The sequence below is a fragment of the Ochrobactrum sp. Marseille-Q0166 genome (genome assembly GCF_014397025.1).
Lineage (GTDB): Bacteria > Pseudomonadota > Alphaproteobacteria > Rhizobiales > Rhizobiaceae > Brucella.
In genome coordinates, this window is sequence record NZ_JACJUO010000001.1 from 2,168,375 (window position 1) to 2,226,045 (window position 57,671).

A 57,671-nucleotide genomic window follows, 5' to 3' on the forward strand; every position below is an offset into this window, starting at 1 on the left:
TTGAATTTGGCTCATTAAACCGAGTGTCAATAAGCCAGACACAATTGAAGGGATGAGAATTATCACGGGAAACAATGCATCTGCCTGACCAAATATTGCTCGTGCAAAATTAAAATAACAATAATGTAAATACATGTGAAAATAATTTCGTCTAACATTTTTATACAACTCACGGACTGTTATCGGGCCTGCGCGATCAAACATATCTTCTCCTAGAACAAGTTCCTTACGATATGCGGCTTCCACACGTTGATTATTAAACTCCAACCCAGGCAGTTTTATCCCAACCAAAGCCAAAAAGCCGGTTCCAAATATCGCCCATATAAAGGCAGCCCACACCAAAGCGTGTGGTACATTTCCTATAAGCGGCAGCTCAGTTATCTTTCCGCCTAAGGTGGACAGCAAGGGAAGAAACACAGCTAGTGACATTACAGCCCTTACAAGCTCAACACCGAGAGCCTCCAGCGTAGAAGAGAAACGCATCGTGTCTTCTTGCACGCGTTGAGCTGCTCCTTCAACCGTCCGTAGCGTAGTCCAATGCTCCATGTAGTAATCGTTCATTGCTGTGCGCCATCGGAAAATATAATGGCTTACAAAAAAGGAACACAGAACGTCGGCAGCAACATACGCGAACGCGATGCCCGCAAAATCAAAAAGTCGAGTATAAAATTCTGATGCACGAACTTCTCCGTGCGTCGACAACGCCTTTTGAACCAAATCCAAATAAGGTCCAGTCCATTCAACGAGTGTAGAGGTAGCTACGACACCAAAATAAGTAATAAAAACGATGAAAGCGGTGCCCAAAATAGACCATTTTTGCCACCGGTGTGGGCAAAAAACAGCCCAGAGAAGAAAGAATGAAAATAAGAAAACAGTTGAATATACATATAGCCAAATAGATGACTGCGTCCAGAACCGTGCAATATTGATGATAGGCACTTCTGCCGAATTCAAGTGATGGAACCCTAACATATATCCAATTTCTCCCCCCCAATAAATCCATATTAAAACAGAAAAAAAACTCCAAACAATTGCAGATAGAAAGAAGACACGGGGGATTGGAAAGAATGAAATGAACATATTAAATTCCTTATATAAAAATATATTTCATATAAGGAATTTATTGTCAACTAATGCAAGTAAATTTATTGTATACACTATAAATTACTACCAATTTAACATTCTAAAATGGCATAAACACTATATATTCGATGAAGAAATATTTCTACTAAATCTCCACTTGAAGATTTTCCTGATCAAGCTTTGGCAGCGGTTCATTATAAATGACAGCCTCAAAGCCACGCAAGCGCTTGTAGATCGACAACAGTTCAATAATCGTCGTCCATGAGTTGACGAGATACTGAAACGACCCGCGCACCTGATCAAACACATTGAGAATCTGGTTCATCAGCCCCAGTGTCAGTTTTCCTGCGACAATCGACGGTACAAGGATCAGCGTCGGGAAAATATTGTCAGCCTGCAAATAGAAAATACGGGCCACATTGAAGTAAACATAGTGGAAGTACAGCCGGAAATAATTCTGGCGAACATTGGAGAACAGTTCTACCATTGTCAGTGGCTCGGCGCGGTGCGCATGGTCCTCGCCATAGACCAGCTCCTTACGATAAGCCGCTTCCACACGCTGATTGTTAAACTCCAGTCCCGGCAGCTTGATGCCGACCAGCGCCAGAAAGCCCGTGCCAAACAGCGCCCAGACGATTGCCGCCCACACCAGTGCATGCGGCACCAGCCCTATGATCGGCAGTTCGCTTACCTTGTCTGAAAACGAGAACAGCACAGGAAGAAACGCGATCAGCGTCATGATGGCCTTGATCAGATTTACGCCCAGCTGTTCAACGGTCGTCGAAAAGCGCATTGTATCTTCCTGCACTCGCTGCGCAGCGCCTTCGACCGAGCGTAGTTTCGGCCAGTGGCTCATGTAGAAATCGTTCATCGCCGTGCGCCAGCGGAAGATATAATGGCTGATGAAAAACGCGCTTAGGACACTAACAGTGACACCGACAAAGGCGATGCCTGCGAAATCGACCATGCTCCAATAAAAGTCAGCCGCCTGTACCGACCCAGGTGTTCCCAGCGCCTTCTGCACCATATCGTAAAACGGGCCATACCAAGCGTTGACTGCAACGCTGACTTGAACACTGAAATAGGTCGCAAACAGAATCAGAGCTGAACCGAGCACAGACCATCGCTGCCACGGATGCGGCGCAAACCATGCCCAAAACGCATAAAACGCGAACACAGCAATGGTGAAATAGATGTAAAACCAGAGGAAAGGTGCAGACAAGAATAGGCTCGCACCAATAATCGGCGCAGCATCCGCTGCCGCCGGTGGCAGACCTATAAAACTTCCGAGCGCCGCACCGCCGTCATACCAGGCAAAAATGGCAAGCAGCGACCAGACAAGCACAGATGAAAAAAACAGCTTAGGGCGCGGAAAGAATGAAACGAACATGGGGCCAACCAGATACAAGATGTTGGTCCTTATTTATTGGATAGTAAATCTTCAGTTCCAGTTAAATAATTGTAAGGTTTGTCAGAACTTATATTAAGGCGCTGAGGTGCTGACACATAACGCCTTGAAAAAAGCTAATCGCGATTTGAGCCAAACCAAAGCCAAATGAGTTTCCATCAATGTGCTTTGGCGTTAACGGCCCGCCCCGCAGCAAAGCCAATGATTGCCGTCATCAGCAGTGCAAAAGCTGCAATCAGACTTGGCGCAGTAAAGGAGCCGGTATGCTGCGCCATGAAACCCGCCACAAGCGGACCGATAATCTGACCGATGCTGAAACAAACGGTCATGCGGGCCAGTGCGCGTTTGGGTGATTGTGGCGCGAGCACGCGTGCAGCCTGAAGCCCGAATGCAGTCAGTGCCATGAAAGTGAGGCCCAGCAATGTGCCTCCAATCAACGGTCCCCATGCAGGTGGAAGCAATACGCTCGCAGCAACACCGGCGGCTTCTATGAGAGCTGTCATGGCAAAAGCTGAAAACAGGCCGAATTTGCGGATCGCAGGCGACCATAACCATATCGAGGGCGCAGCGCAGAGCCCAGTCAGCACCCACACCCCTGCCTCCATCAATCCACCGCCCTCATTGGCGCGAACAATCGCGATGATGAAGGTTGCAGTGATCACATAGCCGAAGCCAAAAATGCCATAGGCTATTGAAATTGCGTTAAAAGCAAAGCTGTTTGGCAGTGCGGGTTCGCGCTTGCCATCATTTCCGCCAAGTGGGCCCTCTTTCACAAGGGCGACCACCAGAACCGCCAGGATCACGCTCAGAACCGCTGCCCCGATCCAGTCCATTCGCCAGTCAAAACCGAGATAACGGGTAACGGCTACAAGCACTGCTGAGAGTGCAATACCAGCCCCCACACCGCCAAAATGCAATGCGCCAAAGCCTGAGCGTTCCGCAGCGTTGATGTGGCTAAGTACGATTGCAGTTACAAGAATCATTGTTACAGCACTGACGAAACCCGCAGCAAAACGAATGACCGAGAAGAGCCAAACGCCTTCGACCATCGCCATGAATGCACAAAGTGCAGCACTTGAAACCAAGCCTGCAAGAACACTTGGCCGTTCAATCCCCGCTGACCAGCCATAACCTGCAACAATCGCACCCAACAGATAGCCAACATAATTGGAAGAAGCGATGAAGCCTGCATCGGCAGCATTAAACCCGGCATCCACCATCATGCCGGGTAAAATGGGCGTATAGATGAAACGACCGATACCCATCACCGCAATCATCGCGAAAAAGCCTCCAAGGGCATAGCGGAGGGCGTATTTGTGTGAGTCTGGCTGGGGCGGTGTTTTGTTCATGGCGTGGAAAATACGCCTCGCTTATCAGCATACAATTGAATTTTTCTGATGAGACGAATTACAGAAACTAGGCCAGAGGTGTTGCTGTATCAGCATTTTTCGGATGCACCGGCACACTGTCCGGCTGGGCCGAATGCAGGAAATGCAGCAGCATTTCATTGACCGATTGCAGGCGGAAAGCTGCATCGCGCCAGCTAAAGTCAATATCGTCTGGCACGGGTAGCAGACGCTCTGGCAGCTCGCCTTCATTGAGATTGCAATTATGGATAACCACTTGCAATGATTGCGCAATCCACTCCGGCGGCGCGGCTTCTTTTTTGCGCAAAGCATTTCCAAGGGCTTCGCCGAACAGCAATGCAGATGCATAAAGACGAATGCCGCGACGATCATAGCGCCCTGCCATTTCGCTGACTTCACGCGCTACAAGCCGTCCACGTAAAGACCAGCGCGCATTGGAGCGGGCGAGTGCAATACCGTCACCCAGCGCATTGACCGCGCGCTGTGCCTGCGTGAAGTGGTTGATGGCGCTTTGGGCATGGGCAACATCATGTTTTTCCACCGCTATTGCCGATTGTTTCAAGCCCTTCAGGAGCGTGTCCACCAATCCCCTTACGGCGCGATCAATGAGCCTCACCGGATCGGGTGTCATCAAAATCTGGCTGAACAAAAGTCCGACACCCGCACCCACCAGAACATCAATAAGTCGTGTCATTCCAGCGACTTGTGGCCCCATGGCCAGAACAAGAATGGCGGAAACGCCGGACTGGATAGCGATGGCGGGCGCCAGGCCAAACGTCGTCGCAATCACCATGGCAATGCAGGTGACGACACTCATATGCAGCACCATAATCGTATCAGGTATGAACAGCGATAATTCCCCGACAATCACGCCGGTCGTAACGCCCGCGACGACACCAATCGCCTGTTTACCGTGATTGGGGAGATTGGGGGCAAGGCAGATCACCGCCGTAACCATCGCAAAAACAGGGCGTGGCTGACCAAGCAGCCACTGACAAATAAGCCAAGCCAAGCCTCCACCAATAGAGGCAATCAGCGCATCGCGCCAACTGACCGACCATTGCTGAAAGACCCTGTCAATTCGCTTATTCATGAACGGCCTGCCCCGTTAAGCATCAACACAAAGATACAATTTAAGGCAGAGTTTCAAATAGTTAAGCCTTGAAAAACTCTTCGTACTGGTCCGGCTTGAAACCGACCGTCAGCTTGCCGTCCTTATCGAGAACCGGCCGCTTGACCATGGAAGGCTGCGCCAGCATCAACGCGCGAGCTTTGGCAGCATCGACATTCTGGCGCTCTTCTTCAGGCAGTTTGCGAAAGGTGGTGCCTGCGCGATTGAGCAGCTTTTCCCATTCTATCGTTTTCAAGAAGCGATCAATTGTTGCGGCATCCAGACCGTCCTTCTTATAGTCGTGAAAGGCATAATCAATGTCATGATCTTCAAGCCAGCTACGCGCCTTCTTCATCGTGTCACAGGCCTTGATACCGTAGATGGTCACGCTCATTATCGACTCCTTTGATCTTGTGCCGCGATCAAAAGCCATCCATCAAACTGTTGCAACCCCTATCTCACATAAAGAACAATCAAGCCGTTTCGCCGTATTCTCGCCATAAAATCGCCACTGAAAATATAATCTCAACATCAGATTGCCACCGGAATAATCACCTTTTCAGTCGCGAAAAGGGATTTTCAAGCTTATTTCTGACTTTCTTTTTCGAGCAGTTCACGTTTGCGTTCAACGCCCCAGCGATACCCGGACAATCCTCCATCATTTCGCACGACACGATGGCAAGGAACGGCAACCGCAATCTTGTTGGCACCACATGCCTGCGCCACGGCGCGGGTCGATTTCGGCAGGCCAATCCTCTTGGCGAGTTCGCTATAGCTCACTGTGTTGCCAAGCGGAATGTCGCGCAAGGCTTGCCAGACCCGTTGCTGGAAAGTTGTGCCCCTCAGATCAAGCGGCAGGTCAAAACCGATGCCAGGATTTTCAACAAAGCCAATCACCTGTGCAATGCGATCCTCGAAATCACGATCGGCACCGACGAGATGCGCTTTCGGGAACCGCTTTTCCAGATCGATAATCAGCTCCTGCGGATCATCGCCCATCAGAACGGCGCAGACCCCCTTGCCACTCATTGCCACAAGAACGGCGCCAAGGGTGGATTGTCCAATGGCAAAGCGGATGGTTTCGTTTTCGCCGCCTGACTTAAAAGCTTTTGGTTTCATGCCGAGAATTTTATCTGAGGCTTCATAGAAACGGCTGGAAGAATTAAAGCCCGCTTCATAGATGGCATCGGTGACGCGGTTGTTATCTTTAAGCACGTCACGCATTTTGTTCGCGCGATGCGAATCTGCATAGGCTTTGGGTGTAAGACCTGTGAAGCTTTTGAAAATGCGATGGAAATGCGCGGGGCTTGCGCCTGCGGCGCGTGCTATATCGTCGAGTGAAGGTACTTCCTCGGCATTCTCCATAAAGCGACAAGCAAGCGCGACCATATCGGCATAACGCGCAGTGTTTTGTGTCTCAAGCGTTGCATCAACATGCGGTTTGCAACGCATACAGGGGCGAAAGCCTGCCCGTTCGGCATCTTCGCAAGCAGCAAAGAACTGAACATTCTCACGTTTTCCGCGTCGCGACGGGCATGACGGGCGACAATAGATACCCGTCGTGCGAACTGCATAGACGAACTCTCCGTCAGATGCTTTGTCACGCGAAAGCACCTTTTGCCAACGGCTTTCGTCTGTGCTGTGGGTCAATGTCATCAGGTTCATGTCCGTTTCCCTTCTTACTATGAAGGAAAGCTATTCCCTGACAAGAGAAACAACACTCCGCTGCTTGCTTTCAAATTATGACTTACGCGCTTCTCTAATTGCGTCGATCAGATTTTGCTCCTTCATCACGCCGCCATAAAGCCGGGTGCCGATAACAAAGGACGGCGTTCCACTGAAATTGAAAGCCTCGCCCTGCTCCATATTTCGCGCGAGAATGCCGTCAATGCGGGCCGCATCCGCTTTGTAATCAGCTTCGAGCCTGTTTGGGTCAAGGCCAGCTTTTTTCAGGGCTGCGTCGGTCTGCTCCTTGGTCAGCCGACCGGGTGTCAACATCATGGCTTCCATAGCTTTGACGTAATTTCCAGTCTTTTCGGCTGCCAGCACCAGACGCGCCGGATAGGCTGAGTTATCACCGAAAATGATCCAGTCTTTGAGCACCAGACGCACATTGCCGTCTTTCTCGACAACGCGCATCAGCTCGGCATGGCCTTTTTTACAGTAAGGGCACTGATAGTCGAAATACTCGACAATCGTGACATCGCCATTGGGATTGCCTAGGACCGGGATTTCCTTGTCATAGAGAACATCGGCGACGCTGGGTACGCGCTGGGCGAAGCTCTCACCGCCAGAAAATGCAAGTGTTGCGGCACCGACTACGGTTGTAGCGAGCATCTGGCGGCGGTTCATCATCAGCTTTCTCCTTGGCCGGACTGGGATTTACTCAGGACCACAACGCGGCTTCCGGGGGAAACACGCTTATGAAGGTCGAGAATGTCCTGATTGAAAAGACGAATACAGCCCGACGAAGCAGCCTTGCCGATTGACCAGGGTTCGTTGGTGCCGTGGATGCGATAGAGCGTGTCCTTGCCATCGCGATAAAGATAGAGCGCACGCGCGCCAAGCGGATTGCGAATGCCGCCTTCCAGACCATTGGCGTATTTTGCGTAATGATCTGGATTGCGCTTGATCATGTTCTGCGTTGGTGTCCAGCGCGGCCATTGCGCCTTGTAAGCAACCTGTGCCTCGCCGCTGAATGTAAGCCCGGCACGGCCCACGCCAACGGAATAACGCATGGCCTTGCCGCCGGGCTGCACGAGATAAAGATAGCGCTTATAGGGATCGACGATAATGGTGCCGACCGGATGGCTGGTCTGATAATCGACCTGCTTACGCAGATTGCGCGGTGCAATCTTGCTCAGATCGAGCGCTGCAATATGATTGCCGCCATCCGTGACAGCGCCATACATCACTTCATATTCGCTCTTCGCTGTCTGAACTTCCGGCTCTGGCAGAGGCTCGACAACAGGTGCAGCAGCCACAGGCTCCGGTGCGAGCACAACCGGCTGTGGCATGTTAACAACCACGGGTCTTTCAGATGTGGTCGAACAGGCTGCAACAGCCAGCGGCAGAAGGCCGATTGCGATCATTCGCACAAGCAAGCGCGCCGGCTTTTTCCTTTGATGATATGTCGTCAATTTCCCCGTCCCCAATGTCCCCGAGCCATGATCAATCCTAAAAACCTTGTTTCTGGCCGGCATGAATAAGCCCGACCGAGTGTTCAATCATTGCTGGCGAAACGTCGCCAACCAAGCGTGTTCCTTCAGGCTCCTTGCTGGCATTATTGAAGAAAACCATGGTCGGCGGACCTGCCACTTTGAGCTTTGCCATAAGCTCGGCATTGCCCGCATTGAGCTCGGAAACATCCGCCTTGATAAGCTGATATCCACCAAGCGCTTTCTTGACGCCTGCATCCGGCAACACGCGCCGCTCCACAGTGGAGCAGCTTACGCACCAGTCTGCCGTGAAATAGACCAGCGTCGGCTTATCGCCGTGCGCCGCGTCCAGTTTTTCCTGAAGGGCAGAAACCGTTTCAACCGGCGCGAATCGCAACGCGGCTGAAACATGGTTAACATCACGATTAGCTAATGCTGCCAGCGGTTGCAACGGATCGCGACCACCCGATGACACGCCAATCATCAGGATGACGCCATATACAAAGGCAGCCGTGCCAAGCGTGCGAGCAACAAGGTTGCGGTCCGGGATTTTGAGAAATGCAAAGCACGCCACGCCAAACAGCAACAAGGCCCATAGAACCATATCCACGCCTGATGGCAGCAAGGGTGCGGCCATGAAAATAGCGGTGGCGAGGAAACCAAAACCGAATAGCTGCTTGACCAGCTCCATCCACGCGCCTGCACGTGGCAAGGTGCCTGCACCCGCCGTTGCAACAGCAATTAGCGGCAGGCCTTTACCGATGCCAAGCGCAAAGAGCGCGCCGGCGCCAAGTGCTACGTTAGCCGTCTGTGCGATGTAGAGCAGCGCACCAGCCAGCGGTGCCGTGACACAAGGACCGACAATCAGGACCGAGGAAAAACCAAGAATCGCAGCAGAGCGTTTGGACCCGGTGCGCTTATTTCCAGTGCCTTGGCCGGTTTTCGCAGAGATTGCACTGACCCAGGAGGATGGTAGCTGTAGCTGGAACAGGCCAAACATTGAAAGAGCAAGCAGTGTGAAGATGCCAGCCAGTGCAAGCGCCATCCATTTGGATTGCAGCACCATTTGCAGGTTCTGGCCCGACCAGCCTGCAATCGCACCGATGACGGCAAAACCAAGTGCAAGACTGAACACATAAGTGCTGGAGAGCACGAAGCCGCGCTTGGCATTCAGTTTTTCACCTTCCCGCGCCAATGTTCCCGCAACAATCGGATAAATTGGAAATACGCAAGGCGTGAAGGCCAGCAACACGCCAAAGACAAGGAAAGCCGCGATCACCAGTGCTGAACCGCCCTGATCGAGAAGACTTTCGATCATGCCCTTTTCAGGCGCGAGCGCGAAAGCTTTGCTACCGGTCACTGGAGCGGATGCGGCTGTAAATACAGCGCCGTTCGTAAATGCTTTGCCCATCTGCGAACCGACGGCTAACGTCACGGGATCAATCATGCGCGTTTCGGGACGATAACAGATACCGTCTTCCTGACACCCCTGATAGGTAAGCCGAATGGGTTCGCTGCTCACCGGAACACTGGCACTTGTTCGCGTGTAATAGACTTCAAGCCGCCCGAAATTCGGATCGTCCTTGGCGATGCCCGGTTGCGTATCAACCGTGAGTTTTACGCCTTTCGCATCGTGTGCTTCGATATGATCGCGATAGAGATAATAGCCCTCAGCAATCTGCCAGTTCAGCAGGAGTCGGTTGTCGCCATCTTTTGCAACATTCAAACGAAAAGCATCATCGACCGGCAGCGGATTTGCAGCCAGAACAGGGGAAAGGGCAAATATAAAAAAAGCAGCAAGTATTGCGAAAAAGCGCATTCGGGTTATTCCGGGTAATCTGATTCCAAGAAATGAATTCAGTTGTAAAAAGCAAATGCTGTCGTCACCTTAAGGCAGCCTTAAGCTGGCAAAGCGAGAAGCCGCTTACAGACCAAACACGGCGGAAACAGGAAGACACATGCGCATTCTGGTGGTTGAAGATGATGCAATCCTGCTCGACGGGCTTTCCGTGGGGCTGGGATTGGCTGGATTCACCGTGGATGGCGTTGCAAACTGTGGCGACGCGGAAGCTGCCCTTTCAACGCAGAACTACAACGCAGTGGTGCTCGACCTCATGTTGCCGGATGGCTCGGGCCTCGACATCCTGAAATCCATGCGCCAGGCGCGGGATGAAACCCCGGTCCTTTTGCTGACCGCACGCGATCAGGTGCCCGAGCGCATTGCAGGACTTGATGCAGGAGCCGATGATTATGTTGGCAAACCCTTCGATCTGCATGAGCTTGCAGCGCGTGTGCGTGCGATTGCCCGGCGCGGTAACGGGCGTGCAAGTGCCACGCTTGAATGGCAGGGCGTAGAGCTTGATCCTGCTGAAATGTCGACTCAGTTCAAGGGTGAGCCACTCCGTCTTACCCGCCGAGAATTTTCAATACTACGCAGTTTGATGGAGCGCCCGACGGCGACCGTTTCCAAGTCGTCGCTTGAAGAAGCGCTTTATGGCTGGCAGGAAGAAGTCGAAAGCAACGCGGTTGAGGTGCATATTCATCATCTGCGGTCCAAACTTGGCTCCAGTTTCATCGAGACCGTGCGCGGTGTCGGCTACCGGCTTGGCGGAGCACAGACATGAATTCCATTCGCAGCCGCCTGACAGGCATATTGATCGGTGTCACCTGTCTCGTCTGGGTATTTGCCGTTATCTGGATTCATGTGAGTACAGAATCCCGACTTGAAAAAGTACTGGATGCCCGACTGATGGAAGCAGCCCGCATGGTCAACTCGATGTTGACCGAAAGGCGCGTCGAAATGGGGCCTAATGGAAATGGCGGACAACTTTCACTCAAGCCTTTGCCCGATTTTCCGCTCTATGACAGGCAGCTTTTCTGTCAGATATGGGCGATTGACGGCCGACTGGTGGGCCGGTCTGAAAGCGCTCCGGGCGTCCGACTGACCAATGTTGCCAATGGCTTTTCGGATACGGTTGTTGCAGGCGATCGCTGGCGGGTTTTCGCGGTTGAAAACACGCAGCTTGGTTTGCGTGTCATGGTGGCCGACAGCCTTTCTGTACGCGAGCGGCTTGTGCAAAATGTGGTAGCCGGTGTGGTTCTGCCCGCTCTGTTGCTGCTCCCGATTCTTGCCATCCTGATCTGGCTTTGCGTGCGACGGGGCCTTAATCCGCTAAGCAGTCTGGCCAGTACCTTGTCCAAGCGCGACGCGCGGGATTTGCAGCCACTGCCGGAAGAAAGGCTGCCTTCCGAAATCGCGCCCGCAGTGTCCGCCTTGAACGACCTTTTCCATCGGGTTGAAGAGGCGCGTGAACGTGAGCGCAATTTCGCTATTTTTGCTGCGCATGAACTGAAAACACCGCTTGCGGGCCTGAAAACACAGGCGCAAATCGCCGAAGGCGCCAAAGACGACGCCATGCGCATGAATGCAGTCCGCCATATTGCTGCAGGTGTTGATCGTACCAGTCGTCTCGTCAATCAGTTACTGGATCTGGCAGCGCTTGAGACCGGCGACGAGATCGAGCCACCCGCACCAGAGCCCGCGTGCCAGCTGCTTGTCTCGATTTCAACCGATATGCGCATGCTTGCAGCCCATCGGGGCGTGAAGATCGAATTGCCTAACAATCTGCCGCTTGTCACAATGCAATATCCGCATCTCTTCACCCTGGCCTTGCGCAATCTCATTGAGAACGCCGTCAATCATTCGCCTGAAGGCGGGTCTGTGCGATGCGGTCTTCAACTGGATGGCGATAGCGTTGTTCTCACCGTCGAGGATGATGGACCCGGCATTTCGCCTGAAGATATGGAGCATGTGACGGAGCGCTTTTATCGCGGTGCAAACAGAAGCAAAAACGGCAGCGGATTGGGGCTGGCGATCGTGAAGATGGCAGCAACCCGGATGGGCGGTGAGGTAGCACTTCATAATCGCCCGGAAGGCGGCTTGCGGGCGATGGTCATTATCCACGCACAGGCCTCAATTTAACCCCTAGATCTTGTGGGTTGACGGAAAATGCGCCCGCTGTAATATGCAATTGCAAACGATTTGCAATTAAGGTCAATATAATTTGCGTTCTTTCAGGCATAGATTTTGAGCAAAAAGGCCGCGACTGTCCATGCTGTTCAATCCCCATACGGGGCCACAAGCCTCACAGCTCTTGTCAAAGTCTCTCCCCTCTTTTGGCAAGCAGCGAGCATTGGCAGTCAAAGCAATTTTAAGACGGGCCGGGTTACGCCCGACCCGTCAGCGTATAGCTCTCGGCTCCCTGCTTTTCGTCGAAACGCATCGGCACATAACGCCGGGTATGTTGAATGAAGAAGCTCTGCTGCTTGGGGAAAAACTATCGGTTGCAACAGTTTACAACACGCTTAATCAATTTGCCGATGCAGGACTCATCCGCAAAATCAGCATTCACGGCGAGCGCACCTATTTCGACACTGACACAGGCGATCATGCGCATTTCTACATTTGCGATCAGGATCAGATAGTCGATATCGCATCTGGTGATATCGGTATCGGTCCGCTGCCTGTGCCTCCCGCAGGTTACAAGATCAGCAAGGTGGACGTCCTGATCCATCTCGTGCCCGAGACTACCCCCTCCTGACTTCCGCGAACTCCCAATTCGTCGCACCCCAATCAATTCTTGTTTGATTTAGATCAATGACACTCGTGCACAAAAAGCCGATAGAACACCTATCGCTATAGTTGTCTTTTTCGGGGCAGCTTCTGACTTGTGCTGCGAGGGGATTACATGAACTACGCCGCTGGAACAGTCCTGTCTGGTCTGGGAGCACTTTTTGCTGTGCTTCTGGCCGGACTTTCTCATGATGAGTTGTTCAGAATCCATATGTGGATTTTGTTCGCCGTACTCGCCATTTTCACCATTCTGCTGATGCGCAATGCCGATTACAGCCTGAAGTCCAAGAAAGTCGACCAGTCGACATATATGGACGGGCCAGTGCGCTATGGCGTCATCGCAACCGTCTTCTGGGGCGTTGTTGGCTTTCTTGTCGGGGTGCTAATCGCAGCACAGCTCGCCTTCCCCGATCTGAACCTGGAGCCTTATTTCAATTTCGGTCGCCTGCGTCCATTGCATACGTCCGGGGTCGTGTTTGCATTTGGCGGCAATATCCTGCTTGCATCATCCTTCTATGTTGTGCAGCGCACCTGTCGCGCACGCCTGTTTGGCGGCGATCTCGCATGGTTCGTGTTCTGGGGTTATCAGCTTTTCATCGTGATGGCTGCGACCGGCTATCTGCTCGGCATTACGCAGTCGCGCGAATATGCTGAACCGGAATGGTATGTCGACATCTGGCTGACGATCGTCTGGGTTGCCTATCTTGCTGTTTTCTTGGGCACCGTGCTCAAGCGCAAAGAACCGCATATCTATGTGGCAAACTGGTTCTATCTGTCATTCATTATCACAATCGCCATGTTGCACATCGTCAACAATCTGGCGATCCCGGTTTCGTTCCTTGGCGTGAAGAGCTATTCGGCTTTCGCAGGCGTTCAGGATGCGGTGACGCAGTGGTGGTATGGTCATAACGCTGTGGCGTTCTTCCTGACCGTGCCGTTCCTCGCCATGATGTATTACTTCGTGCCGAAGCAGGCAAACCGCCCGATCTATTCATACCGTCTGTCGATCGTACACTTCTGGTCGATCATTTTCCTCTACATCTGGGCTGGTCCGCACCACCTGCATTACACGGCTGTTCCCGATTGGGCACAGACGCTCGGCATGGTGTTCTCGATCATGCTCTGGATGCCTTCTTGGGGTGGTATGATCAACGGTCTGATGACGCTCTCGGGCGCCTGGGACAAGGTTCGTACCGATCCGATCATCCGTCTGATGGTTGCTGCTATCGCCTTCTACGGCATGGCAACGTTTGAAGGTCCAATGCTGTCGATCAAGGCTGTCAACTCGCTCTCGCACTACACAGACTGGACCATTGGTCACGTTCATGCGGGTGCGCTTGGCTGGAACGGCATGATCACCTTTGCGGCTGTCTACTACCTGACACCAAAGCTGTGGAACCGTGAACGCCTCTATTCGATCCGTATGGTCAACTGGCACTTCTGGCTCGCTACACTCGGCATCGTGCTCTACGCCGCCGCCATGTGGGTTGCCGGCATCCAGCAGGGTCTGATGTGGCGCGAATATGACAGCCAGGGCTTCCTCGTCTACTCGTTCGTCGAAACCGTTGCGGCCATGTTCCCTTACTACGTCATCCGTACACTGGGCGGTGTGCTCTACCTCGCCGGTGGACTGGTGATGGCCTGGAACGTCTATCAGACCATTCGCGGAAACCTGCGCAAGGAAGCCCCTATGGGCGGTGCGCAGCCTGTGGTTGGCGCAACTGTTCAGCCAGCCGAATAAGGAGTGTGATTTATGTCTTTTCTGAAAAAACACTCCACACTGGAGAAAAACGCAACGCTGTTGCTGATCGCCTCGCTGGCTGTTGTGACTGTCGGCGGCATCGTGGAAATCGCACCGCTGTTCTATCTCGAAAACACCATCGAGAAGGTGGAAGGGATGCGTCCCTATTCACCGCTGGAACTGGCGGGCCGCGACATCTATGTGCGTGAAGGCTGCTATCTCTGCCACAGCCAGATGATCCGTCCGTTCCGCGACGAAGTGGAGCGTTACGGTCATTACTCTCTGGCTGCGGAATCCATGTATGACCATTCGTTCCAGTGGGGTTCAAAGCGCACCGGACCTGATCTGGCACGTGTCGGCGGCCGTTATTCCAACGAGTGGCACGTACAGCATCTGGTGCGTCCGCGTGACGTGGTACCGGAATCGGTCATGCCGAATTACGGATTCCTGCTCAACAACCCGCTCAAGGTCAGTGATATTTCTGCCAATCTCAAAGCCAATGTTGCTGTTGGTGTGCCGTATAGCCAAGAGATGGTCGATAACGCGCTTGCAGATCTCAAAGCACAGGCCGAGCCTGATGCCGATACGACTGCCCTTCTCGAACGTTACCCCAAGGCGAAGGTTGGCGACTTCGATGGCAATCCGCAGGTCATTTCGGAGATGGATGCGTTGGTCGCCTATCTCCAGATGCTCGGTACGCTCGTTGACTTCTCGACCTACGACCAGTCCCCCAAAGCACGATAACACGGAGAATTAGCCATGGATTATAACACCTTGCGCACTTTCGCCGATAGCTGGGGCCTGCTCGCGATGGCTCTGTTCTTTGTCTTTGTCGTGCTTTTTGCTTTCCGTCCGGGAAGCAAAAAGAAAGCCGATGAAGCGAAGGAAATTCCATTCAAGGACGACAAAAATGACTGACAAACAGATTGATGAAGTCAGCGGTGTAGAAACCACCGGCCATGAATGGGACGGGATCAAGGAACTCGACAATCCCATGCCACGCTGGTGGCTGTGGACCTTCTATGCAACCATTGTCTGGGCGATTGCCTATGTCATCGCCTATCCGGCATGGCCGTTGATCTCAAGCTCGACAGCGGGTCTCACCGAATGGTCAAGCCGTGGTGACTTCTGGAAGGAAAATGCCGAGATCGCATCTGAGCGTCAGGGCATCATGGACCAGATCAATGCCAAAGACGTGCATGAGATCATCGCTGATGAAAACCTGCGCCAGTATGCAATTGCAGGCGGTGCGGCAGCTTTCCGCGTCAACTGTGTGCAGTGTCATGGCACCGGCGCCCAGGGTGCACCCGGCTATCCCAACCTCAATGACGATGACTGGCTTTGGGGTGGTTCGGTTGATGACATCCTGACGACCATTCGCCATGGCGTTCGTTACACAGCCGATGATGAAACCCGCATATCCGAAATGCCGGCTTTTGGCGATGTACTTGAACCGGAACAGGTTCGTGACGTCGCTGCCTATGTGGTCAGCCTCTCCGGCACGCCACATAATCCGGACATGGTTCCGGCAGGCAAGCAGGTCTTCGCTGAAAACTGCGCGGTCTGCCATGGTGCGGATGCCAAGGGCCTGCGGGAATTCGGCGCTCCGAACCTCACCGATGCCATCTGGTTTTATGGCTCGGGCGAAGACGCCATTGCAAAGCAGGTTGCCCGTCCAAAGCATGGCGTGATGCCCGCATGGGAAGCTCGTCTCGGCGACGCGACTGTCAAGCAGCTTGCCATCTTCGTTCACTCGCTCGGCGGTGGTGAATAACAACACAACACATCCCGAAACTGCCGACCAGTTTCGGGATGTGTGCGAATTGAACCATCTGGTCCCGATTTAACGGCACATCGGGGCCAGCTGAATAAGAAATGCACCAGAACGGACGGCTTATAACCACCCCGCTCTCAATCATTGTAAGTGCGATCCCCCGGCAAGCCAGCTTCTGTCTGTCCGGCATCGTGCTTCAGGAGCAAGGCAAATGTCAGACGATGTCGAACGGATAGACGTTCAGGCAGTCAATTCCCCCAATATCCGCAAGTCGCTGTATGCGGCGCGGGTGAAGATATTTCCGAAGCGTGTGCACGGCAATTTTCGCCGCTTCAAATGGATCATCATGTTCATCACATTGGGGATCTATTATCTGACGCCATTTCTGCGCTGGGATCGTGGGCCTTATGCGCCCGATCAGGCAGTTCTGATCGATCTTGCCAATCGCCGTTTCTATTTCTTCTTCATAGAAATCTGGCCTCAGGAATTCTATTATGTTGCGGGTCTGCTCATCATGGCGGGCCTTGGCCTGTTTTTGATAACGTCGGCAGCAGGCAGAGCATGGTGCGGATACACCTGCCCGCAGACGGTATGGGTTGATCTTTATCTGGTTGTCGAGCGCGCCATTGAAGGCGACCGCAATGCCCGTATGAAGCTCGATAAGGCACCATGGAGCTTTGATAAAATCTGGAAACGGGTAACCAAGCATGCGATCTGGTTGCTGATCGGTGTGCTGACGGGCGGCGCGTGGATTTTCTATTTTGCCGATGCACCCACCCTGCTCGTCGACTTTGTGACCGGACATGCAGCTCCCGTCGCTTACATTACCGTCGCGATCCTGACAGCCACGACCTATGTTTTTGGCGGGTTGATGCGCGAGCAGGTCTGCACCTATATGTGCCCATGGCCGCGCATTCAGGCCGCGATGCTCGATGAAAACTCGCTGACTGTGACCTATAACGACTGGCGCGGCGAACCACGCTCACGCCATTCCAAGAAGGCAATTGCCGCGGGGGAAACCGTAGGCGATTGCGTGGATTGCAACGCTTGTGTCGCCGCCTGTCCGATGGGCATCGATATTCGCGATGGTCAGCAGCTCGAATGCATCACCTGTGCGCTTTGTATCGATGCCTGCGACAGTGTGATGGATAAGGTCGGAAAACAACGCGGTCTTATTTCCTATGCGACACTTGCGGATTACGACTGGAATATGGCGCTGGCCACCAACAATGGCACCGCTCCGATTAATCCGGCACGGGTTTATGAAGCACCAAACAAGCTATCGACTGCGGTCGAACATCTTTCATGGAAAAAGATTCTGCGTCCGCGCATTCTTTTCTACTTCATTGTCTGGGCGCTTATCGGCCTGACACTGGTCATCTCGCTTTCAATGCGCCAGCGCATCGGCATCAATGTTCTGCATGACCGCACGCCGCAATATGTGCTGTTATCCGATGGTTCAATCCGCAATGGCTATACGGTCAAGCTGCTGAACATGATCCCGGTTCCACGCACTTTCCGTCTTTCAATCGAAGGTCTGCCGGGTGCAACGCTTACCGTGCAGGATGAAAACATGGATGCTGATGGCAATTATGATGTGCCGGTTGAACCCGACAGGCTGAAAACGCTGCGCGTTTTCGTCAGCTTGCCGCAAGATGCCATTACGGAGCAGCGCTCCGACTATGAGATCGAAGTGCGGGACGCGGACGGCGCGGAACACGCGCGTTATAAGGCAACCTTCATAGCTCCAGAAATGACCGGGGAGAAAAGATGATGTCCATGAAATCAAAAACTGCAAATGGCTTCACCGGCTGGCATATGCTGGGCATCATGCTCGCTTTCTTTGGTGTCATCATCGCCGTCAATATAACAATGGCCTATAAAGCTGTCAGCAGCTGGAGCGGGCTCGTCGTCAAGAACACATATGTTGCCAGTCAGGAGTTCAACGACAAGGCCGAGACCGGCAAGATACAGGCAGCCCTTGGCTGGCAGTCAAAGCCGGCTTTGGAAGAAGGCATATTCTCATGGCGTCTTGCTGATCGCGATGGCAAGGCTATTGTCTTGACGGGGGGCACCGTTGAATTCAAGCGCCCCGTGGGTGACGCGCATGACACCAAGGTAAACCTCTCGGTTGTCGAAGATGGTCTTTTGAGCGCTCCGCTCACGCTTGATGAGGGGGCGTGGATCATGGAAGTGAATGCCGATGCCAAAGACGATTATGGTCTCGAAGACCCCTATCGTCACATTATCCGTGTTCACGTGAAGGACGGGAGGATATTATGAGCTGCTGCGTTGAAAATGCACAGATAGCCACTGTCATCCAGTCCGTTTCGCCCGATGAAATGCTTGTCGCCAGCCGCACCCTTGGTGATGGTCTGCGCCAGCTCGACCTTTCGGTTCCCGGCGTTCACTGCGGGCTCTGCATCAAGAACATTGAAGAGACGCTCGGCAAGATTCCGGGCGTTTCTTTCGTTCGTGTCAACCTTACGGCCCGCCGCGTCAGCATTCGCTGGAAGGATGGCGAGACACCGCCCGATGTCGTCGATCCGTTGCGCCGCCTGGGTTATGAAGCACATATTTTCGATATGGTGCAGGACAAGGATCCGACCTTCACCCGCCTTCTGATCGCGCTTGGCGTTGCAGCTTTTGCTTCCAGCAATGTGATGCTGTTGTCGGTTGCGGTCTGGTCGGGCGCGGATGCCGCTACCCGCGACATGTTCCATTGGATTTCCGGTCTCATCGCGCTGCCGACATTGATTTATTCGGGTCGTATTTTCTATGTTTCCGCTTGGAATGCCCTTCGCAGCCGCCGCGTGAATATGGATGTGCCGATTGCGCTCGCCATTTCGCTCGCCTTCGGCATGAGCGTTTATGAAACCATGAACCATGGGCAGCACGCCTATTTCGACGCTTCGGTTACGCTCTTGTTCTTTCTGCTGATTGGCCGCACGCTCGACTATCTCATGCGTGCCCGCGCACGCTCCGCCGTACATGGTCTGGCACAATTGAGCCCTCGCGGTGCGGTAGTGATCGGCGACAATGACGAACGCAACTACGTGCCGGTCAATGAAATCCGTATCGGCCAGCGTATCATCCTTGCTGCGGGTGAACGAGTGCCCGTCGATGCGAGGGTAGAGGATGGCCGTTCTGAACTCGATTGCGCGATTGCATCGGGCGAGAGCGACGCTGTTCCTGTCGGTCCCGGCTCGGATATTCGTGCGGGAACGATGAACCTCTCCGCCCCGCTCGTCATTCGTGCAACCGCAGAAGCAAAGGATTCTTTCCTTGCCGAAATGGTGCGCCTGATGGATGTGGCCGAAGGCGGTCGCGCCTATTATCGCCGTCTCGCCGACAGGGCGTCGGAACTCTATGTGCCGATGGTACACACCATTGCCTTCGCAGCCTTTGTCGGCTGGATGATCTATACCGGCGGCGACTGGTATCGTTCGATCTATATCGCGATCTGCACGCTCATCATCACCTGTCCCTGCGCACTGGCGCTTGCGGTGCCAATCGTGCAAGTGGTGGCAGCACGTCGCCTGTTTGAAAACGGCATCATGATCAAGGACGGCTCTGCCATGGAACGAATGGCAGAGATCGATACCGCCGTCTTCGACAAAACCGGCACGCTGACACTCGGTCAGCCGCGCCTTATCGGTTTCGATACAATCGACGCCAATTATCTCGAAATTGCATCTGAGCTGTCACTCTATTCCCGCCATCCCCTATCGCGGGCGCTTGCACTGTTTTCAGGTGCAAAGCCTGTGACGGCTTTCACGCGTATCGAGGAAGTAACGGGGTTTGGTATCGAAGCCGAGCTGAACGGCACGATCTATCGTCTTGGCAAACGCGAATGGGCGAACGGCAAGGCAGATGCCACGCTTTCTGATGGACCGGAAACATGCCTGTCCATCAATGGCAAGCTCGTTGAAACCTTCCAGTTTGAAGATCAGCCGCGTGAAGACGCGCTTGCTGCCATCGGCAGTTTGAAACGCAACGGCCTCCAGCTCGAGATCATTTCCGGCGACAAGAAGCCTGCCGTACAAAGGCTCGCCAGTTATCTCGGTGTCGATAGCTATCGCAGCGAAGTGCTGCCTGCCGACAAGTCACATCTCGTGCAGGAACTGGCCGCCACAGGTCGTAAGGTGTTGATGGTTGGCGACGGGCTCAACGACGCGCCCGCCCTTGTGGCTTCGCATGTTTCGATGGCTCCGGCGACGGCTGCCGATATTGGCCGCAACGCTGCCGATTTTGTGTTCCTGCGTGAAAGTCTTTCCGCTGTGCCGCTGGCCTTTGCCGTCTCGAAAGAAGCGGGCAGATTGATCAGGCAGAATTTTGCACTTTCCATCGGTTATAACATCATTGCCGTTCCGATTGCTGTGTTTGGCTATGTAACGCCGCTTGTTGCGGCGCTCTCGATGTCGCTCTCTTCCATCGTGGTGGTCAGTAATGCGATGCGGTTGCGGGCGGGAAAACAAAAACAGCAGGTGCAGACCCCTGTCGCCCCCGCTGTTGTTTTGAAGGAAGCTTATAAATGAGCGGCCTTCTTATCCTCATTCCCATCGCGCTGTTTTTAGGCGCGCTGGGCCTTGCCGGTTTTTTATGGTCTTTGAAAAACGGCCAGTATGACGATCTGGATGGTGCGGCCAACCGGATTCTGATCGATGATGATCGCTCTCCTGCGAAGGAAGATGAATCGTTATAACAGAATCCTGATTGCGGGCTGTGAGTCGTTATAACTTAACACCCCTTCCCCATGCTGGAACGCTAATCTGTTATTAGAATAGCACGGAGATCGTTGACATTGGTGCCTGTTGGCCCCGGCATGAACAGATCACCAATCGCATCGAATGCTGTCCATGCATCATTGGCATTTAGTCGTGCCGCGCCGTCCTCGCCCGCCTTTTGCAGCCGCAAAACGGTGGTGCCATCTGCAAAGGCACCGGCATTGTCTTCAGAGCCATCGATACCATCCGTATCAGCCGCCAATGCATGAATATTGTTGTAGCCATCAATATCGAGCGCAAAAGACAACAGAAACTCGCTGTTGCGGCCACCCTTGCCGCCTTTCCCACGCATGGTGACGGTGGTCTCGCCGCCTGAAAGCAAAACAACCGGCTTTTTGAACGGGCGATCACGATCCGCCACTTCACGCGCAATTGCTGCATGAACATGTGCGACTTCTCGCGCCTCGCCTTCCATTGCGTCGGACAGGATCACAGCCTCAACGCCATGGCGCTCGGCTTCTTTGACGGCTGCTTCCAATGACACCGCAGCAGATGCAATCACGCGTATTTCATTATTGGCAAAGATCTCATCGTCGGGTTTCGGCGCATGGGCTTTTTCGCTTTTGATATGCGCAAGCACGGCATCCGGCAGTTCAAGCTTGTAGCGTTCAATGATTTTGAGCGCGTCATCGCGCGTTGTTGCATCAGGCACCGTTGGACCGGATGCGACAAAGGCTGGATTATCACCCGGAATATCGGACACCACCAGCGAGAAGACCCTTGCGGGATGGGCTGCCGCTGAAAGCCTTCCGCCTTTGATGGTCGAGAGATGCTTTCGCACCGCGTTCATAGCCGAGATCGGCGCGCCGGAAGCCAGCAAAGCCTTGTTGACAGCAATCTCGTCGTCCAGTGTCAGACCTTCAGGCGGCGATGGCAGCAAGGCCGAGCCTCCGCCGGAAATAAGTGCGACCACCAGATCATCCCCGGTGAGATCCGAAACGGCGTCGAACAGTCGTTTTGAAGCCGCAAGCCCCGCATCATCGGGCACCGGATGCGAGGCTTCAATGATTTCGATGGTTTTGCAGGGCGTGCCGTAGCCATAGCGTGTGACGACAATGCCTTCGATTGGCGCGTCCTCAGCCTCATGCCGCTCGGCCCATGCGCGTTCAAAAGCGGCCGCCATCTGTGCCGAACCTTTTCCTGCACCAATCACGACCGTCCGACCCTTGGGCTTGGCAGGCAGATTGGCGCGGATCACCAGTTCAGGATCGGCAGCGGCAACCGCTGCATCGAAAAGACTGGTCAGAAACTTCTTCGGATCGGTGATGGCTGCCATGAGATTCCCATTTGTTCGTTTTTGTTTACGCGCACTATTTCGTGCTGCATGCACAAAAGCAATGGAGCCGGTCATCTCGCTCCAGATAACCAGCTCCACTCTCTCCCCTCCAGAAAAGTTAAGCTACATCATGGTTCGCCATACGCTCCAGCGCGCGAACCAGTCCCGAATGATCCAGGCCGTCATCACCGTGTGCTGCGCAAGAGTTCAACAGTTCCTGAGCGGTTGCGGTGTTTGGCAGCGAAACGCCGAGAGCCTTTGCGCCCTGCAATGCCAGATTCAAATCCTTCTGATGCAGCGAAATGCGGAAACCCGGATCGAAGGTGCGCTTGATCATCCGCTCGCCATGCACTTCAAGGATACGCGATGACGCGAACCCACCCATCAGTGCTTCGCGCACCTTCGACGGATCAGCGCCCGCTTTGGAAGCGAAAACCAGTGCTTCCGCTACGGCTTCAATATTGAGCGCAACGATAATCTGGTTGGCGACTTTGGTGGTCTGGCCGTCACCGCAATCACCAACAAGCGTGATGTTTTTGCCCATGAGCTTCAAAAGCGGCAGCGCCTTTTCAAACGCGTCCTGCGCACCGCCTGCCATGATGGAAAGGCTGGCATTTTTCGCGCCGACTTCGCCGCCCGATACAGGTGCATCGATATATTCCGCACCCGTTTCCCTAACCTTTTTTGCAAATTCCTTGGTTTCGATGGGTGAAATCGAGCTCATATCAATGAGCGTCTTGCCTTTGCCCAAACCTTCCGCAACGCCATTTTCACTGAACAGAACGTCCGCTACCTGCGGCGTATCGGGCAACATGAGAATGATCGTCTCGCATTCGGCCGCGACGGCTTTTGGCGTTTCAAGCACGCTCAATCCTGCATCCAGCAAGTCCTTGTGCGGCGGCTTTGAGTGCTTTGAAGTGAAAAGCTGGTGGCCCGCATTTAGCAAATGCTGCGCCATTGGCTTGCCCATGATGCCAAGCCCGATAAAGCCAATTTTAGCCATATCAAATCTCCCTATGCGCTTAACCGCTCGACGTCCTTTTGTGTGAACCAGCCAAGACCTTCCTCAGTGGTTGTCTTTGGCTTGTATTCGCAGCCGATCCAGCCCTTGTAGCCAGCCGCTTTCAGCGCCTCGAACACATAGGAAAAGTTGATTTCACCCGTGCCCGGTTCGTTACGACCCGGATTATCGGCAAGCTGGATATGAGCGATCAGCGGTTTGTAGCGCTCGTAAGTCGCGATCAGTTCGCCGCGCGTGCGCTGCTGATGATAAAGGTCATATTGAACGAACAGGTTGTTGCTGCCGACTTCATCAATGATCGACACCGCCTGTTCAACCGTATTGAGGTAGAAGCCCGGCATATCATAATGATTGATCGGCTCGATCAGCAGACGGATGCCGTGCTTGCCCAATTCCCTTGCGGCAAGCCGCAGATTGCTTACAAAAGTTGCGCGCAGCACATCAGGATCGATGCCCTGCGGCGCAAGCCCCGCGAGACAATTGACCTGTGAGCAGTTGAGCACTGTGGCATAGTCAATTGCATCCGCAACACCACGGCGGAATTCGTCAATCCGATCCGGCAGAACCGCAATGCCGCGCTCACCTGCGCTCCAGTTGCCTGCTGGCATATTATGCAGCACCTGTGCCAGATTATGACGATCAAGCGCTGCTTTCAGCTCATGGCGGTTGAAGTCATAGGGAAAGAGATATTCAACCCCTGTGAAACCGGCTTTGGCGGCCAGCGCGAAGCGATCCATGAATGGCACTTCATTGAAAAGCATAGTCAGATTGGCTGCAAATCTTGGCATTTCCGCCTCCCTCTAAATTTAGTCTAACAATACGGCAATCGCAGTCGGTGCATCTTCGCCGCGCTCAGCCAGTTCCTCGAACTCGACCACCTGATCAATGTCGGCTCCCATGGAAATATTGGTAACACGCTCAAGGATGAATTCCAGAACAACCGGCACCTGATGCTCTTCCATCAGCGCTTTTGCACGTTCAAAACTCTCGGCAAACTGGTTCTGGCTTCGTACACGGATCGCCTTGCAGCCGAGGCCTTCGGCAACTGCCACATGATCGACGCCGTAGCCCTTTTCGGTGTCGCCCGAGGCATTGATGTTATCGAAAGCAAGACTGACCTCGAAATCCATATTAAAGCCGCGCTGTGCCTGACGGATCAGGCCCAGATAGGAATTGTTCACGACCACATGAATGTAAGGCAGCTTGTGCTGCGCGCCGACCGCCAGTTCCTCAATCATGAACTGAAAATCATAATCGCCGGACAGCGCAACAATCGGACGATCAGGGTCGGCGGCGCGCACGCCCAGTGCCGCTGGCAATGTCCAGCCCAAGGGACCTGCCTGACCGCAATTGATCCAGTTGCGCGGGCGATAGACATGCAGGAATTGCGCACCGGCAATCTGGCTCAGTCCAATCGTCGTGACATAACAGGTGTCACGGCCAAACGCCTTGTTCATCTCCTCATAAACACGCTGTGGTTTCAATGGCGTCTGATCGAAATGCGTCTTGCGCAACATGGTTTTCTTGCGCGCCGCGCATTCTTCCGCCCAGCCGGACCAGTCGCGCAGCCTGCCTGCGGTTTTCCATTCGGTGGCCACATCCAGCAGCAGTTTAAGAGCTTTGCCAGCATCAGAGACAATGCCGAAATCAGGCGCAAAAACACGACCGATCTGGGTCGGTTCAATATCGACATGGATGAATTTGCGACCCTTTTTATAGGTATCGACATTGCCGGTATGGCGGTTCGCCCAGCGATTGCCGATGCCGATCACCATGTCAGACGCAAGCAGCGTAGCATTTCCGTAGCGGTGGGATGTTTGCAGGCCGCACATGCCCGCCATCAGGCGGTGATCATCAGGAATGACACCCCAGCCCATCAGCGTCGGGATAACCGGAATGCCGGTAATTTCAGCAAATTCAACCAGAAGATCGGAAGCTCCCGCATTGATAATGCCACCGCCTGCAACAATCAGCGGACGCTCCGCTTCGTTCAACATGGCCAAAGCCTTCTCGGCCTGTGCGCGGGTTGCTGAGGGCTTATACGCCTCCATCGGCTGATATGTATCGATGTCAAACTCGATTTCGGCGAGCTGGACATCAATCGGCAGATCGATCAGCACCGGGCCGGGACGACCCGACCTCATGATATGAAACGCCTTCTGGAAAACAAAAGGCACCAGTGCCGGCTCCATAACCGTAACCGCCCATTTGGTCACTGGTGCTGCGATGCTGGCGATATCGACTGCCTGAAAGTCCTCTTTGTCGAGGCGCGCGCGTGGGGCCTGACCTGTAACGCAGAGGATTGGGATTGAATCGGCAGATGCCGAGTAGAGGCCGGTGATCATATCGGTACCAGCGGGGCCGGACGTTCCGATACACAGGCCGATATTGCCTTGCTTTGCGCGCGTATAGCCTTCGGCCATGTGCGAGGCGCCTTCAACGTGTCTCGCAAGAATGTGACGGATAGAACCCCGCACCTTCATGGCCGAATAAAATGGGTTGATCGCAGCACCCGGCACACCGAAGGCGCAATTGATCCCTTCTTTCTCCAGCACAAGTATGGCTGCATCGACTGCGCGCATTCTGGCCATGACGGCATCCTCCTACGGAAAACTAATCCATAATCAAACTCTATATTTTAAAAATGGAAATTGATACCATAATGCGGAAATAAAGATTTTCAACGAAATGGAGATAATCGTGCCTCACTTCCGAAGAGAACGTCGATAAGCTAATGATGAACGGACAGGGAATCGGAGGCGGCTCATGGAACAGGCAAAAGCAAAACGTGGTCGCAAGGCAGCAGAGAATGCAGCGCCCTCATCCGTGCAGGTTCTGGATCGCAGTCTCAAGCTTCTGGCGCTTATTGCCGAAAATGACGGCTCAACGCTGACTGAGCTCGCAGAAGCCAGCCAGATGGCACCTTCGACCGTGCACCGGCTTCTCTCCTCGCTCGCCAATCACGGCATGGTTTCGCATGATGTGGAAAGCGGCGACTGGACCATTGGCGTTAAGGCTTTCGAGATTGGCAATGCTTTTCGCCGTTTCCGCAAGCTTGGCACACTGGCGCGGCCTTATCTTAAATCATTGATGGAAACGAGCGGCGAAACCGCAAATATCGGCATTGAGGATGGCGGCGACGTCGTGTTCATTTCGCAGATTGAAAGTCATGCACCGATGCGTGCTTTCTATCGTCCGGGACGGCGCGGACCGATCCATGCATCCGGCATAGGCAAGGCCGTTCTGTCCACGTGGTCGGATACGCAGATCGCACGCATGCTTTCTGGCAAAACGCTTGAACATTTCACGCAACGCACGCTCGACACCTTGCCCAGATTGCTGAAGGATATTCAGGCAATCCGCACACGCGGCTGGTCGATTGATGATGAAGAACATACCCTCGGCATGTGCTGCATCGCAGCGCCCATTTTCAACGAATATGGCGAAGCGATTGCAGGCATATCTGTCTCGGGACCCGCCGTACGCCTGCCCCGACAAAAGCTTGATGAACTCGGCCCATTGATCCGCTCAACAGCCGATGAGCTGACACGCGCCATGGGCGGCAAGCGACCGGAGGAGCTTTAAGACAGCGCCTCTTGTCCGAAAACCGTCTCACACTTTTCGGGATGCGCTCTAAAAAGAAGACCCGCAGCAGATTTCTCCGCCGCAGGTCCTCCCTCTCCCTCCTCCAGAGATTCTTAAGAAAGTTCAGCCTTTAACGGCTTGCCCGCCACATAGGTCTCGACGATTGCGCGATCGTCGCCAAGCGTCTGCAACAGAAACAGTTCCTGCTCAAGCGTTGCACCGGCAGACATGCGCAGGCGCATCGGCGATGTTGCCGACGAATCCAGCACCACAATATCGGCCTCAGTGCCCTCATCGAGCGTGCCGATCTTGTCTTCCATCGACAGCGCGCGCGCATTGCCGAGCGTCATCATATAGAATGACTGGAACGGATTAAGGCGGTTGCCGCGTAATTGCAGAACCTTGTAGCCCTCGTCCATCGTGCGCAGCATCGAGAAACTGGTGCCGCCGCCCACATCGGTGGCGACCGCCATACGTACGCCTGATGCTTTCAGGCGATCGCGGTCGAAAAGGCCGGACCCGAGAAAAAGGTTCGAGGTCGGGCAGAAAACTGCAACCGAGCCTGTTTCCGCCATCACCTTCACTTCGCGTTCTTCAAGGTGAATGGAATGGCCAAGCAACGTCTTGCTTCCAAGCAGACCATAATGTTCGTAGATGCCAAGATAATCCGGCGCATCCGGGTAAAGCGATTTTGTGAACTCAATCTCTTCGTGGTTTTCAGAAAGATGGGTCTGGATGAAGCATTCAGGATGTTCGCGAGCCAGCGCCTGACTGGCTTCGAGCTGTTCTGGCGTCGATGTAATCGCAAAACGCGGCGTGATCACATAATCAAGGCGATCCTTGCCATTCCAGCGCGCGATCAGCTGCTTGCTGTCATCATAGCCTGATTGTGCCGTGTCGCAGAGTGCTGGCGGCGCATTGCGATCCATCATCACCTTACCACCAAGCATACGCATATTGCGATGCTGCGACGCGCGGAAGTAGGCATCGACGCTCTGCGGGTGTACCGAGCAATAGGCGACGGCCGTGGTGGTGCCATGGCGGATCAGTTCGTCCAGAAAGCGCTCAGCGATAAATTCCGCGTGCTGCTCATCGGCGAATTTTTGTTCTGCCACGAATGTATAGGTGTTTAGCCATTCGAGAAGATTGGCCGCATAGGACGCGACAACCTGCGTCTGCGGATAATGGATATGCGTATCGATGAAACCCGGCAGAATGAGATGCGGGCGATGGTCCGCAACTTGCACATCCTCGCCCAGTTCAGCGCTCACATCCGCATAATCGCCAAGCCGCGCGATACGGCCATTTTCGACAAGCACGGCGCCGTCTTCGATATAGCGATAGGATTGAGCATCATCCAGACTTTGCGGTTCATCACGGAAACTGAGCACGCGGCCACGGATGAGAAATTTGGTCATTGTTGCTTTGCTCCAGACGTAGCAGATTCATACCAGGACGCGAGAAGCTTGCGCTCCTCATTGCTAACCCCGGTGACATTGGCAGGCGGCATGGCATGGGAACGACCAGCCTGCAAATAGATTTCGCGCGCATGGGCCGCGATTTCCCTATCATTTTCAAGCACTACGCCCTTGGGCGGTGCAATAATACCCTCCCAGCCGGGCTCCTTGGCGTGGCACATTGCACACCGCCCCAGAACGGTATCCCGCACTTTTTCAAAGTGCGGGTCCGAGATGAAGCTCTGCTGTAGCGATGAAACCTTTTGTTCTTCCGGCTCTCCGGTCAGAATTTTCGGCACAGTCGAAAGCCACATAATGACGATGAACAAGATAGCCGTCACAAGCCATGTCCATGTCGGATTGCCTTTGCGGGCATGGCGGGTATTAAACCAGTGGCGGATCGTGACACCCATCAGGAACACCAGCGAAGCAATGATCCAGTTAAATTCGGTTCCGAAGGCCAGCGGGTAGTGGTTCGACAGCATCAGGAACAGAACCGGCAGCGTCAGATAGTTGTTATGCGTTGAGCGCTGTTTGGCGATCTTGCCATATTTCGGGTCCGGCTTGCGGCCGGCAATGAGATCAGCCACCACGATTTTCTGGTTCGGAATGATGACCATGAACACGTTGGCGGACATGATCGTTGCGGTAAAAGCTCCCAGATGCAGGAAAGCAGCGCGACCCGTAAACAGGTGCGTATAACCCCAGGCCATCATCACCAAAATCGCGTAGAGGATGACCATCAGGAGCGTATCGCTCTTGCCAAGCATCAATTTGCAGATGGTGTTATAGGCAATCCAGCCAAAAGCCAGCGAAGCAATCGAAATAGCGATCGCCGTCGGTGCCGATACATCGAGCACATTGGGATCGACCAGATAGAGATCGGCCCCCGCATAATAGACGATGCAGAGCAAGGCAAAGCCCGACAGCCATGTGGCGTAGGATTCCCATTTGAACCATGTCAGATGCTCGGGCATCTCCGCAGGGGCAACCAGATATTTCTGGATGTGATAGAAACCACCGCCATGAACCTGCCATTCTTCGCCATAAGCGCCGACGGGCAAGCCCGGACGCTGACGAAGCCCAAGGTCTAAGGCGATGAAATAGAAAGACGAGCCGATCCACGCAATGGCAGTGACCACGTGTAACCACCGCGCTGCAAAGCCCAGCCAGTCCCAGGCCACGGCAAGATCATACATCCGGCACTCCCATTCTTAGTTCCCATATTTTGTTTGTTTATTATTTGCCAAAGCTTTGCGCCTGTGTGAACGTCGCATCAAGACCATCACTTTCAAAAAAATATATACAATGGTGGAACGAACGCATGTCTTATCTTGATAATCTGCGCGTTTTTGTGCGCGTTGTCGAATTGGGAAACTTGTCTGCGGCAGGGCGCGACCAGCGCGCGTCACCCGCTGTTGCAAGCAATCGAATCAAGGAGTTAGAGAAGCATCTCGGTGTGCGCCTCTTCAACAGAACGACACGCAAACTGACGCCAACCGAGCATGGCCGCGTATTTTATGATGGCGCTTTAAAAATCCTCGAAGCTGTCGATGAAGCCGAAGCAGCTGTTGCAGAATTGGCCAAAAATCCGAAAGGATCGATTCGCATCACTGCCCCTCTGGGACTGGGTCGAAGGCTGATTGCATCGGGAATTCCAGAGTTCCATGACAAATATCCGGACATAGAAGTGCGCCTGCGACTATCTGACCACGAGATCGACATCATGAGTGAAAGCGTTGATGTTGCTTTCAAATTGGGTGTTTTGGAGAATTCCAACCTGCGGATGCGTGGTATTTTAAACTGCGAACGCGTGATCTGCGCAGCCCCGGCATATCTCGAAAAGCATGGTACACCGCAATCCCCCGATGAATTAATCGGCGCTCAACATGATTGTCTGCTGCTGCGTTTTCCCGGCTCAAAAGAATATTACTGGTCGCTACAAACGCCGGAAGGTCTGCGCAAGTTTGAAGTCACCGGGCCGTATGACTCCGACGATGGCGACGTATTGACGCAATGGGCGCTTGGCGGACGCGGAATTATCAACAAGCCGCTGTTTGAAGTGAAGGAATATATCCGCGATGGAAGGCTTGTTCCAATTCTTGAAAGCACACCGCCGGCACCAATCCAGCTTGCTGCGATCTATCCGCACAAGCGGTTTCAGGACCCGAAAGTGCGCCTGATCATCGATTTCATGACGGAGCGCTGCCAGCGTTTGATCCGCGAAGCCCTTGCTTAAAAGAAGGTCCGTTTGATCTAATGAATCAGGCGGGTTGTAAGACCGTGCTGGAAACCAGAACGGCGGTCAAAATCTCAGCCGTAGCCAAAGCAGCAATGACTTCCGGCCGCTTGTCCTTCACAATCGCACCGCCAACCGGACAAACCAGATTTTCTAACAGGTCTGCGTTACCGATTTCGCGTTTCAACCAGTTTTTGAAAGTGGCTCTCTTTGTCTTTGAGCCAATCATCCCCACATAGACGGCATCACGCCGCTGTAATGCTTCGGCTACGATGAGAAAATCTAGCGCATGGTCATGGGTCAGCACGACAAATGCGCTTTCCGGCGGGGCTGTACGCACAACCTGCTCCGGCATGGCCGAAAGACAGGTCTCGACGCCGGGCGCATCCACTGCCATAAGCTCTGCTTCCCGCGTATCGACCATAATAACCCGCACAGGCGTCAGCGACAGCGCGTAGGCCAAAGCATCACCGACATGACCCGCGCCAAAAACATAGACATGCGGGCGTGTCGCCATTTCAGCATCGACTTTGGCGACCAGTTCTTCTGCCAGACCACGATTGATACGCTTGAAACTTAAAGCAACGCGCCCACCACAGCACTGGCCGATTTCGGGGCCAAGTGGGACATCCATTGGCGAATCTTTGCCGCCAGCCAAAATTTTGCGTGCCTGATCGATGGCCATATATTCGAGCTGGCCACCGCCAATCGTGCGGAAAATCATATCCCGTGCGACCAGCATCCATGCACCCGCATCGCGTGGTGCAGAACCTTTCACATCAGTGACTTCTATCAAAACACTGTCGGGCCGCTTGTTGAGAAACGCCCTTATGTCGTCCCGCCTGCCCAGCATAGCATCAGCCTTTCTGACTTCGTAACCGCTCAATGGCCATCAGCACGCGCTCCGGCGTTGCTGGCACATCAAGGCGCGGACTGATCTTGTGATCGGCTACGCTCGCCACCGCATCCGACAGCGCATAGAGAACCGACATGCCATGCGGGAGAGGCGGTTCACCAACCGCCTTGGAGCGGTGGATCGTCGGTTCATAAGCCTCCGACCAGTCGGTCAAGGCGACATTGAAAATCTTCGGACGATCTGATGCAAGCGGGATCTTGTAGGTTGACGGTGCGTGGGTGCGTAATCGGCCCTTGTCGTCCCAGACGAGCTCTTCCGTGGTCAACCAGCCCATGCCCTGCACGAAACCGCCTTCCACCTGGCCAAGATCAATGGCACGGTTGAGCGAGCGCCCCGTATCGTGAAGAATGTCGGTGCGTTCGACCACATATTCGCCGGTCAGCGTATCAACGGAAACTTCCGAGCAGGCCGCACCATAGGCGTAATAATAGAAGGCGTGGCCTTTCCCCTTGGCACGATCCCAGTGGATTTTCGGGGTCTTGTAATGCCCCGATGCGGAGAGCTGCACGCGGCCGATATAGGCCTGTTTAACCAGATCGTTGAAGCTCACTTCCTGATTGCCGACGCGGATGCGGTTTGGCAGAAACACGACCTGATCTTCCGGCACCTGATATTGCTGGGCTGCAAAATGAATAAGCCGTTTTTTGATCTGACGCGCCGCATCAAGTGCTGCCATCCCATTCAAGTCAGCCCCTGAAGATGCTGCCGTGGGAGCAGTGTTAGGCACTTTCGCGGTGGTTGTTGCGGTGATCTTCACACGATCAAGATCGATCTGGAATTCTTCAGCCACAACCTGCGCTACTTTCAGATGAAGCCCCTGCCCCATCTCGGTGCCGCCATGGTTCATATGCACCGAGCCGTCATTATAGACATGCACCAGCGCGCCGGCCTGATTGGATTCCGTCTTGGTGAAAGAAATTCCGAATTTAACCGGGGTCAGTGACATGCCGCGTTTGACGTAACGGCTTTTGGCGTTGAATTCGCGGATTGCCTCGCGGCGCTTCGCGTAATCAGCGCTTTCCTCAAGCTCGGAAACGATACGCTGAATGATGCAGTCTTCCACCTTCTGGTGATAGGGCGTCACATTGCGCGTGCCGCCTTCAGTGCCCATGGCATCGTAGAAATTGAGTTTGCGGATTTCGAGCGGGTCTTTGCCGACAGCAAAAGCCACTTCCTCAATCACGCGCTCGGCGCCGACCATGCCCTGCGGTCCACCGAAGCCACGGAATGCGGTGTTGGACACGGTGTTGGTATAAAGCGGTGCGGACTGCGCGTGAACGGCCGGGAAGAAATAGGCGTTATCACAATGAAACAGCGCGCGGTCGCCAACCGGACCAGAGAGATCGGCAGAGAAACCCGCATTCAGTGCAAACAGATAATCGACACCGAGGATATTGCCTTCATTGTCGAAACCGATTTCATAGTCGATCATAAAATCATGGCGCTTGCCGGTCGAGGTCATATCCTCATCGCGGTCGAGCCGGATTTTAACAGCGCGCTTGTGCTTCTTGGCTGCAATGGCAGCAATCGCTGCCCATTGATTGGCCTGTGTTTCCTTGCCACCGAAACCGCCACCCATACGCCTAACTTCGACCGTCACCGAATGGCTCGGCACCCCAAGCGCGTGGGCGACCAGATGCTGCGTTTCGCTTGGCCCCTGCGTCGAGCAATAGATGGTCACATCGTCATCTTCACCGGGGATTGCCAGCGAAGCTTGCCCTTCGAGATAGAAGTGATCCTGCCCGCCGACTTTCATACGCGCCTTGACCTTGCGCGGTGCGTCATCAATGGCTTTGCGGGCGTCACCACGATTGAGCGTCAGCGGCGTGAAAACCAGCTTGTCCTTGTAACCATCGAGATTGGAAATCGAGAACAGGCCCGGCATTTCTTCGTATTCGACCTTGGCAAGACGTGCGGCTCGACGCGCCTGATCACGCGTGCGGGCGACAACCGCAAAAATCGGTTGACCGTGGAACTGCACAGTATCGACCGCGAAGATCGGATCGTCATGCATCCCCGATGGTGAGACATCATTTTCACCCGGCACATCCTTATGAGTGAGTACATCGACGACACCGGGAGCAGCGCGCACGGCAGACAGGTCCGCAGCAATGATCTTGGCGTGAGCGACCGTCGAGAAACCGACGCCAATATGCAGCGTGCCTTCAGGTTCCGGGATATCGTCGATATAGACCGCTTCGCCCGTCACATGCTTGTGGGCCGAGTCATGGCGCTGATCGGTCGCGACGCCACCCTTGATGCGGGCCGCTTTGATTGCGTTTGCAGGATGCTTGTTCATGTCATCCTCCTTATGCAGCGACAACGTTTGGTTTACGCAAAGGTTCGCTCTCGCCTTGCGTTTCAGCATAGAACCGGCGGAGCAGATTTTTTGCGACCAGCAGACGGTATTCAGCTGTCGCACGCATATCGGTCAGAGGCTGATAGTCGAGGCCATAGAATTCAAGCGCAGCTTCAACGCTCTCCTCATTCCAAGGTTTACCCGTCAACGCTGCTTCCACATTGAGTGCGCGTTTTGGCGTTGCAGCCATACCGCCATAGGCGATGCGGATGGAGGCGACATTGCCTTGCGCATCCAATTTCAGATGAAAGGCACCGAGCGTTGCCGTGATATCTTCCTCAAACCGCTTGGAAATTTTATGAATGGCGAACTGGCTGCCTTCAAGCGGCACAGGCACATGGACAGCTTCGACAAACTCGCCAGGCTGGCGATCCTGCTTGCCGTAAGCAATGAAAAATTCTTGCAGAGGAATGGTCCGGCGTTCTGCACCTCTGCGCAGTGTCAGCTTTGCATCAAGCGCGATCAATGGCGGCGGTGTGTCGCCGATCGGCGACCCATTGGCAATGTTGCCGCCGATGGTGCCCATATTGCGCACCTGTTCGCCACCAATGCGGTTGATGAGGCTTCCCAGCGCTGGAATACGTTTTGCCAAAAACGAAAAGGCTTCCGTATAGGTGACGCCTGCACCAATGGTGATGACGCCGTCTTCTTCACGCATTGTACGCAGTTCATTGAGATGCCCAATAAAGATGACCGGCGAAATGTCGCGCATCATTTTGGTGACCCAAAGGCCGACATCGGTTGAACCGGCAACGATTGTCGCCCTGGCTTCGGATGCATAAACAGTGGCAAAATCATCCAGACTGGCAGGCACGACCAGGCGGTCTTTGCCACTCCCGACCTCAACCCGCGCACCATCACGCAAGGCCTTCAGCCGCGCGAATACATGCGCGCGCTCAACAGCAAGCGGATCATCCATCAACGTACCATAATCGGAAATCGCGCGCGCTGCACGCATGATCGCTTCATAGCCAGTGCAACGGCAAAGATTGCCTTGCAGCGCCTTTTCGATCTCAGCATCTACAGGCTTTGGATTGCGCATCCACAAACCATAAAGCGACATGACGAAGCCCGGGGTGCAGAAGCCGCATTGCGAGCCGTGAAAATCGATCATCGCCTTTTGCACCGGATGCAGGCCGCCGTCGGAGCCGCGCAGATGCTCGATGGTTACGACATGACAACCATCCAGCGACCCCACGAAGCGGATGCAAGCATTCACACTTTCATAGACGAGTTCATCACCAATGACTTTCCCGACCAGCACTGTGCAGGCACCACAATCCCCTTCACCGCAGCCTTCCTTGCTGCCGCGCAATTTGCAAGACAGGCGCAGATAATCGAGCAAGGTTTCAGTCGGTGAAATGCGGTCGAGCTCAACTGTCTCGCCGTTCAGCAGAAAGCGGATATTATGTCTGACTGCTTGACCCATACCGCTCAACTCCCGCGATAGGTTGAATAGGAAAATGGCGAAACCAGAAGCGGCACATGATAATGCGCCTTTTCGTCGGAAATACCAAAACGGAGTGGCACCACATCCAGAAACGGGATCACACCGTCCCTTTTGCCGAAATACTCACCGACATGGAAAAGCAGCTCATATGAACCAGCATGCAGCGCATCGCCCGCAAGCAACGGCTCACCGCAGCGACCATCCGCATTGGTGCGAATTTCGCGCAAGATTTCTGCCTGCTGATTCTCGATCCGGCGCAATTCGATGCGCAGATTTGCCGCTGGTTTACCATTGACCGTATCAAGGACATGCGTCGTTAACCGGCCCTGACCGCTTGCTTGGCTTCCCATTTATACTCCTGCCGCCTGCACGATTCTTCCGACATTACCGTCAGAACCATTTCAAGCACTTGTTTTTGTGTGATTTATTTCTCGCAAAACGTGAATGTTTGCCAACCACACTTGTTCCCTATTTTGAGTATTTACCGAAGTTCTGTCTTGGGAAAGATGATAATCGTTGGATGTCTTTCAAAATTTTGAGGGGGAATGATCCGCATAAATCTTTATTATCATAGGCAAAATAAACAAAAATCGAGGGAATTCCATATGAGTTATCCGCGCAATCTGGTTGGTTATGGCCGCAACACACCGGATCCACGCTGGCCCGGCGGGGCCAATATTGCCGTGCAGTTCGTCGTCAACTATGAGGAAGGCGGCGAAAGCTGCATTCTCGACGGTGATCCCGCATCCGAATGCCTGCTTTCGGAAATCGTCGGCGCGCAGGCTTGGAACGGCCAGCGCAATCTCAATATGGAATCGATCTACGAATATGGCGCCCGCTCCGGCTTCTGGCGCTTGTGGCGCGCGTTCACGCGACGCAACATGCCGGTAACGGTCTATGGCGTGACACTTGCCATGGAGCGCAACCCCGAAGCCATCAGCGCCATGAAGGAAGCCGACTGGGAAATCGCCAGCCACGGCCTGCGCTGGTGGGAATATAAGGATGTTCCCGAAGAGGTTGAACGCGAACATATTCGTGAAGCCGTGCGTCTGCACACAGAGATTACCGGCTCGCGCCCGCTCGGTATCTACCAGGGCAAGCCCTCGGACAATACGCTTAAGCTCGTGATGGAGGAAGGCGGCTTTCTCTACTCCGCCGATTCCTATGCCGATGAGCTTCCTTACTGGGTGAAAGGACCAAACGGTCCGCATCTCATCGTACCCTATACGCTCGACGCCAATGATATGCGCTTTGCCACGCCACAGGGCTTTAACTCCGGCGATCAGTTCTACACCTACCTCAAAGACACATTCGACGTGCTTTATCGCGAGGGTGCAGAGGGCGCACCGAAGATGATGTCGGTTGGTCTGCATTGCCGCCTTGTCGGTCGCCCGGGCCGTGCGGCGGCCCTTGAGCGCTTCCTTGATTACGTGCAGAGCCATGACAAGGTATGGGTTGCCAAGCGCGTCGATATTGCGCGTCACTGGCACGAATATCACAGGCCGAAACAGGTCGATATTGTGCCATCCAAGGCCAGTAAGGCGGATTTTGTTGCACGCTATGGCGGGATTTTCGAGCATTCGCCATGGATTGCCGAACGCGCCTATGACATGGGTCTGACGGAACTGGCCGATTCTGCTTCCGGCCTTCATACGGTGCTGGTGCGTGCATTTCGCGCTGCATCAGACGATGAAAAGCTCGGTGTATTGCGCGCCCATCCCGATCTTGCAGGAAAGCTTGCGGCGGCGAAGCGCCTGACACCGGAATCCACTTCCGAGCAGGCATCTGCCGGTCTTGATGCTTTGAGCGATGACGAGCGCAAGACATTCACCGAACTCAACGATGCCTATACGCAGAAATTCGGCTTTCCTTTCATCATTGCCGTCAAGGGTCGTAACGCCCAGGAGATTCTCCATGCTTTCAAACGGCGTGTTGAAAACACGAAACAAGCGGAGATGGAAACCGCATGTGAACAGGTCGAGCGCATCGCGCTGCTGCGGCTAAAAGATATTCTTCCCGAAACATTATATTGATTAGGAATTCCCGATGAGCCGTAATTATTACGCACCGACCGGTGGCCTGCCACCACAGACGCAAATTCTGACCGATCGTGCTATGTTCACCGAAGCCTATGCGGTTATTCCGAAAGGCACATTCAGCGATATCGTCACAAGCTTTCTGCCCTTCTGGGACAAGACGCGTTTATGGATCATTGCCCGCCCGCTCTCGGGTTTTGCCGAGACTTTCTCGCAATATATCATGGAAGTACAATCCGGCGGCGGCAGCAACCGCCCGGAACTCGATGACGGCGCACAGGGCGTGCTGTTTGTTGTCGAAGGTGAAATCACCGTCACGCTTGACGGCCAGGATCATGTGCTGAGCGAAGGTGGTTATGCCTATCTGCCGCCAAAGAGCGGCTGGACGCTTCGCAACAATTCCGGCGCTGTCGCGCGCTTCCATTGGGTGCGCAAAGCTTACGAATATGTTGATGGCCTTGATGTGCCGGAACCGCTTTTCCTGAATGAAAAGAACATTGCACCAACGCCTATGCCGGACACCAATGGCGCATGGGCAACAACGCGCTTTGTTGATCCGAACGATCTGCGTCACGACATGCATGTCACCGTGGTTACATTTGAACCGGGTGGTGTGATCCCTTTTGCAGAAACCCATGTGATGGAACACGGGCTTTATGTGCTGGAAGGCAAAGCCGTCTATCGGCTCAATCAGGACTGGGTGGAAGTAGAAGCCGGTGATTTCATGTGGCTGCGCGCCTTCTGCCCGCAAGCTTGCTATGCCGGTGGACCGGGCAAGTTCCGCTATTTGCTTTATAAGGACGTCAATCGTCACATGAAGCTGTCGCGCTAACGGTCTGAACTTCAGTAAGAAGCATATAGGTTCGGCGGCTTAAGCAGCGGCCTATGGCTCATAATTCTCAGAAAGAGTTATGCATTAAAAGCGGCGAGTTATATCTCGTCGCTTTTAATGTATTTCCACTTACGTTAAATAACAATAACATTTAACAACAACTGTTAATTTATTATTTTATACATAACAAAAAATAGTAAATTAAAAAAATTTTAATAATCTATTGTAAATAAAACTATCTCGTGCTTAGATTAAAAGCATAATAACACTAACTTCTTATCAATATATACATGCAAAGAGAATATTCCATGAAGACAAGCTGTCGGGTCATTTCTGCAATCGCCGCAACTACAATTTTCTGCGCGCCAGCTTTTTCGGCTCCTCTACCCGGCGGCGCGAGCACCTTACAGGAGACTTACGAAGATTGGACCGTTTCCTGCCAATCAACCAAAGAAGCGACAGTTTGCGCTATCCGTCAGGATCAGAGTAGCGCGCAAACGGGACAGCGCGTTTTAACTGCTGAATTACGCAATATAGCTGGCGGCAAGGTTGAAGGCGTCATTTTAATGCCATTCGGCCTTGATCTTGCAAAAGGCGCTACACTCAAGACTGATGAGACAGCCGGACCAACTTTAACTTTTTCAACTTGCCTTCCACAGGGTTGCCTTACACCCGTTAGTTTTGACGCCAAGCAGGTAGCAGCTCTGAAGGCTGGAGCTAATTTGAATGTCAATGCTACAGCACTTAGCCCAAGCCAGCCTGTTGCTTTTAAAGTTTCGCTGAAAGGCTTTGGCGCTGCACTTGACCGTATTATTGCACTTACGAAATAATTTGGGGCTTAAGATTTTAGGGGGCATTTGATTTTAGCGGATACTAAACGATATCTGCAGCATCAAAAATCAAGCCGTACGACCAAGGTCGTACGGCCTTTTCTTTGTCGGTCGAGAGTGCCACGGCTAGACGAGCGGCTTGAGTGAAATAAACAGCCGAGCCAGAGAACGCCGCCAGCGCATGGTCATCAGCACAGAAACGATTGCCAGCCCCGCGGCCAGACCAAGCCACACACCAGCACCACCGAGCTTGAACTGAAAAGCAAGCAGCGCACCCAACGGCAGACCAACACCCCAATATCCAACCAGTGCCATATACATTGGCACGCGCGTGTCACGCAGACCGCGCAACATGCCTGCAGCGACAGCCTGCGCCCCATCCACAATCTGGAACAGCGCGGCCAGTGCCAGGAATGTGACAGCCAGCTCGATCACAGCAAAATTCTCTGGATCCTTGAGGTTGAGGAACACGCCGATAAACACGCGTGGAATCAGAATCATCAACAAGCCCATGATCGCCATGAAACCGACGCCGAGCGCATAGGCGCTCCAACCGGCATAGGCCACGGCTTGCGGATCGCCGCGTCCATAAGCACGACCGACACGGACCGTTGCCACCTGCCCAAAGCCGAGCGGCACCATGAAGCTGAGCGATGCAACCTGAATGGCAACCGCATGGGCTGCCATAGCGGTCGGGCCGATATAGCCCATCATAATAACAGCGGCATAGAAGATCGAGGTCTCGAACACGAAGGTCAGCGCCATCGGAAAGCCGATGCGCCAGAGTTCGATCAGGCGCGGCCAGTCAGCCCGCCAGAAACGACCGAACAGGCGATAGCGGCGGAACCGGCGATGCCGCACCGTGATAAACGCCATGCCGAGGAACATCATGATGCTCGAGAGCGTGGTTGCAATACCGGCACCATGCAGTTCCATGCGTGGAAAGCCGAAATGTCCGAAAATCAATGTCCAGCCAGCAAGCGCGTTAAAGCCGATAGCGGCGGCAGCAATCAGCAGCGTCCACATAGGCTTTTCCATCGCCGCAAAAAACGAACGCAGCACGATATAAAAAAGATAAGGCAACAATGCCCATTGCAGCGTGTGCATGAAATCGGTGGAGCGCGCAGCAATTTCAGGCTGCTGGCCAAGAAGCAGAAAAATCTCCTCACAGTGCCAGAGTATGATCCAGATCGGGATCGAAATGATAATCGCCGACCACATGCCCTGACGCACCGTACGGCGCACATCGCGCACCGAGTGACGGTTCTTGCCGAGCGCAATGGCAATCATCGGCATCACAGCCGAGACAAGGCCCATCGAGAAGATCATCAACGTGTGGTAAAAGCTGGTGGCAAGCAGTGCCGAGGCCAGCGTATCCTTGCCGAGCCGCCCGATGAAGATCACGTCAGTGGCGGTGAGTGCAGCCTGCGAAAGATTAGTCAGGATCAGCGGCCAGCCGAGCTTCAGGGCTGTAGCCATCTCCCGCGTCCAGCGCTGGGCACCGCTCAAATGTGGCTCGTGAAAGCCTGCATCAACCGTATTGGTCACAAGTCACTCCCCGATTGTCCGTGACCAAAAGCCGACCGGACAATCTATAAAGAAAGCACGCGCTGAGACATCACAGGCTCAGAGACCATGTCAATCTGAGGAGAATAGCGCGCGATACGAATATCGATCGCCCCATGCCGGCTAAGAGCTTTCATCGCTATTGCGACTTTGCTCCCACTTTTCGGTTTCTTCAGCCTCTGATGGGAACGTTGTGTATGTTCCAGAGGCTGATCCGGAGCCAAGCGGGCTGCGCATCGATTTGCACAAAATTGAAGCACAATGGATAGCAGAGTTGCATGAAGAAGCAACACATCATGAAAGCTAATTTCTCATCTGCTGACATAGTTAGAAATAAAAACCCCGCCCGAAGCCATGGCTTTGAGCGGGGTTTTATATTCATCCGAATAAAGCTTACGCGAAGTCGAGAGCGCGGTCGCCGTCTTCGTCTTTAATACGCGATGGCAGGCCGATCTGGTTCAGGATGTGGAGGAAAGGCTTCGGGTTCAGCTCTTCCACATTGACCATCTTCTTCACGTCCCATTCGCCCGAAGCGATCAGGATAGCGGCTGCAACCGGCGGAACACCAGCAGTGTAGGAAATGCCCTGCGAGCCCACTTCATTATAGGCGTCCTTATGGTCGGCAACGTTATAGATGAAGACTTCCTTCTCCTTGCCGTCCTTGGTGCCTTTGACGAAATCACCGATGCAGGTCTTGCCGGTGTAATCCGGTGCAAGCGACGATGGATCAGGCAGAACAGCCTTGACCACCTTGAGCGGCACGACTTCCAGACCTTCAGCGGTCTTGACCGGCTGTTCGGACAGGAGGCCGAGATTGTTCAGCACCGTGAAGACGTTGATGTAGTGATCGCCAAATCCCATCCAGAAACGCACATCGGCATTCGGATAGTTCTTGGAAAGCGAATGCACTTCATCATGGCCCGTCATATAGGCCTTGCTCGGGCCAACAACGGGCAGGTCAAAAGTTTGGCCGACTTCAAACATCTTGTTCGACTGCCACTGACCACCCTGCCACGAATAAACCGTGCCGGTGAATTCGCGGAAGTTGATTTCAGGGTCGAAGTTGGTCGAGAACCAGCGGCCATGCGAACCGGCATTGATGTCAACGATGTCGATGGATTTGACTTCATCAAGATAATCGTCAGCTGCCAGACGCGCATAGGCATTGACCACGCCGGGATCAAAGCCAATACCGAGAATGGCTGTGATGCCCTTCTCTTCACATTCCTTGAGGTGCTTCCATTCGTAGTTGCCATACCACGGTGGTGTCTCGCAGATCTTCTTCGGATCTTCATGGATCGCAGTGTCCATGTAAGCCACGCCCGTATCGATACAGGCGCGAAGGACCGACATATTGAGGAAGGCCGAGCCGACATTGATGACGATCTGAACGCCTGTCTTCTCAATCAAAGCTTTGGTTGCTTCAATATCCATCGCGTTCAGCGCATGCGCTTCCAGTTTCACCTCGGTCTTGAGGCTCTTCTTTTCATGCACGCTATCGATAATCTTGCGGCATTTCTCAACCGTGCGGGACGCAATATGGATATCGCCCAATATGTCAGAGTTTTGCGCACATTTATGTGCAACAACCTGTGCCACGCCCCCGGCGCCGATAATGAGAACGTTCTTCTTCATTTTCTGTCGATGCTTCCTCTTCCAGCGGTTACCCGCGTCTTTTTAGTTAACTGACGCATTATCCTGCGCAAAACTGCTTCGCGCTTTTGCTGGAAATGCTTGCCTGTTTCTCGTCCCCGGCGCTCTCATCCGCGGAACCTGTTTAAGTTTTACGCCGCTGAATAAGACCGCGGCGCAGGGTTCAGGAGAGCGAACCCTCGAAATCCGCGTAATCAAATTCGCGGACAACTCTGATCGTGCCGTCAAGTTCACGCACGGCAATGGCTGGCATTTTCACGCCATTAAACCAGTTCTTTTTGACCATGGTATAACCGGCCGCATCTTCAAATGAGAGGCGGTCGCCGATAGCCAGCGGTTTGTCGAAAGTGAACTCGCCGAAAACATCACCCGCGAGGCAAGACTTGCCGCAGATCATATAGCTGTACTCGCCATTGTTCGGCGCCATCTTCGCTTTTTCGCGATAGATGAGCAGATCAAGCATATGCGCTTCAATCGAGCTATCGACGATTGCGAGGTTCTTGCCGTTAAACAGCGTATCGAGAACCGTCACTTCCAGCGTCGTGGTCTTGGTGATCGAAGCTTCGCCCGGCTCCAGATAAACCTGTACGCCAAACTTTTCCGAGAACGCCTTCAGGCGAGCACAGAATTCATCGACCGGATAATCGTCGCCCGTGAAATGGATGCCGCCGCCAAGGCTCACCCATTCAACGCGATGCAAGAGCGAGCCGAACTTTTCTTCGATGTCGGTCAGCATTTTGTCAAAAAGACCGAAATCGGAATTTTCGCAATTGTTATGGATCATAAAGCCGGAAACAAGGTGCATGACCTTTTCAACCCCAGCCATATCCCATTCACCAAGACGACTGAACGGGCGCGCCGGATCAGCTAGATCAAAGGTTGAGGACGAAACGCCGGGGTTCAGGCGCAAACCACGCTTGATATTGGCAGCTTTGTTAGCAAAGCGTTCCAACTGACTGATTGAATTGAAGATGATTTTATCGGCATGGCTGACGACTTCATCGATCTCGTTGTCGGCATAAGCCACGCTGTAAGCATGGGTTTCGCCGCCGAATTTTTCCTGTCCAAGACGCACTTCATAAAGCGAAGACGAAGTTGTGCCGTCCATATATTCGCTCATCAGATCAAACACCGACCATGTGGCAAAGCATTTCAGCGCCAGCAGCGCCTTTGCGCCTGACTTCTCGCGCACATAGGCAACTCTTTCCATGTTGCGCTTCAGCTTGGTCTTGTCGATCAGATAGTAAGGCGTCTGGATCATGGTCGTTCCGGGTCGTCAGTTAGGGGAGATGGCCTGTCCAGTTGTCTGGCGGGCGCGTTATTTGGCTATATCTAGCCCTCACAATCACAGGCTTATAGGAACCTTGTGACAGAAACACAAATCCGCCACAGACGTTTTGAGAAAAATTTCTCCAACGCAGCGGCGGATTTTGAATTCTGTGCTTCATATAAGGCTTTTCATCTTAAATTGAACCCCTGTTGATTTTTATTGAGGTTGTTTTACTTCAAGCCCCATTCCGAAGTTCGAAAAAGCATTTTATAAGAACGCAAACGCGTGCGGACAGCGGGCATCAACCCGCCTCTGAAATGCGGGATAGGGCTAGGGTAAGAAATGCAGACCGAGAATCCAGCCGCCACTGCCAAAGCAGGGGCTACTGCAGGCTGGGGAGAATTATTCGCGGGCAGAAATGCGATCCGTTCGCTAACGCTCGTGGGTGGAGTTGCGCTCCACGCCATCAATGTTTTCATTGCTACAACCATATTGCCAACCGTGGTCGCCGATATTGGCGGCATGGACTATTATGCATGGAATACGGCGCTGTTCGTAACAGCGTCCATTCTTGGCTCGGCACTTGTGCCCAAACTTCTGTCGCAGGCAGCGCCACGCAACGCCTATCTGGTGGCAGCAGTCATTTTCGCCATCGGCACTCTTGCCTGTGGTTTTGCACCGTCGATGCCCGCCATGCTTGGTGGTCGCGTGGTGCAGGGAATGGGCGGCGGTATGTTGCTGGCGCTGTCTTATGCGATGATCCGCATCGTATTCAGTGAGCGGCTCTGGCCAAGAGCTATTGCGCTTGTATCGGGCATGTGGGGCGTGGCAACGCTGGTAGGCCCTGCTGTTGGCGGCATCTTTGCCGAGCTTGGACAATGGCGCGCGGCCTTTTGGTCGCTGGTGCCGGTGATCGGTATTTTTGCCGTTATGGCGATGATGGTTCTGCCCAAAGAAATCAGCAATACGGAGAATAAAGACCGGCTGGCATGGCCGCAGCTTATCCTGCTTACACTCGCCGTGCTGATCATTTCGGCCGCCAGTATTTCACCGAGCGCGTTTTGGAATATTGCAGGCGTTGTGATCGCACTTGCGGTGCTGATGCTGCTCGTATGGGTCGAGCACCGGTCCACACAGCGCATTCTGCCAAAAGGTACATTCAGCCTGAGCCGTCTTGGTGCGCTCTATCTCACCATGGGCTTTCTCGGTGGATCAGTGACCAGTTCGGAAGTGTTCGTCCCGCTGTTCTTCCAGGTTCTTCATAACCAGTCACCCCTGATTGCCGGCTATCTTGCGGCTTTGATGGGTGGAAGCTGGACGCTGGGCTCTATCGGCTCCTCCGGGGTAACGGGCAAAAGCGTGAACCGGGTAATCCTTGCGGCTCCCATCATGGGCGTTCTCGGCATGATCACACTTGCAGTCCTTGTTCCACCCGGCAGCGACGGCGAGTGGACCGCGCTTGTACCGATCTGCCTTGCCATGATCATCGTGGGTTTTGGTGTCGGCATGACATGGCCGCATCTTCTTACACGCATTTTCAAGCGAGCAGATGTGAGCGATCAGAATCTGGCTTCGGCTTCACTGACAACGGTTCAACTGTTCACCACGGCCATGGGGGCGGCACTCGCTGGTATGGTGGCCAATCTTGCCGGTCTCAGCAATCCCGGCGGCGTGGTGGGCACGGCTAATGCGGCGCTCTGGCTGTTCAGCGGCTTTGCCATCATGTCAGGCATTGCACTTTTTGCAGCAATCGCACTGGTGCGGAGCTCTCGTTGAACTAAAAACGGGGCTTTCGGGGCATAACATGCTCCGATAGCCTGTCTGATTAGAACACCTTTCCTTGAGACTGCATTTGGATTCGATTTAATTGCGCGATGAAGTCCAGCTGATTAACTCTTGATGTCGGGACACATAAGCATTATTCCGACTTCCGTAATCGTCTGCCGAATATCGGCAAATCACGACCTCCGCGGAAGCCACCCTGAAGGCAGCCTCACGCGATCCCCCATGATTGCGATAAAAGACGTTCGCTTCATCTGAAGCGAATACCGTGAAAAGCGAAACAGAGACAGTTCCGACATGAGCAGCAATTTTTATCAGGAAACCGTTCTTGACGTTCACCATTGGACCGACAGACTGTTTTCATTCCGCACCACGCGTGATCAGGGCCTTCGCTTCCAGAGCGGCCAATTTATCATGATTGGTCTTGAAGTGAACGGGAAACCGCTGCTCCGTGCCTATTCGATTGCTTCCAGCATCTATGATGAACAGCTCGAATTTTTCTCAATCAAGGTGCAGGACGGTCCCCTGACTTCGCGTCTTCAGCACCTCAAAGAAGGCGACAAGCTGATTGTTGGTAAAAAACCAGTCGGTACGCTGCTTTATGACAACCTCATTCCGGGCGACAACCTGTGGCTGCTGTCAACGGGTACAGGCCTTGCGCCGTTCCTGTCTATCATCCGCGATCTTGAAGCCTATGAGCGCTACAAGAAAATCATTCTCGTACATGGTGTGCGTGAAGTGAACGAGCTGGCCTATGCTGACCTCATCACCAAGGAACTGCCGGAAGACGAATTCTTGGGTGAAATGGTGCGCGAGAAGCTGATTTACTATCCGACCGTGACACGCGAAGAATTCCGCAATCAGGGCCGCCTCACTGATCTCATCAGCTCCGGCAAGATTTTTGAAGATCTGGGCCTGCCGAAATTCTCAGAACAAGATGACCGGATGATGCTTTGTGGGAGCCCTGAAATGCTGGCCGACATGCGCGTCATTCTTGAAGGCCTTGGCCTTGAAGAAGGCAGCCAGAGTGAGGCCGGTCACTTCGTCATCGAAAAGGCTTTCGTCGAAAAGTGAGTGCGGATATATAAGTTTGATGAGGGAGGCGTCTGCCTCCCTTTATTTTATCCAGACTTAGCCTTATGCTCAGATCATGATAAAATGTTCGAGTACCCCCAGCATCGCGCTCCTGTGATTTAAGCATTCAATCAGCGGGAGCATGAACGCAAGCAAACCACGCGTTTCTTGCGCAGTTTTCGCTTGGCTATATGCGAGCGGATAAATGCCGGTCTCACCGGCACTCATGCAGTGAGCATTATCATGAAAAATTTCTTTGAAAGCCCATTCAAGGGCATCACCCTCGACAAACAGGTCACCAATCCAAACATCATCGTTGGGCGTTTCAGCTATTATTCCGGCTATTATCATGGCCATAGCTTTGACGACTGCGCTCGCTTCCTCCTGCCTGATGAAGGTGCCGATAAGCTGATCATTGGCAGCTTCTGCTCAATCGGATCAGGTGCGGCCTTCATCATGGCAGGCAATCAAGGCCATCGGCATGACTGGATCAGCACCTTCCCGTTCTTCTTCATGCCAGAAGTGGAACTCTTTGCCGGTTCAGAGAATGGTTACGCCCCTGCAGGCGATACGGTCATTGGTAACGATGTCTGGATTGGCTCTGAAGCCATTATCATGGCAGGTGTCCAAATTGGCCATGGCGCGATTATTGGCACGCGTGCACTGGTGACGCGTGATGTCGCGCCTTATACGATTGTTGGAGGCAACCCTGCCCGGCCCATCCGTTCACGTTTCGATGAGAACAGCGTCAGCAAGCTTTTGGAAATGCGGTGGTGGGACTGGACTGACGATCAGCTGAAAGCCGCAATGCCAACGCTGACGAGCGGTAATGTGGAAGCGCTGTATAGCTATTGGCAGAGCAACGTTTGCGACAAATGACCGAAAGCATGTCGAGGAACAGTGTGAAAGGCCCAAGCGGTGAAATCAGTCCAGTGCACTGATTTATGATCCCGCTGCAATCAAACAAAGATGCGCGTTGAAGCGGAGGTTTACCCCCCCGTTCTTCGCATTGTTCCTTGCATATTTGGTCATTTCAGGTGCTATTTCCATCAAATAATGTGTCCTGAAACCAGGGCACGAGGGACCTGTCCGCGAGCTGTGGCAGGCCCTCTTCTGGATAGCGCACTACCACCTTGTCCGCCAACGAAGCGCATTACATCAGCCTTTAAAAAACATGATTGATTTATTCATATTTCCATGCCAGAAATAAATGACTGACTATCAGTCAGTGAATAGGCAACCTGAAAGATCCGCTAAAGTGTGCGTGCAGGTCTTTCGGGTTGTCGGCATCAACAACAACGAGACATGAGTGTTGCAGCCTGTTTGAGCTCATTTGAAAACGTGGAAAGCGAAGTTGCAAAGCCGCTTCCACCAAAAGACTTGAACGCCGCAGCAGAAGCGAGATCCTATGTTCCACAATACAGAGCAGTGGCCCTACATCGTTACCCTTGCCGAAGGCCCATCGACAATTGAGGAGTTGCGTGCGTTTTTTAAATGTTGGAATGCATGGCTCGATGAAGGGAAGCCTTTTATTGCCATTCGCCGCTTTGTTGACGAGGCGGCTCTTATTCACCCGGAGGGTGCTCCGCGTGAAATCAAGCAATGGCTCCAACTGAATGCAGAGCGCATCCGCAATCAGGTCATGGGCATGATTAGCATTGTGCCGGAATCCGTGTATGAGGAAGCAAGCCGAATGGATGCAGAAAAGCTGTTCCGTGTACCCGCCGGCACCTTTTCGAATGTGGAAGCGGCATTGCACTGGCTTGAAGACCGCGTGGTGCGCCCCAACAAGCTTGCTTTTGACAGAGCGGCGATCCGCGAGAAACTGGAAGCAGCCTGAAAACCGGAGTGAAGGATTTGCCAGCAGCCACTAAGACAAAGCCCCGCACCAAACCGGCGGAAATACGCCGCAGCGAGCTTATGACGGCTGCTGAAACGATCTTTCTGCAAAAGGGTTTCGCGGCTACGAGCGTCGATGAGATTGTGCGCAAGGCCGATGTCGCCAAGGGCACATTCTATCTGCATTTTCGCAGCAAGGACGATATTCTTGTGGCATTACGCGAGCGCTTCATTGCCATTTATTGCGAGCGACTTGATAACGAAATGAATAGCGTTCCAGCCCATGACTGGAGCAAGCGCCTTGCTGTCTGGGCCAGCACAGGAATTACGAGCTATCTCGAAAACTACCGTCTTCACGATCTGGTTTTCCATGATTTTCACCCACCCACGCGCCACGCAATGCAGGAAAATCCCGCTATTGTTCGACTTGACCAGTTGTTGAGCGAAGGCAAGGCAGCGGGTGCATGGTCAGTCGAAAACACACGTTTGCTGGCGACGCTGCTGTTTCATGCGTTGCATGGTGCTGTCGATGATTTTATCATCCGCTCAAACATCACAGAGCGCGATGAAATGGTTCGCGGCGTTCAGGATCTGTTTTTAAAAGCAGTCAGATCTTAAACTTAGTCACTTTTTGACGCCAAACACATGTTCCGGCCCTGGAAATGAACGGGCGCGCACTTCGTCAGCATAGGCTTTGGCAGCATCCGACACTTGTGGCGCAAGCTCCGTGAAGCGCTTGACGAAACGCGGCGTAAAATCCTGAAACAACCCAAGCATATCGTCTGAAACCAGAATCTGACCATCACAGGCAGGCGAGGCGCCAATACCGATTGTCGGGATCGACAAAGTTTGCGTGATTTCACGCGCCAGCGGTTCGACCGTGCCTTCAATGACCAGAGCGAATGCGCCTGCATCGGCAATGGCCTGCGCATCGCGGCGGATGCGATGGGCTTCCACATCGTCACGTCCAAGTGAGCGGAACCCGCCAACCGTGTTCACCTGCTGCGGCATCAGTCCGACATGACCGAACACCGGTACGCCGCGCTTGACGAGGAATTCGACCGTCTCGGCCATTTCCTCGCCGCCTTCAAGCTTCACGCCGTCGCAGCCGGTTTCCTGCATAATTCGAGCCGCATTACGGAAAGCCTGTTCTTTGGACTCCTGATAAGAACCAAATGGCAGATCGACAGTCACACAGGCATGTTCAACACCGCGCATCACAGCCTGTCCATGTGCGATCATCATATCGAGCGTAACAGCAAGCGTTGAATCCATGCCATAAAGCACCATGCCTACAGAATCGCCCACCAGAAGCAGATCGCAATGCGGATCGAGCAGACGGGCGATAGGTGTTGTATAGGCCGTGAGGCTGACAATCGGGCGTTCACCCTTCATTGCCTGGATTGCCTTCGGTGAAACGCGCTTTTTCTTAACGGTGACGCTCATGTCAGGCGGCCTTTTCCTGCGCCACATGCGCGATCACCCTGTTGTCCAGAAGACGCGTCGAACCAAGCCGCACAAATAGCGCAACAAGCACCGGCCTGCCCTGCACAGAGGTCAGACGTTCCAGAGTTTCAGGGTCACGCAAGGCGACGACTTCAGGTATAGCCAGCGTTTCCGCTTCAATAAAAGTGCGAATTGCGGCCTCCAACGTATCTGGATCGTCAATGCCAGAGCGATACAGCCGCTCGGCTTCATCAAGTGCCCTTGGCACGATAATCGCAGCAGCGCGTTGCTCGGCCGTCAGATAGACATTGCGCGATGAACAGGCCAATCCGTCATCTTCACGCACTGTCTCAACACCAACGACCCGAACCGGGATCGCCATATCATCCACCATACGGCGGATAATAACGAGTTGTTGAAAATCCTTCTCACCGAAGTAAGCGGCGTCCGACCCAACGATGTTGAAAAGCTTGCTGACGACGGTCGCGACACCCGCAAAATGGCCGGGACGCGCCTCGCCCTCCATCTGATTGCCGAGCCTCGGCACATCGACAACCGTCTGCATCGGACGTGGATACATATCCGATACGGCAGGAGCAAAGAGGAAATCCACCTTCGCGTCGCGGAGCAGATTTGCATCGCGCTCAAGATCACGCGGATATTTATCAAGATCTTCGTTGGCACCAAATTGCAGCGGATTGACAAAGATCGAAACGACGGTGACGTCATTGTCCTCGCGCGAGCGGCGAACAAGTTCGAGGTGCCCTTTGTGCAGATAGCCCATGGTTGGCACGAGGCCGATAGATTTACCGCTCTTGCGCGCTGCGCCAAGCGCCAGCCGCAAGTCTTCAATCGTATGGATGATCTGCATGAGGGTCTCCCTGCCAACAACCAGATTTTGCCGCAGTCCTACAGCGCCCCCTCAAAGATGACAACAGCGCATTTTCTAGTAAATAGCCGATAAGAGCACGCTCTTAGTTGCCAACCGCACCGCTGACTGTGCCACCCACTGTTCTGCCAAAGCGGTCGATCTGCTCATTGTAAGTTCGGCGTGTATTCGGATCGAAGACAGCAATCGGCGCACTGACAACCAGCGAAGCGGCCGAGCCAACCCCCTGCGCCGTACCGAGAGCCACTGCGCCGAGACGCTCACCCAGCCCGATATCGGAATCGGTGATGGTCTGGCCCGTGACGAGGCGCTGGCCGATCAACTGAACGACTTCCGGACTCGATGCAAACTTGCCATGATTGAGGCTGTCACCCGCCTTGAGCTGTGTAAGGTCAATCACCGTTATGCCAGCCTTCTCAAGCTGCGAGCGATAAGGCTCCACTGACGGATCGATCTGACCGAGACGATCAACATTGCCGGATATGAAGCGCGATGCCCGAAGCGCGCGATCATCACGCGAGGTAAACAGCGTGAAACGCGGATGTTCCTTGCCCATCGCACGGAACTGTTTGTTGAAAACATCGACATCGAGATCGGGGGAGGCAAGAATGACGTCGGTGATCTTGCGATCCACGCGCTTGTCGCGAATGGCCATCTGCCGCAAGGCTTCCACTGTCAGCCAGCTCCCCATGGAATGCGCCATGATCGTGATATCCTTGACGCGCGGGTCTTCGGCAATCTTGCGCAGCACGTTTTCCAGTGCATCACGCGAGTAATTGGTGCTTTCCTTGTCGTAATTGTAATCAAATACGCTGCCACGTGACGGCCATGTGAAAATAACAGGAGCAACATCAGCGCCTGAATCATGCACAATCTGCGCAAAGCGGTAGACCGAATCTTCAAATGTATTGTTGAAGCCGTGCACGAACACCATCACACGGCGTGATTTGGGTAGACTTTGATTGAGCCATTGCCGTGCACCCGTTTCGCTGTTTATGGCCTTCACCTCAACGGTCGTGAATTCCTTAAACGGATCAGCTGGCAACTTCTTCGGCCACTGAACTTCACCGATTTTACGATTCTTATCCGGTGGAATTGAAACCACAATCTGCGTGAGACTTAGATCCTGATCGCGTTCTCCCGAGTATAAAGTTCCCGGATCACCAGAAGGTGCACGCGTCGTGGCAACCATAAGATTGACTTTAGAAGCACCCGGAACGCTTGCGGCAACAGGGATGAGGACACCGTCCGGGCGGCTGGCGCAACCGGCAACGAGAGTCAGAATTATAAGCAATGCTGGGGCAGTACGACGAAATATGCTCCGCAAAACCTTGTTCTCCTGACAAAACCCGAACGCGAAAGTGCTTATAGTATATTCTTTACGCGAACGGATATGCCAAGTCCTAAATGTTGGCAATCATGGAAAGACTGTGGAGTTGCGGCTTCTTGGTTACACAAAGGGCGCGAAAAGGCCGCCATAGCTGACGGCCTTTTATGTTATCAAAGCTTTGCAGAAAGCCAGTCGCGGGCAATGCGCGCATCATCCTCGACCAGCGCATGACCAACACCGGGCAACCGCTGGGCGTCGAGATCAGCACCTCCTTCTTTCAGCGCCTTTTCCAACGGACCGGACAAGGCACCGTAAAGATCATCAGCACCGCCCAGAAGCAGAACGGAGGCATCCGACAAGTCAGCTTCCGGCGGCTGTTCCAGGATTTCGATGCTGCGCAACAGAACTGCCTTGCGTACAATATGCGGATAAAGCCGCATGAAGGCTCCAATCAGGTTTGCCCCGTTGGAATAGCCAAGAAACGCTGTGCGCTCCGGATCAAGCCCATAGGATTTGATCGCACCTTCGACAAAAGCCTCGAAAGCTTCTGCCTCCGAACGAATGTCAGCCTGATCGAACCGGTTCATGGTGAAGCGACGGAACCAGCGCTGTGTGCCTTCTTCCGTACTGCGACCACGCACCCCCACCAAGGTAGCATTGGGCGCAATCTTGTGGGCAAGCGGCATAAGATCGTTCTCATTGCCACCCGTCCCATGCAGGAGAATGAGCGCCGTGCCATCCGGATTTTCCGGCAGGTAGACACGATGCACAAAAGGCAGGTCACGATAGATTACCCGTTCCTCGCCCGGAGCCGAGAATTGCGGCATCCGCATACGGATTGCGGTCTCCTTATCCTCGTTGCCCGGAGGGACAAACAGCGTCTGCCCGAGATTTTCAACGCTCTCGTCCACAGCAAAGCCGGGACCGTCGGTTGCAAGTTCGAACAGAGTACCGCCCGGCTCACGCACATAGAGTGACGCAAAATATTTGCGGTCATGGACATTGGTTTCGCTGGAATTGAGCGAAGCCAGCTCCTTTTCCACCCGCGCAATCTCCTTGGTGTCTGTCGCACGGAAAGCCACGTGGTCTGCAATCCCGGTTCCAGGAATACCCGGCCAGAAACCTGTTGCATCGCGCACGTCGATGGCATCGCCTGAATCGGAGACCAGACGATCAATCGTCCCTTCCTTGGCCTGAGCATGGAAGCCGAAATAGCGCTCGATAAAGCTGACAGTTTGTTCGGGCTGCTCGGACAGGATCGTGGCCGAACGGATGCGGCGCACGGCATGTTCTGCCGGAACATCCCCGGATACCCAGGCATCATTGGCTGCAAGATCGCTACCGACCAGCTTGACAATCACCCCATCTGGATCTCGCAGGCGCAGAACCGGCTCACCGAATTCCTGTACCGGGCCTTCAGACGGCACATGATGGCGCAAGGCCCGCTCCAGCCAGAACCCGATCGCAGTGCGGTCGATGGCGAGCGCTATTTCGCTGACCTGACCATGACCGACGCGGCCCTTCCCGCCATCTTCCCAGACGAGAAAAGTGATCAAAGAACCCGGCGTGCCCAAGCGGTCGCCATAAAACAGATGCAGCTGTTCCGCATCTTCAAAGCCGCCCGTCTGCTTGACAATACGCAAACCAAGGAAACCCGCATAGAAATCGACATTGGCCTGAACCTTGCGCGTGATCAATGTGAGATGGTGGATGCCGCTGGTCATGATTGCGATCTCCCGCTTTGCTGGCGGTGATGCTCCTGAACAGGACGCACACCGCAAATTGAATATTGCAGGAGAAATAGTTCACATTCTCGCGATTGCCCATACAGAGATGCGGCAACGCACTGTAAACAAATCAGCATTTATTTTGGAGATTAAAAAAAGAAAAAGGCCGCGCGGGAGGAGGATGCGCGGCCTGATCTTGAATACGGCTGGGAGGAGGAGATGCCGTATTCGTCATCGGGCTCTGGGAGGAGGAGTGAACCCGATGACCAATGTTTACCCGTAGCCTCTTTATTCAACAACGGCCAATAACGCATAACAGTTATGCAAATACGCCGATGCTTAAGATTTTTGCAGATTTCTGAATGTAAAAAACCTGCTCACAGAATGAGCAGGCCGAGAAAATTATTCTGTAAAAACAGCATTTCAGAGAAGGTGGGCGATGAATGGCGCAGCCAGAACATTGACCAATCCGACAAGCACCATCACGAGACCTGCAATCGAACCCTCCTCCGTGCCGATCTGGTGAGCCTTTGCCACGCCTGCGCCGTGCGCGCCCATGCCGAACAGTGCGCCGCGCGCCAAAGCCGAGCGGATCGGTAGCCAATTGAGCATCACTTCACCCATTGCGGCGCCGAATACACCAGTCAGGACCACAAAAATGGCCGTCAGGTCAGGCGTGCCGCCAATATCACCGGAAACCGTCATGGCAAAAGGGGTACTCATGGAACGCGGCATCAGGCTGAGACTGATTGCATCGTTGAGGCCAAGCAGATGTGCTAGTCCCCAAGCGGAGAGCATCGCAGACGAACTACCCACCAAAACCCCAACCAGCAGAACCGGCCAGTAACGGCGAATGGTTGCGCGCTGCTGATAAATCGGAATGGCAAAAGCCACTGTCGCAGGTCCGAGCAGCGCCACCAGCCAATGGGTTGCACTGAAATAACCACGATAGTTTTCATTCAGGCCGATAAGAAGCGCCATCAACAGCAACGGGGTAATGGCAAGTGGTGTCAACCACCACATTGGAAAGCGGCGATAGACACGTTTTGCAGCCAGATAGAGCAGTATTGTGGCTGCCGACCAGAACAGCATCGCCACATAGGGATTACTTAGCGGCATAGCGCACACTCAGGCGATAGCACATGTCGACGGTCAGTGCTGTCACAGTCATAACAGTCAATGTGCCGACCAGGATAACAGCCATGATCTTTACGCCCAGCATTCCGAGCAGTTCCTGATGCTCAAGAACGGCGAGAACCGCAGGCACGAAGAACAGCAGCATTTCGGCCAGAAACCATTCCGCACCACGCTTCATGCTGAACAGGCTGATGCGACCGCTCAAGAGCAGAGCCAGAACAAGCGCCATACCAACAATGCCGCCCGGCAGTGGCAGACCAATAAGACGGACAAAAGCTTCACCCGCCAACCAGAAGCCGAACAGGGTTGCAATCTGCATCAGGCGACTGTTGTGCAGCGCGTAACGAAAGCGGATTGTCAAGCTGTGGGCGTTCATGATGATGTTCCAATGCAAATGTTTGTAATTTCAATATAGACGCCGCGCCACCATTCCAGAAATGAATTGATTTCATTGCAGCTATTCCATAATAGAATAGCTTATGAACTTACGCAGCTTTCAGGCTTTCGTGGAAGTGGTGCGACAGGGCGGCTTTTCAGCGGCTGCCCGCACCATCAACGCCACTCAATCCACCGTCAGCAAGACGGTGCGACAGCTCGAAGAAGAACTCGGGCTGCCTCTGCTCGATCGTGATGTTACCCCTCCCCGCCTGACAAATGCGGGCGAAATCGTCTATAGCCGCGCCTTAGCCATGTTGACCGAAAAAGATGACATGCTGACAGAGCTTGGTGAGTTGCGCGGTCTCAAACGCGGTCTCCTGCGTCTTGGCCTGCCACCCATTGGTTCCAGCGTCCTGTTTGCACCCGTCTTCGCCGCCTTTACCAAGCTCTACCCCGACATCGATATTCAGCTTGTCGAACATGGCAGCAAGCGACTGGAAGAATTGCTGCTGGCTGGCGACGTAGAACTCGCTGGCCTGCTTCTGCCCGTTGAAGAAAGCTTCGAGTGGCAGGCAATTCGTGGTGAACCAGTCGTGGCGCTGCTCCCTGCCGATCACGGCTTTATCGACGATGGCGGCATTCTGTTGTCTGATATTGTGAGTCTGCCCTTCATTCTTTTTGAAAGCGGCTTCGCACTCAATCAAATCATTCTCGACGCCTGTCATCAGCGCGGATTATTCCCCCATGTCGCTGTCCGCTCCAGCCAGATCGATTTTATTGTCGAACTGGTGGCCGCTGGCATGGGCATTGGATTTCTTCCGCAAATGATCGCTGAACAGCGCAAGAATCCTGGCGTCTGCATCCATCAAATCCGGGATGCAGAGATAAACTGGGACATGGCTCTGGTCTGGCGCAAAAATGCGTTTCTTTCCCATGCAGCAAAAGCGTGGCTTGAACTGTGCAAAAGCCGAAACAGCAGCGCAGCAACTTGAAAGCAACGAGCGGACGCCTATCTCAATAGAATATACCGCGACATTCGGGGCGCTTTTTGCGCCCGTTACCCATAGGGCTTTAAAAGGAGGCCATCATGGAAGGTCAGGTCATATTCTACAAAGACGACAGGATCATTTACCGGCATCATGTAGAGGTGAATGATGACGATTACTCAAAGGGCGTGAACGATGCCCTTATCGCCTTTCAGCGCAACTATGCCGGTTTTGATCTAGCGGGCGATGATATTCACATCCGCTTCAAGAAGCCGGGCGAAATTTGAGCCCATCCGACGAGAGCTTCGCCTGAGCAATCAGGCGAAAGCTGCTTCCCGGGCCACGCGATAAATATCATCGCGCGTCAGACCGAGATCGGAAAGTTCACGGTCTGTGCAACCGCTCAGTTCGCGTAGATTTTCGCGATACTGCATCCAACGGGAAAACTGGGTACGGAGGTGGTTCATAGTGGTATCCCCTTATGGTGAGCACCTTTTCAGTGCTGCATTTTTACCTTCCTCCCACCATGAAGCTTCCGCCTTTTTAATCGTTTTGAGAAGTGCATAAACCGCATGGCTGCATTGCTATGCTGCGCGCACTGCCGCTCCCTTGATAACGCAATCCTTCAAACCTGACGATAAAGTGATCGTTGATTCCTCCCCTAAGTGTGAGGGATTTGCGTTAGTACATTGTAGTTGACTTAATTTACATAAATTGGTGGGCCTTTAATTGGCGAAGAAGACTTCGAACACATGAACAAAACCCTTTTTATTGTCGGTAACGGCCCAATCGATCGAGACCTGTCTGCTGAAATCGACGCGGCAGATTTTGTTCTACGTTTCAATGAGCCGCGTGTCTCGCTTGGAATGACTGGCACAAAAACCGACATTTTGATGCTTGCAACATCAAGCAAGCAGATGGAACAATGGATCAAAAATCCTGACTTCATAAATTCGGAGATTGTGCGTAACGCGCCCGAATTGCTGTTTGCCTTCCACCCAAGCATTATCAAACAATTTCATCACCATCCCAATTTTCTGTCCCGTCTAAAAGGCCGCCGTGCTGACTGGACAAACGAGGCCATCGATTATTTTGGACGTGCAGGCAAAAAAATCCGTATCATGCCCGCGCAGGATTATTTTGAGGTGTGTGAGCAACTCGGAATTACACCTGACCAGATGAAAAAGGTTTTCCCGAGCACAGGCTTCTTCGGCATCTGGCTTGCATTGCGCAAATATTCATCGCCCGATTGGGACATAAAAATCTGCGGATTCAGTTGGGAAGGCTGGAAGCGCCACAACTGGGCAGCTGAACGCAAGTGGATTGAAGACAAGATCGCCGCTGGAATTTTGCACAAAGCAGCCTAATAACTGTGACTTGCGAAAATCGAGCGCATAACAGATATAGAATACCGTTTCGGCTGAATTCTGTTTTATGCGCTCAGGTTTCCAATGAACATCAAGGCCTTCATCATTCACTTGACGCGCGCTGCTGATCGCAAGCCGCAAGTCGAGAAGCTTATTCGGGAACT

The 57,671-nt window shown here is 53.6% G+C and carries 55 protein-coding genes (2 of these 55 running past the window's edge); 26 read left to right on the forward strand and 29 right to left on the reverse strand.

Annotation, left to right across the window (positions count from 1 at the left end):
* From sbmA (H5024_RS10440) to dsbD, 9 genes are all read right to left on the reverse strand, one after another.
* A protein-coding gene (gene sbmA, locus H5024_RS10440) for a peptide antibiotic transporter SbmA (protein ID WP_187546185.1) crosses the window boundary here: on the reverse strand, positions 1-1,080 show its 5' portion. The gene continues 123 nt to the left of window position 1, outside the view; only the first 1,080 of its 1,203 coding nucleotides appear in the window; its start codon is at positions 1,078-1,080; the stop codon falls past the left edge of the window.
* A 148-nt stretch (positions 1,081-1,228) separates the two neighbouring features.
* Positions 1,229-2,473, reverse strand: a complete 1,245-nt coding sequence (gene sbmA / locus H5024_RS10445) for a peptide antibiotic transporter SbmA (RefSeq protein WP_187546187.1) — start codon at positions 2,471-2,473, stop codon at positions 1,229-1,231.
* Between the two features lie 176 nt (positions 2,474-2,649).
* Positions 2,650-3,840 (reverse strand): YbfB/YjiJ family MFS transporter, encoded by a 1,191-nt coding sequence (locus H5024_RS10450; RefSeq protein WP_187546189.1) that lies wholly within the window; start codon positions 3,838-3,840, stop codon positions 2,650-2,652.
* Between the two features lie 67 nt (positions 3,841-3,907).
* The gene (locus tag H5024_RS10455; RefSeq protein ID WP_187546192.1) at positions 3,908-4,951 is read right to left on the reverse strand and encodes an FUSC family protein; all 1,044 of its coding nucleotides are present in this window, start codon (positions 4,949-4,951) and stop codon (positions 3,908-3,910) included.
* 61 nt (positions 4,952-5,012) lie between these two features.
* Positions 5,013-5,363 carry an ArsC family reductase gene (locus tag H5024_RS10460; RefSeq protein ID WP_187546194.1) on the reverse strand — a complete coding sequence of 117 codons (351 nt, stop codon included), beginning with the start codon at positions 5,361-5,363 and terminating at the stop codon, positions 5,013-5,015.
* 191 nt (positions 5,364-5,554) lie between these two features.
* Positions 5,555-6,634, reverse strand: coding sequence for a bifunctional DNA-binding transcriptional regulator/O6-methylguanine-DNA methyltransferase Ada (ada, locus tag H5024_RS10465; RefSeq protein WP_187546196.1), 1,080 nt, complete (start codon positions 6,632-6,634; stop codon positions 5,555-5,557).
* Between the two features lie 75 nt (positions 6,635-6,709).
* Positions 6,710-7,324, reverse strand: coding sequence for a DsbA family protein (locus H5024_RS10470; protein ID WP_187546198.1), 615 nt, complete (start codon positions 7,322-7,324; stop codon positions 6,710-6,712).
* Positions 7,324-8,061, reverse strand: coding sequence for a L,D-transpeptidase (locus H5024_RS10475; RefSeq protein WP_187546773.1), 738 nt, complete (start codon positions 8,059-8,061; stop codon positions 7,324-7,326). The genes H5024_RS10470 and H5024_RS10475 overlap by 1 nt, the downstream gene beginning before the upstream one ends.
* Positions 8,062-8,146: 85 nt before the next feature.
* Positions 8,147-9,946 (reverse strand): protein-disulfide reductase DsbD, encoded by a 1,800-nt coding sequence (gene dsbD / locus H5024_RS10480; protein WP_187546200.1) that lies wholly within the window; start codon positions 9,944-9,946, stop codon positions 8,147-8,149.
* Between the two features lie 139 nt (positions 9,947-10,085).
* Here dsbD and H5024_RS10485 point away from each other — a divergent pair, with 139 nt between their 5' ends.
* From H5024_RS10485 to ccoS, 11 genes are all read left to right on the forward strand, one after another.
* Positions 10,086-10,751: a response regulator gene (locus H5024_RS10485; RefSeq protein WP_187546202.1), complete on the forward strand. Its 666-nt coding sequence runs from the start codon at positions 10,086-10,088 to the stop codon at positions 10,749-10,751.
* Positions 10,748-12,109: an ATP-binding protein gene (locus H5024_RS10490; RefSeq protein ID WP_187546204.1), complete on the forward strand. Its 1,362-nt coding sequence runs from the start codon at positions 10,748-10,750 to the stop codon at positions 12,107-12,109. Before H5024_RS10485 ends, H5024_RS10490 begins: the two co-directional genes overlap by 4 nt.
* Before the next feature lie 211 nt (positions 12,110-12,320).
* A complete protein-coding gene (irrA, locus tag H5024_RS10495; RefSeq protein WP_247875231.1) occupies positions 12,321-12,728 on the forward strand; it encodes an iron response transcriptional regulator IrrA in 408 nt (135 codons plus the stop codon).
* Positions 12,729-12,875: 147 nt separating this feature from the next.
* Positions 12,876-14,501, forward strand: coding sequence for a cytochrome-c oxidase, cbb3-type subunit I (gene ccoN / locus H5024_RS10500; protein WP_187546209.1), 1,626 nt, complete (start codon positions 12,876-12,878; stop codon positions 14,499-14,501).
* A gap of 12 nt (positions 14,502-14,513) precedes the next feature.
* Complete coding sequence (gene ccoO, locus H5024_RS10505) at positions 14,514-15,245, forward strand: cytochrome-c oxidase, cbb3-type subunit II (RefSeq protein WP_187546211.1); 732 nt, start codon at positions 14,514-14,516, stop codon at positions 15,243-15,245.
* A 15-nt stretch (positions 15,246-15,260) separates the two neighbouring features.
* Positions 15,261-15,419 carry a cbb3-type cytochrome c oxidase subunit 3 gene (locus H5024_RS10510; protein WP_139973434.1) on the forward strand — a complete coding sequence of 53 codons (159 nt, stop codon included), beginning with the start codon at positions 15,261-15,263 and terminating at the stop codon, positions 15,417-15,419.
* Positions 15,412-16,275 (forward strand): cytochrome-c oxidase, cbb3-type subunit III, encoded by an 864-nt coding sequence (gene ccoP / locus H5024_RS10515; protein WP_187546213.1) that lies wholly within the window; start codon positions 15,412-15,414, stop codon positions 16,273-16,275. The genes H5024_RS10510 and ccoP overlap by 8 nt, the downstream gene beginning before the upstream one ends.
* 211 nt (positions 16,276-16,486) lie before the next feature.
* A complete protein-coding gene (ccoG, locus tag H5024_RS10520) occupies positions 16,487-18,049 on the forward strand; it encodes a cytochrome c oxidase accessory protein CcoG (protein ID WP_187546216.1) in 1,563 nt (520 codons plus the stop codon).
* The gene (locus H5024_RS10525) at positions 18,049-18,558 is read left to right on the forward strand and encodes a FixH family protein (protein ID WP_187546775.1); all 510 of its coding nucleotides are present in this window, start codon (positions 18,049-18,051) and stop codon (positions 18,556-18,558) included. Before ccoG ends, H5024_RS10525 begins: the two co-directional genes overlap by 1 nt.
* Positions 18,555-20,813, forward strand: a complete 2,259-nt coding sequence (locus H5024_RS10530) for a cation-translocating P-type ATPase (RefSeq protein ID WP_187546218.1) — start codon at positions 18,555-18,557, stop codon at positions 20,811-20,813. The genes H5024_RS10525 and H5024_RS10530 overlap by 4 nt, the downstream gene beginning before the upstream one ends.
* Positions 20,810-20,980, forward strand: coding sequence for a cbb3-type cytochrome oxidase assembly protein CcoS (ccoS, locus tag H5024_RS10535; protein ID WP_187546220.1), 171 nt, complete (start codon positions 20,810-20,812; stop codon positions 20,978-20,980). The genes H5024_RS10530 and ccoS overlap by 4 nt, the downstream gene beginning before the upstream one ends.
* A 62-nt stretch (positions 20,981-21,042) precedes the next feature.
* Here the strand turns inward: ccoS and H5024_RS10540 are convergent, their stop codons facing one another.
* The 4 genes from H5024_RS10540 to gcl form a co-directional block, all read right to left on the reverse strand.
* Positions 21,043-22,338, reverse strand: a complete 1,296-nt coding sequence (locus tag H5024_RS10540; RefSeq protein WP_187546223.1) for a glycerate kinase — start codon at positions 22,336-22,338, stop codon at positions 21,043-21,045.
* A 118-nt stretch (positions 22,339-22,456) separates the two neighbouring features.
* Positions 22,457-23,341: a 2-hydroxy-3-oxopropionate reductase gene (locus H5024_RS10545; protein ID WP_187546225.1), complete on the reverse strand. Its 885-nt coding sequence runs from the start codon at positions 23,339-23,341 to the stop codon at positions 22,457-22,459.
* 11 nt (positions 23,342-23,352) lie between these two features.
* Positions 23,353-24,147, reverse strand: coding sequence for a hydroxypyruvate isomerase (gene hyi, locus H5024_RS10550; protein ID WP_187546227.1), 795 nt, complete (start codon positions 24,145-24,147; stop codon positions 23,353-23,355).
* An 18-nt stretch (positions 24,148-24,165) separates the two neighbouring features.
* Entirely contained in the window at positions 24,166-25,950 is a 1,785-nt protein-coding gene (gene gcl, locus H5024_RS10555; RefSeq protein WP_187546229.1) for a glyoxylate carboligase, read from the reverse strand.
* Between the two features lie 175 nt (positions 25,951-26,125).
* Here gcl and H5024_RS10560 point away from each other — a divergent pair, with 175 nt between their 5' ends.
* On the forward strand, positions 26,126-26,944 hold the full coding sequence (locus H5024_RS10560; RefSeq protein ID WP_187546231.1) for an IclR family transcriptional regulator: 819 nt from the start codon (positions 26,126-26,128) through the stop codon (positions 26,942-26,944).
* Positions 26,945-27,057: 113 nt separating this feature from the next.
* Here the strand turns inward: H5024_RS10560 and guaD are convergent, their stop codons facing one another.
* The gene (gene guaD, locus H5024_RS10565; protein ID WP_187546233.1) at positions 27,058-28,362 is read right to left on the reverse strand and encodes a guanine deaminase; all 1,305 of its coding nucleotides are present in this window, start codon (positions 28,360-28,362) and stop codon (positions 27,058-27,060) included.
* Entirely contained in the window at positions 28,359-29,600 is a 1,242-nt protein-coding gene (locus H5024_RS10570; RefSeq protein ID WP_187546235.1) for a urate hydroxylase PuuD, read from the reverse strand. The genes guaD and H5024_RS10570 overlap by 4 nt, the downstream gene beginning before the upstream one ends.
* 125 nt (positions 29,601-29,725) lie before the next feature.
* Here H5024_RS10570 and H5024_RS10575 point away from each other — a divergent pair, with 125 nt between their 5' ends.
* A complete protein-coding gene (locus H5024_RS10575; protein WP_187546237.1) occupies positions 29,726-30,640 on the forward strand; it encodes a LysR family transcriptional regulator in 915 nt (304 codons plus the stop codon).
* A 25-nt stretch (positions 30,641-30,665) separates the two neighbouring features.
* On the opposite strand, the gene xdhC is transcribed toward H5024_RS10575, so the two are convergent.
* From xdhC to uraH, 4 genes are read right to left on the reverse strand one after another with little or no spacing between them, the layout of a single operon-like run.
* Positions 30,666-31,493 carry a xanthine dehydrogenase accessory protein XdhC gene (gene xdhC / locus H5024_RS10580; protein ID WP_187546777.1) on the reverse strand — a complete coding sequence of 276 codons (828 nt, stop codon included), beginning with the start codon at positions 31,491-31,493 and terminating at the stop codon, positions 30,666-30,668.
* Positions 31,494-31,497: 4 nt separating this feature from the next.
* Entirely contained in the window at positions 31,498-33,855 is a 2,358-nt protein-coding gene (gene xdhB / locus H5024_RS10585; RefSeq protein WP_187546239.1) for a xanthine dehydrogenase molybdopterin binding subunit, read from the reverse strand.
* A gap of 10 nt (positions 33,856-33,865) precedes the next feature.
* Entirely contained in the window at positions 33,866-35,344 is a 1,479-nt protein-coding gene (gene xdhA, locus H5024_RS10590; protein ID WP_187546241.1) for a xanthine dehydrogenase small subunit, read from the reverse strand.
* 5 nt (positions 35,345-35,349) lie between these two features.
* Positions 35,350-35,715 (reverse strand): hydroxyisourate hydrolase, encoded by a 366-nt coding sequence (gene uraH / locus H5024_RS10595; protein ID WP_187546243.1) that lies wholly within the window; start codon positions 35,713-35,715, stop codon positions 35,350-35,352.
* 255 nt (positions 35,716-35,970) lie between these two features.
* Here uraH and puuE point away from each other — a divergent pair, with 255 nt between their 5' ends.
* The 3 genes from puuE to H5024_RS10610 all read left to right on the forward strand — a co-directional run bounded on the left by puuE (position 35,971) and on the right by H5024_RS10610 (position 39,063).
* Entirely contained in the window at positions 35,971-37,398 is a 1,428-nt protein-coding gene (puuE, locus tag H5024_RS10600) for an allantoinase PuuE (protein WP_187546245.1), read from the forward strand.
* 13 nt (positions 37,399-37,411) lie between these two features.
* Complete coding sequence (locus H5024_RS10605) at positions 37,412-38,233, forward strand: bifunctional allantoicase/(S)-ureidoglycine aminohydrolase (RefSeq protein WP_187546247.1); 822 nt, start codon at positions 37,412-37,414, stop codon at positions 38,231-38,233.
* Between the two features lie 308 nt (positions 38,234-38,541).
* A complete protein-coding gene (locus H5024_RS10610; protein ID WP_187546250.1) occupies positions 38,542-39,063 on the forward strand; it encodes an invasion associated locus B family protein in 522 nt (173 codons plus the stop codon).
* Positions 39,064-39,189: 126 nt separating this feature from the next.
* On the opposite strand, the gene H5024_RS10615 is transcribed toward H5024_RS10610, so the two are convergent.
* From H5024_RS10615 to nspC, 3 genes are all read right to left on the reverse strand, one after another.
* The gene (locus H5024_RS10615; RefSeq protein ID WP_187546251.1) at positions 39,190-40,611 is read right to left on the reverse strand and encodes an MATE family efflux transporter; all 1,422 of its coding nucleotides are present in this window, start codon (positions 40,609-40,611) and stop codon (positions 39,190-39,192) included.
* A 411-nt stretch (positions 40,612-41,022) separates the two neighbouring features.
* Positions 41,023-42,264: a saccharopine dehydrogenase family protein gene (locus tag H5024_RS10620; protein WP_187546253.1), complete on the reverse strand. Its 1,242-nt coding sequence runs from the start codon at positions 42,262-42,264 to the stop codon at positions 41,023-41,025.
* A gap of 181 nt (positions 42,265-42,445) precedes the next feature.
* On the reverse strand, positions 42,446-43,543 hold the full coding sequence (gene nspC / locus H5024_RS10625; protein ID WP_187546255.1) for a carboxynorspermidine decarboxylase: 1,098 nt from the start codon (positions 43,541-43,543) through the stop codon (positions 42,446-42,448).
* Positions 43,544-43,894: 351 nt separating this feature from the next.
* On the opposite strand from nspC, the gene H5024_RS10630 reads away from it, so the two are divergent.
* From H5024_RS10630 to H5024_RS10650, 5 genes are all read left to right on the forward strand, one after another.
* Entirely contained in the window at positions 43,895-45,328 is a 1,434-nt protein-coding gene (locus H5024_RS10630; RefSeq protein ID WP_187546257.1) for an MFS transporter, read from the forward strand.
* A gap of 303 nt (positions 45,329-45,631) precedes the next feature.
* Complete coding sequence (locus H5024_RS10635; RefSeq protein ID WP_187546259.1) at positions 45,632-46,408, forward strand: ferredoxin--NADP reductase; 777 nt, start codon at positions 45,632-45,634, stop codon at positions 46,406-46,408.
* A 243-nt stretch (positions 46,409-46,651) separates the two neighbouring features.
* The gene (gene catB / locus H5024_RS10640; protein WP_187546262.1) at positions 46,652-47,287 is read left to right on the forward strand and encodes a type B chloramphenicol O-acetyltransferase; all 636 of its coding nucleotides are present in this window, start codon (positions 46,652-46,654) and stop codon (positions 47,285-47,287) included.
* Positions 47,288-47,816: 529 nt separating this feature from the next.
* On the forward strand, positions 47,817-48,248 hold the full coding sequence (locus H5024_RS10645) for a hypothetical protein (RefSeq protein ID WP_187546264.1): 432 nt from the start codon (positions 47,817-47,819) through the stop codon (positions 48,246-48,248).
* An 8-nt stretch (positions 48,249-48,256) separates the two neighbouring features.
* Entirely contained in the window at positions 48,257-48,865 is a 609-nt protein-coding gene (locus tag H5024_RS10650) for a TetR/AcrR family transcriptional regulator (protein ID WP_187546266.1), read from the forward strand.
* A gap of 6 nt (positions 48,866-48,871) precedes the next feature.
* On the opposite strand, the gene panB is transcribed toward H5024_RS10650, so the two are convergent.
* The 4 genes from panB to H5024_RS10670 all read right to left on the reverse strand — a co-directional run bounded on the left by panB (position 48,872) and on the right by H5024_RS10670 (position 53,636).
* Positions 48,872-49,693, reverse strand: coding sequence for a 3-methyl-2-oxobutanoate hydroxymethyltransferase (panB, locus tag H5024_RS10655; protein ID WP_187546268.1), 822 nt, complete (start codon positions 49,691-49,693; stop codon positions 48,872-48,874).
* A 1-nt stretch (position 49,694) separates the two neighbouring features.
* Positions 49,695-50,564 (reverse strand): pantoate--beta-alanine ligase, encoded by an 870-nt coding sequence (gene panC / locus H5024_RS10660; RefSeq protein ID WP_187546270.1) that lies wholly within the window; start codon positions 50,562-50,564, stop codon positions 49,695-49,697.
* A gap of 103 nt (positions 50,565-50,667) precedes the next feature.
* The gene (locus H5024_RS10665; protein WP_187546272.1) at positions 50,668-51,909 is read right to left on the reverse strand and encodes an alpha/beta hydrolase; all 1,242 of its coding nucleotides are present in this window, start codon (positions 51,907-51,909) and stop codon (positions 50,668-50,670) included.
* Positions 51,910-52,082: 173 nt separating this feature from the next.
* Entirely contained in the window at positions 52,083-53,636 is a 1,554-nt protein-coding gene (locus H5024_RS10670) for a VOC family protein (protein ID WP_187546274.1), read from the reverse strand.
* Between H5024_RS10670 and H5024_RS10675 the strand changes: the two genes are divergently transcribed.
* A complete protein-coding gene (locus H5024_RS10675) occupies positions 53,623-53,922 on the forward strand; it encodes a hypothetical protein (protein ID WP_187546277.1) in 300 nt (99 codons plus the stop codon). The genes H5024_RS10670 and H5024_RS10675 overlap by 14 nt on opposite strands.
* A 140-nt stretch (positions 53,923-54,062) precedes the next feature.
* Here H5024_RS10675 and H5024_RS10680 read toward each other — a convergent pair whose 3' ends face one another.
* Together H5024_RS10680 and H5024_RS10685 are read right to left on the reverse strand one after the other, a co-directional pair.
* Entirely contained in the window at positions 54,063-54,758 is a 696-nt protein-coding gene (locus H5024_RS10680) for an LrgB family protein (RefSeq protein ID WP_187546278.1), read from the reverse strand.
* Positions 54,745-55,152, reverse strand: a complete 408-nt coding sequence (locus H5024_RS10685) for a CidA/LrgA family protein (protein WP_187546279.1) — start codon at positions 55,150-55,152, stop codon at positions 54,745-54,747. The genes H5024_RS10680 and H5024_RS10685 overlap by 14 nt, the downstream gene beginning before the upstream one ends.
* Before the next feature lie 103 nt (positions 55,153-55,255).
* Here H5024_RS10685 and H5024_RS10690 point away from each other — a divergent pair, with 103 nt between their 5' ends.
* Positions 55,256-56,146 (forward strand): LysR substrate-binding domain-containing protein, encoded by an 891-nt coding sequence (locus tag H5024_RS10690; RefSeq protein ID WP_187546280.1) that lies wholly within the window; start codon positions 55,256-55,258, stop codon positions 56,144-56,146.
* A 95-nt stretch (positions 56,147-56,241) separates the two neighbouring features.
* Positions 56,242-56,427, forward strand: a complete 186-nt coding sequence (locus H5024_RS10695; RefSeq protein WP_187546281.1) for a hypothetical protein — start codon at positions 56,242-56,244, stop codon at positions 56,425-56,427.
* A gap of 30 nt (positions 56,428-56,457) precedes the next feature.
* On the opposite strand, the gene H5024_RS10700 is transcribed toward H5024_RS10695, so the two are convergent.
* Positions 56,458-56,607: a DUF1127 domain-containing protein gene (locus tag H5024_RS10700; RefSeq protein WP_187546282.1), complete on the reverse strand. Its 150-nt coding sequence runs from the start codon at positions 56,605-56,607 to the stop codon at positions 56,458-56,460.
* A gap of 285 nt (positions 56,608-56,892) precedes the next feature.
* Between H5024_RS10700 and H5024_RS10705 the strand changes: the two genes are divergently transcribed.
* On the forward strand, positions 56,893-57,507 hold the full coding sequence (locus tag H5024_RS10705) for a glycosyltransferase family 29 protein (RefSeq protein ID WP_187546284.1): 615 nt from the start codon (positions 56,893-56,895) through the stop codon (positions 57,505-57,507).
* Between the two features lie 84 nt (positions 57,508-57,591).
* A protein-coding gene (locus tag H5024_RS10710; RefSeq protein WP_187546286.1) for a glycosyltransferase family 25 protein crosses the window boundary here: on the forward strand, positions 57,592-57,671 show its start. Its footprint extends 643 nt past the window's final position; the window shows 80 of its 723 coding nt (coding positions 1-80); it begins with the start codon at positions 57,592-57,594; its stop codon lies beyond the right edge, outside the window.

Coding starts and splice junctions, on each gene's coding strand:
- H5024_RS10510 (WP_139973434.1), top strand. CDS start 15,261: ATGGATTATAACACCTTGCGCACTTTCGCCGATAGCTGGGGCCTGCTC.
- ccoS (WP_187546220.1), top strand. CDS start 20,810: ATGAGCGGCCTTCTTATCCTCATTCCCATCGCGCTGTTTTTAGGCGCG.
- H5024_RS10680 (WP_187546278.1), bottom strand. CDS start 54,758: ATGCCGCTAAGTAATCCCTATGTGGCGATGCTGTTCTGGTCGGCAGCC.
- H5024_RS10485 (WP_187546202.1), top strand. CDS start 10,086: ATGCGCATTCTGGTGGTTGAAGATGATGCAATCCTGCTCGACGGGCTT.
- H5024_RS10540 (WP_187546223.1), bottom strand. CDS start 22,338: ATGGCAGCCATCACCGATCCGAAGAAGTTTCTGACCAGTCTTTTCGAT.
- uraH (WP_187546243.1), bottom strand. CDS start 35,715: ATGGGAAGCCAAGCAAGCGGTCAGGGCCGGTTAACGACGCATGTCCTT.
- H5024_RS10620 (WP_187546253.1), bottom strand. CDS start 42,264: ATGAAGAAGAACGTTCTCATTATCGGCGCCGGGGGCGTGGCACAGGTT.
- H5024_RS10545 (WP_187546225.1), bottom strand. CDS start 23,341: ATGGCTAAAATTGGCTTTATCGGGCTTGGCATCATGGGCAAGCCAATG.
- ccoP (WP_187546213.1), top strand. CDS start 15,412: ATGACTGACAAACAGATTGATGAAGTCAGCGGTGTAGAAACCACCGGC.
- ccoG (WP_187546216.1), top strand. CDS start 16,487: ATGTCAGACGATGTCGAACGGATAGACGTTCAGGCAGTCAATTCCCCC.
- H5024_RS10630 (WP_187546257.1), top strand. CDS start 43,895: ATGCAGACCGAGAATCCAGCCGCCACTGCCAAAGCAGGGGCTACTGCA.
- H5024_RS10685 (WP_187546279.1), bottom strand. CDS start 55,152: ATGAACGCCCACAGCTTGACAATCCGCTTTCGTTACGCGCTGCACAAC.
- panC (WP_187546270.1), bottom strand. CDS start 50,564: ATGCAGATCATCCATACGATTGAAGACTTGCGGCTGGCGCTTGGCGCA.
- dsbD (WP_187546200.1), bottom strand. CDS start 9,946: ATGCGCTTTTTCGCAATACTTGCTGCTTTTTTTATATTTGCCCTTTCC.
- puuE (WP_187546245.1), top strand. CDS start 35,971: ATGAGTTATCCGCGCAATCTGGTTGGTTATGGCCGCAACACACCGGAT.
- H5024_RS10560 (WP_187546231.1), top strand. CDS start 26,126: ATGGAACAGGCAAAAGCAAAACGTGGTCGCAAGGCAGCAGAGAATGCA.
- xdhC (WP_187546777.1), bottom strand. CDS start 31,493: ATGCTGGGCAGGCGGGACGACATAAGGGCGTTTCTCAACAAGCGGCCC.
- H5024_RS10575 (WP_187546237.1), top strand. CDS start 29,726: ATGTCTTATCTTGATAATCTGCGCGTTTTTGTGCGCGTTGTCGAATTG.
- H5024_RS10525 (WP_187546775.1), top strand. CDS start 18,049: ATGTCCATGAAATCAAAAACTGCAAATGGCTTCACCGGCTGGCATATG.
- panB (WP_187546268.1), bottom strand. CDS start 49,693: ATGAGCGTCACCGTTAAGAAAAAGCGCGTTTCACCGAAGGCAATCCAG.
- H5024_RS10455 (WP_187546192.1), bottom strand. CDS start 4,951: ATGAATAAGCGAATTGACAGGGTCTTTCAGCAATGGTCGGTCAGTTGG.
- hyi (WP_187546227.1), bottom strand. CDS start 24,147: ATGCCAAGATTTGCAGCCAATCTGACTATGCTTTTCAATGAAGTGCCA.
- H5024_RS10530 (WP_187546218.1), top strand. CDS start 18,555: ATGAGCTGCTGCGTTGAAAATGCACAGATAGCCACTGTCATCCAGTCC.
- H5024_RS10610 (WP_187546250.1), top strand. CDS start 38,542: ATGAAGACAAGCTGTCGGGTCATTTCTGCAATCGCCGCAACTACAATT.
- H5024_RS10490 (WP_187546204.1), top strand. CDS start 10,748: ATGAATTCCATTCGCAGCCGCCTGACAGGCATATTGATCGGTGTCACC.
- H5024_RS10460 (WP_187546194.1), bottom strand. CDS start 5,363: ATGAGCGTGACCATCTACGGTATCAAGGCCTGTGACACGATGAAGAAG.
- ada (WP_187546196.1), bottom strand. CDS start 6,634: ATGAACCTGATGACATTGACCCACAGCACAGACGAAAGCCGTTGGCAA.
- H5024_RS10675 (WP_187546277.1), top strand. CDS start 53,623: ATGCCGCTGGTCATGATTGCGATCTCCCGCTTTGCTGGCGGTGATGCT.
- H5024_RS10695 (WP_187546281.1), top strand. CDS start 56,242: ATGGAAGGTCAGGTCATATTCTACAAAGACGACAGGATCATTTACCGG.
- H5024_RS10450 (WP_187546189.1), bottom strand. CDS start 3,840: ATGAACAAAACACCGCCCCAGCCAGACTCACACAAATACGCCCTCCGC.
- H5024_RS10475 (WP_187546773.1), bottom strand. CDS start 8,061: ATGATCGCAATCGGCCTTCTGCCGCTGGCTGTTGCAGCCTGTTCGACC.
- catB (WP_187546262.1), top strand. CDS start 46,652: ATGAAAAATTTCTTTGAAAGCCCATTCAAGGGCATCACCCTCGACAAA.
- guaD (WP_187546233.1), bottom strand. CDS start 28,362: ATGACCAAATTTCTCATCCGTGGCCGCGTGCTCAGTTTCCGTGATGAA.
- H5024_RS10605 (WP_187546247.1), top strand. CDS start 37,412: ATGAGCCGTAATTATTACGCACCGACCGGTGGCCTGCCACCACAGACG.
- H5024_RS10670 (WP_187546274.1), bottom strand. CDS start 53,636: ATGACCAGCGGCATCCACCATCTCACATTGATCACGCGCAAGGTTCAG.
- H5024_RS10690 (WP_187546280.1), top strand. CDS start 55,256: ATGAACTTACGCAGCTTTCAGGCTTTCGTGGAAGTGGTGCGACAGGGC.
- sbmA (WP_187546187.1), bottom strand. CDS start 2,473: ATGTTCGTTTCATTCTTTCCGCGCCCTAAGCTGTTTTTTTCATCTGTG.
- H5024_RS10635 (WP_187546259.1), top strand. CDS start 45,632: ATGAGCAGCAATTTTTATCAGGAAACCGTTCTTGACGTTCACCATTGG.
- xdhB (WP_187546239.1), bottom strand. CDS start 33,855: ATGAACAAGCATCCTGCAAACGCAATCAAAGCGGCCCGCATCAAGGGT.
- xdhA (WP_187546241.1), bottom strand. CDS start 35,344: ATGGGTCAAGCAGTCAGACATAATATCCGCTTTCTGCTGAACGGCGAG.
- ccoO (WP_187546211.1), top strand. CDS start 14,514: ATGTCTTTTCTGAAAAAACACTCCACACTGGAGAAAAACGCAACGCTG.
- nspC (WP_187546255.1), bottom strand. CDS start 43,543: ATGATCCAGACGCCTTACTATCTGATCGACAAGACCAAGCTGAAGCGC.
- ccoN (WP_187546209.1), top strand. CDS start 12,876: ATGAACTACGCCGCTGGAACAGTCCTGTCTGGTCTGGGAGCACTTTTT.
- H5024_RS10705 (WP_187546284.1), top strand. CDS start 56,893: ATGAACAAAACCCTTTTTATTGTCGGTAACGGCCCAATCGATCGAGAC.
- H5024_RS10470 (WP_187546198.1), bottom strand. CDS start 7,324: ATGATGAACCGCCGCCAGATGCTCGCTACAACCGTAGTCGGTGCCGCA.
- H5024_RS10570 (WP_187546235.1), bottom strand. CDS start 29,600: ATGTATGATCTTGCCGTGGCCTGGGACTGGCTGGGCTTTGCAGCGCGG.
- gcl (WP_187546229.1), bottom strand. CDS start 25,950: ATGGCCAGAATGCGCGCAGTCGATGCAGCCATACTTGTGCTGGAGAAA.
- H5024_RS10700 (WP_187546282.1), bottom strand. CDS start 56,607: ATGAACCACCTCCGTACCCAGTTTTCCCGTTGGATGCAGTATCGCGAA.
- H5024_RS10645 (WP_187546264.1), top strand. CDS start 47,817: ATGTTCCACAATACAGAGCAGTGGCCCTACATCGTTACCCTTGCCGAA.